The 57,382-nt window shown below is 69.9% G+C and carries 52 protein-coding genes and 2 pseudogenes (1 of these 54 cut by a window edge); 15 read left to right on the top strand and 39 right to left on the bottom strand.

Annotation, left to right across the window (positions count from 1 at the left end; all coding sequences use genetic code 11):
• The 11 genes and pseudogenes from PV419_RS32765 to PV419_RS32820 form a co-directional block, all read right to left on the bottom strand.
• Positions 1-237, bottom strand: a pseudogene (locus PV419_RS32765) (alcohol dehydrogenase catalytic domain-containing protein); the annotation flags it as partial.
• Complete coding sequence (locus tag PV419_RS32770; protein ID WP_319695150.1) at positions 219-647, bottom strand: fumarylacetoacetate hydrolase family protein; 429 nt, start codon at positions 645-647, stop codon at positions 219-221. The pseudogene PV419_RS32765 and the gene PV419_RS32770, both read right to left, overlap by 19 nt.
• Before the next feature lie 87 nt (positions 648-734).
• Positions 735-2,048: an RICIN domain-containing protein gene (locus tag PV419_RS32775; protein ID WP_319695151.1), complete on the bottom strand. Its 1,314-nt coding sequence runs from the start codon at positions 2,046-2,048 to the stop codon at positions 735-737.
• Positions 2,049-2,408: 360 nt separating this feature from the next.
• Entirely contained in the window at positions 2,409-4,328 is a 1,920-nt protein-coding gene (locus PV419_RS32780; protein ID WP_319695153.1) for a glycosyl hydrolase 53 family protein, read from the bottom strand.
• A gap of 86 nt (positions 4,329-4,414) precedes the next feature.
• Positions 4,415-6,442 carry a family 43 glycosylhydrolase gene (locus PV419_RS53455; RefSeq protein WP_415925424.1) on the bottom strand — a complete coding sequence of 676 codons (2,028 nt, stop codon included), beginning with the start codon at positions 6,440-6,442 and terminating at the stop codon, positions 4,415-4,417.
• A gap of 172 nt (positions 6,443-6,614) precedes the next feature.
• Positions 6,615-7,964, bottom strand: a complete 1,350-nt coding sequence (locus tag PV419_RS32795) for a right-handed parallel beta-helix repeat-containing protein (protein WP_319695154.1) — start codon at positions 7,962-7,964, stop codon at positions 6,615-6,617.
• Positions 7,965-8,080: 116 nt separating this feature from the next.
• A complete protein-coding gene (locus PV419_RS32800; RefSeq protein ID WP_319695156.1) occupies positions 8,081-8,218 on the bottom strand; it encodes a hypothetical protein in 138 nt (45 codons plus the stop codon).
• Positions 8,219-8,257: 39 nt separating this feature from the next.
• The gene (locus PV419_RS32805) at positions 8,258-8,968 is read right to left on the bottom strand and encodes an extracellular solute-binding protein (protein WP_319695158.1); all 711 of its coding nucleotides are present in this window, start codon (positions 8,966-8,968) and stop codon (positions 8,258-8,260) included.
• A 381-nt stretch (positions 8,969-9,349) separates the two neighbouring features.
• On the bottom strand, positions 9,350-10,225 hold the full coding sequence (locus PV419_RS32810) for an SGNH/GDSL hydrolase family protein (protein ID WP_319695160.1): 876 nt from the start codon (positions 10,223-10,225) through the stop codon (positions 9,350-9,352).
• A gap of 34 nt (positions 10,226-10,259) precedes the next feature.
• Positions 10,260-11,348: a rhamnogalacturonan acetylesterase gene (locus tag PV419_RS32815; protein ID WP_319695161.1), complete on the bottom strand. Its 1,089-nt coding sequence runs from the start codon at positions 11,346-11,348 to the stop codon at positions 10,260-10,262.
• A 50-nt stretch (positions 11,349-11,398) separates the two neighbouring features.
• Positions 11,399-12,457 (bottom strand): glycosyl hydrolase 53 family protein, encoded by a 1,059-nt coding sequence (locus PV419_RS32820; RefSeq protein WP_319695163.1) that lies wholly within the window; start codon positions 12,455-12,457, stop codon positions 11,399-11,401.
• A gap of 627 nt (positions 12,458-13,084) precedes the next feature.
• Here PV419_RS32820 and PV419_RS32825 point away from each other — a divergent pair.
• A complete protein-coding gene (locus PV419_RS32825) occupies positions 13,085-14,989 on the top strand; it encodes a rhamnogalacturonan lyase (RefSeq protein WP_415925425.1) in 1,905 nt (634 codons plus the stop codon).
• 212 nt (positions 14,990-15,201) lie between these two features.
• On the top strand, positions 15,202-15,363 hold the full coding sequence (locus PV419_RS32830) for a hypothetical protein (RefSeq protein WP_319695165.1): 162 nt from the start codon (positions 15,202-15,204) through the stop codon (positions 15,361-15,363).
• 202 nt (positions 15,364-15,565) lie between these two features.
• Here the strand turns inward: PV419_RS32830 and PV419_RS32835 are convergent.
• The 6 genes and pseudogenes from PV419_RS32835 to PV419_RS32860 form a co-directional block, all read right to left on the bottom strand.
• Positions 15,566-16,201 (bottom strand): annotated as a pseudogene (locus PV419_RS32835) (hypothetical protein).
• A 70-nt stretch (positions 16,202-16,271) separates the two neighbouring features.
• Positions 16,272-17,510 carry a glycoside hydrolase family 5 protein gene (locus PV419_RS32840; protein WP_319695166.1) on the bottom strand — a complete coding sequence of 413 codons (1,239 nt, stop codon included), beginning with the start codon at positions 17,508-17,510 and terminating at the stop codon, positions 16,272-16,274.
• A 315-nt stretch (positions 17,511-17,825) separates the two neighbouring features.
• The gene (locus tag PV419_RS32845; protein ID WP_319695167.1) at positions 17,826-18,710 is read right to left on the bottom strand and encodes a chlorophyllase/cutinase-like alpha/beta fold protein; all 885 of its coding nucleotides are present in this window, start codon (positions 18,708-18,710) and stop codon (positions 17,826-17,828) included.
• A gap of 476 nt (positions 18,711-19,186) precedes the next feature.
• On the bottom strand, positions 19,187-20,188 hold the full coding sequence (locus PV419_RS32850) for a PaaX family transcriptional regulator C-terminal domain-containing protein (RefSeq protein WP_319695169.1): 1,002 nt from the start codon (positions 20,186-20,188) through the stop codon (positions 19,187-19,189).
• Positions 20,189-20,682: 494 nt separating this feature from the next.
• Positions 20,683-21,165, bottom strand: a complete 483-nt coding sequence (locus PV419_RS32855; protein WP_319695170.1) for a hypothetical protein — start codon at positions 21,163-21,165, stop codon at positions 20,683-20,685.
• The gene (locus PV419_RS32860) at positions 21,119-21,493 is read right to left on the bottom strand and encodes a hypothetical protein (protein WP_319695172.1); all 375 of its coding nucleotides are present in this window, start codon (positions 21,491-21,493) and stop codon (positions 21,119-21,121) included. Before PV419_RS32860 ends, PV419_RS32855 begins: the two co-directional genes overlap by 47 nt.
• A 117-nt stretch (positions 21,494-21,610) precedes the next feature.
• Between PV419_RS32860 and PV419_RS32865 the strand changes: the two genes are divergently transcribed.
• Together PV419_RS32865 and PV419_RS32870 are read left to right on the top strand one after the other, a co-directional pair.
• The gene (locus PV419_RS32865) at positions 21,611-22,438 is read left to right on the top strand and encodes an ATP-binding cassette domain-containing protein (RefSeq protein ID WP_415925430.1); all 828 of its coding nucleotides are present in this window, start codon (positions 21,611-21,613) and stop codon (positions 22,436-22,438) included.
• Positions 22,439-22,555: 117 nt separating this feature from the next.
• On the top strand, positions 22,556-24,121 hold the full coding sequence (locus PV419_RS32870) for a hypothetical protein (RefSeq protein ID WP_319695174.1): 1,566 nt from the start codon (positions 22,556-22,558) through the stop codon (positions 24,119-24,121).
• 552 nt (positions 24,122-24,673) lie between these two features.
• On the opposite strand, the gene PV419_RS32875 is transcribed toward PV419_RS32870, so the two are convergent.
• Together PV419_RS32875 and PV419_RS32880 are read right to left on the bottom strand one after the other, a co-directional pair.
• A complete protein-coding gene (locus tag PV419_RS32875) occupies positions 24,674-25,453 on the bottom strand; it encodes a FadR/GntR family transcriptional regulator (RefSeq protein ID WP_319695176.1) in 780 nt (259 codons plus the stop codon).
• An 83-nt stretch (positions 25,454-25,536) separates the two neighbouring features.
• Positions 25,537-26,499, bottom strand: coding sequence for an LLM class flavin-dependent oxidoreductase (locus tag PV419_RS32880; RefSeq protein ID WP_319695178.1), 963 nt, complete (start codon positions 26,497-26,499; stop codon positions 25,537-25,539).
• Between the two features lie 166 nt (positions 26,500-26,665).
• Here PV419_RS32880 and PV419_RS32885 point away from each other — a divergent pair, with 166 nt between their 5' ends.
• Positions 26,666-26,977: a DUF1330 domain-containing protein gene (locus tag PV419_RS32885; protein ID WP_313744947.1), complete on the top strand. Its 312-nt coding sequence runs from the start codon at positions 26,666-26,668 to the stop codon at positions 26,975-26,977.
• 6 nt (positions 26,978-26,983) lie between these two features.
• Here the strand turns inward: PV419_RS32885 and PV419_RS32890 are convergent, their stop codons facing one another.
• The 3 genes from PV419_RS32890 to PV419_RS32900 are packed head-to-tail and all read right to left on the bottom strand — an operon-like array spanning position 26,984 to position 29,509.
• Positions 26,984-27,172 (bottom strand): ferredoxin, encoded by a 189-nt coding sequence (locus tag PV419_RS32890; RefSeq protein WP_037679055.1) that lies wholly within the window; start codon positions 27,170-27,172, stop codon positions 26,984-26,986.
• Positions 27,169-28,479, bottom strand: a complete 1,311-nt coding sequence (locus PV419_RS32895) for a cytochrome P450 (protein WP_319695183.1) — start codon at positions 28,477-28,479, stop codon at positions 27,169-27,171. The genes PV419_RS32890 and PV419_RS32895 overlap by 4 nt, the downstream gene beginning before the upstream one ends.
• Positions 28,480-28,534: 55 nt before the next feature.
• The gene (locus tag PV419_RS32900) at positions 28,535-29,509 is read right to left on the bottom strand and encodes an enoyl-CoA hydratase/isomerase family protein (protein ID WP_319695185.1); all 975 of its coding nucleotides are present in this window, start codon (positions 29,507-29,509) and stop codon (positions 28,535-28,537) included.
• A 52-nt stretch (positions 29,510-29,561) separates the two neighbouring features.
• On the opposite strand from PV419_RS32900, the gene PV419_RS32905 reads away from it, so the two are divergent.
• Both PV419_RS32905 and PV419_RS32910 read left to right on the top strand, forming a co-directional pair.
• The gene (locus PV419_RS32905; protein ID WP_319695187.1) at positions 29,562-30,578 is read left to right on the top strand and encodes a CoA transferase; all 1,017 of its coding nucleotides are present in this window, start codon (positions 29,562-29,564) and stop codon (positions 30,576-30,578) included.
• Entirely contained in the window at positions 30,572-31,846 is a 1,275-nt protein-coding gene (locus PV419_RS32910) for an amidohydrolase family protein (protein ID WP_319695189.1), read from the top strand. Before PV419_RS32905 ends, PV419_RS32910 begins: the two co-directional genes overlap by 7 nt.
• A 1,773-nt stretch (positions 31,847-33,619) precedes the next feature.
• On the opposite strand, the gene PV419_RS32915 is transcribed toward PV419_RS32910, so the two are convergent.
• The 12 genes from PV419_RS32915 to PV419_RS32970 form a co-directional block, all read right to left on the bottom strand.
• Positions 33,620-34,378 (bottom strand): SDR family NAD(P)-dependent oxidoreductase, encoded by a 759-nt coding sequence (locus PV419_RS32915; RefSeq protein WP_319695442.1) that lies wholly within the window; start codon positions 34,376-34,378, stop codon positions 33,620-33,622.
• Between the two features lie 9 nt (positions 34,379-34,387).
• Positions 34,388-35,536, bottom strand: a complete 1,149-nt coding sequence (locus PV419_RS32920) for an acyl-CoA dehydrogenase family protein (protein ID WP_319695191.1) — start codon at positions 35,534-35,536, stop codon at positions 34,388-34,390.
• A 15-nt stretch (positions 35,537-35,551) separates the two neighbouring features.
• A complete protein-coding gene (locus PV419_RS32925; protein ID WP_319695443.1) occupies positions 35,552-36,688 on the bottom strand; it encodes an acetyl-CoA C-acyltransferase in 1,137 nt (378 codons plus the stop codon).
• A complete protein-coding gene (locus tag PV419_RS32930; RefSeq protein ID WP_319695193.1) occupies positions 36,688-37,488 on the bottom strand; it encodes an enoyl-CoA hydratase/isomerase family protein in 801 nt (266 codons plus the stop codon). Before PV419_RS32930 ends, PV419_RS32925 begins: the two co-directional genes overlap by 1 nt.
• Positions 37,485-38,663, bottom strand: coding sequence for a CaiB/BaiF CoA-transferase family protein (locus PV419_RS32935; protein WP_319695194.1), 1,179 nt, complete (start codon positions 38,661-38,663; stop codon positions 37,485-37,487). Before PV419_RS32935 ends, PV419_RS32930 begins: the two co-directional genes overlap by 4 nt.
• A gap of 4 nt (positions 38,664-38,667) precedes the next feature.
• A complete protein-coding gene (locus tag PV419_RS32940) occupies positions 38,668-40,242 on the bottom strand; it encodes a FadD3 family acyl-CoA ligase (protein WP_319695196.1) in 1,575 nt (524 codons plus the stop codon).
• A 14-nt stretch (positions 40,243-40,256) separates the two neighbouring features.
• Positions 40,257-41,405, bottom strand: coding sequence for an acyl-CoA dehydrogenase family protein (locus tag PV419_RS32945; protein ID WP_319695197.1), 1,149 nt, complete (start codon positions 41,403-41,405; stop codon positions 40,257-40,259).
• Positions 41,402-42,382, bottom strand: coding sequence for an acyl-CoA dehydrogenase family protein (locus tag PV419_RS32950; RefSeq protein ID WP_319695199.1), 981 nt, complete (start codon positions 42,380-42,382; stop codon positions 41,402-41,404). Before PV419_RS32950 ends, PV419_RS32945 begins: the two co-directional genes overlap by 4 nt.
• Positions 42,383-42,384: 2 nt before the next feature.
• Positions 42,385-43,185 carry an enoyl-CoA hydratase/isomerase family protein gene (locus PV419_RS32955; RefSeq protein ID WP_319695200.1) on the bottom strand — a complete coding sequence of 267 codons (801 nt, stop codon included), beginning with the start codon at positions 43,183-43,185 and terminating at the stop codon, positions 42,385-42,387.
• 88 nt (positions 43,186-43,273) lie between these two features.
• Positions 43,274-44,041, bottom strand: coding sequence for a FadR/GntR family transcriptional regulator (locus PV419_RS32960; protein ID WP_319695202.1), 768 nt, complete (start codon positions 44,039-44,041; stop codon positions 43,274-43,276).
• Positions 44,042-44,106: 65 nt separating this feature from the next.
• The gene (locus PV419_RS32965) at positions 44,107-44,874 is read right to left on the bottom strand and encodes an SDR family NAD(P)-dependent oxidoreductase (protein WP_319695203.1); all 768 of its coding nucleotides are present in this window, start codon (positions 44,872-44,874) and stop codon (positions 44,107-44,109) included.
• Between the two features lie 10 nt (positions 44,875-44,884).
• Positions 44,885-46,051: an acyl-CoA dehydrogenase family protein gene (locus tag PV419_RS32970; protein ID WP_319695205.1), complete on the bottom strand. Its 1,167-nt coding sequence runs from the start codon at positions 46,049-46,051 to the stop codon at positions 44,885-44,887.
• Between the two features lie 171 nt (positions 46,052-46,222).
• Here PV419_RS32970 and PV419_RS32975 point away from each other — a divergent pair, with 171 nt between their 5' ends.
• Entirely contained in the window at positions 46,223-46,492 is a 270-nt protein-coding gene (locus PV419_RS32975) for a hypothetical protein (protein ID WP_319695206.1), read from the top strand.
• Positions 46,493-46,687: 195 nt separating this feature from the next.
• Here PV419_RS32975 and PV419_RS32980 read toward each other — a convergent pair whose 3' ends face one another.
• Positions 46,688-47,509, bottom strand: a complete 822-nt coding sequence (locus PV419_RS32980; protein ID WP_319695208.1) for a TetR/AcrR family transcriptional regulator — start codon at positions 47,507-47,509, stop codon at positions 46,688-46,690.
• Positions 47,510-47,675: 166 nt separating this feature from the next.
• On the opposite strand from PV419_RS32980, the gene PV419_RS32985 reads away from it, so the two are divergent.
• From PV419_RS32985 to PV419_RS32995, 3 genes are read left to right on the top strand one after another with little or no spacing between them, the layout of a single operon-like run.
• The gene (locus PV419_RS32985; RefSeq protein WP_319695210.1) at positions 47,676-48,527 is read left to right on the top strand and encodes an acyl-CoA dehydrogenase family protein; all 852 of its coding nucleotides are present in this window, start codon (positions 47,676-47,678) and stop codon (positions 48,525-48,527) included.
• On the top strand, positions 48,527-49,684 hold the full coding sequence (locus tag PV419_RS32990; protein WP_319695211.1) for an acyl-CoA dehydrogenase family protein: 1,158 nt from the start codon (positions 48,527-48,529) through the stop codon (positions 49,682-49,684). Before PV419_RS32985 ends, PV419_RS32990 begins: the two co-directional genes overlap by 1 nt.
• Before the next feature lie 55 nt (positions 49,685-49,739).
• On the top strand, positions 49,740-50,531 hold the full coding sequence (locus PV419_RS32995) for an enoyl-CoA hydratase (RefSeq protein ID WP_319695213.1): 792 nt from the start codon (positions 49,740-49,742) through the stop codon (positions 50,529-50,531).
• A gap of 18 nt (positions 50,532-50,549) precedes the next feature.
• On the opposite strand, the gene PV419_RS33000 is transcribed toward PV419_RS32995, so the two are convergent.
• From PV419_RS33000 to PV419_RS33015, 4 genes are read right to left on the bottom strand one after another with little or no spacing between them, the layout of a single operon-like run.
• Positions 50,550-51,605, bottom strand: a complete 1,056-nt coding sequence (locus PV419_RS33000) for a dihydrodipicolinate reductase (RefSeq protein ID WP_319695215.1) — start codon at positions 51,603-51,605, stop codon at positions 50,550-50,552.
• A gap of 13 nt (positions 51,606-51,618) precedes the next feature.
• A complete protein-coding gene (locus PV419_RS33005; RefSeq protein ID WP_319695216.1) occupies positions 51,619-52,155 on the bottom strand; it encodes a carboxymuconolactone decarboxylase family protein in 537 nt (178 codons plus the stop codon).
• On the bottom strand, positions 52,152-52,871 hold the full coding sequence (locus tag PV419_RS33010) for an SDR family NAD(P)-dependent oxidoreductase (protein ID WP_319695217.1): 720 nt from the start codon (positions 52,869-52,871) through the stop codon (positions 52,152-52,154). Before PV419_RS33010 ends, PV419_RS33005 begins: the two co-directional genes overlap by 4 nt.
• On the bottom strand, positions 52,868-53,674 hold the full coding sequence (locus PV419_RS33015) for a TauD/TfdA family dioxygenase (RefSeq protein ID WP_319695218.1): 807 nt from the start codon (positions 53,672-53,674) through the stop codon (positions 52,868-52,870). Before PV419_RS33015 ends, PV419_RS33010 begins: the two co-directional genes overlap by 4 nt.
• A 181-nt stretch (positions 53,675-53,855) precedes the next feature.
• Here PV419_RS33015 and PV419_RS33020 point away from each other — a divergent pair, with 181 nt between their 5' ends.
• The 4 genes from PV419_RS33020 to PV419_RS33035 all read left to right on the top strand — a co-directional run.
• Positions 53,856-54,587: an SDR family oxidoreductase gene (locus tag PV419_RS33020; protein WP_319695219.1), complete on the top strand. Its 732-nt coding sequence runs from the start codon at positions 53,856-53,858 to the stop codon at positions 54,585-54,587.
• Complete coding sequence (locus PV419_RS33025; RefSeq protein ID WP_319695221.1) at positions 54,584-56,050, top strand: aldehyde dehydrogenase family protein; 1,467 nt, start codon at positions 54,584-54,586, stop codon at positions 56,048-56,050. The genes PV419_RS33020 and PV419_RS33025 overlap by 4 nt, the downstream gene beginning before the upstream one ends.
• Entirely contained in the window at positions 56,047-57,252 is a 1,206-nt protein-coding gene (locus PV419_RS33030; protein ID WP_319695222.1) for a CoA transferase, read from the top strand. The genes PV419_RS33025 and PV419_RS33030 overlap by 4 nt, the downstream gene beginning before the upstream one ends.
• A gap of 92 nt (positions 57,253-57,344) precedes the next feature.
• On the top strand, positions 57,345-57,382 hold the 5' end (the start) of the coding sequence (locus tag PV419_RS33035) for an ABC transporter substrate-binding protein (RefSeq protein ID WP_319695223.1). 1,336 nt of this gene lie beyond the right edge of the window; only the first 38 of its 1,374 coding nucleotides appear in the window; the start codon lies at positions 57,345-57,347; its stop codon lies off the right edge, out of view.

Below are 57,382 nucleotides of genomic sequence, written 5' to 3' on the forward strand. Positions count from 1 at the left end.
GGCCCACCCACGCGGGGTCGACCCCGGCGCCGACCGCCGCCACGCGACCGGTCCACTCGTGGCCCAGCCTCATCGGGAAGGCGGAGTGCCCTTGGTGGAGGTAGGCCATCTCGCCGGTGAAGAACTCCACGTCGGTGCCGCACATGCCGAGACGACTGGTTCGCCGGGGGCGGCCACCGGTGCAGGGACCTGCTGCACCCCGTATTCCCCAGGGGCAGTCAGCACGAAGGCGCGCATGGGGCGGGTGCTCGCTGTGGCCCGAGCACGCGCTGACGCTGCGTGCCGAGATACTTGATACCCAGTTCCATCACGTCACCTGGCCGCAGCCACACCGACGGGGTCAAGCTCATACCGACGCCGGGTGGGGTGCCCGTGTTGATCAGGTCGCCGGGTTCCAGGACGAGGAACTGGCTCAGGTAGTGCACGATGAAGTACGGGTCGAAGATCATCGTCTTGGTGTTGCCGGTCTGACGGCGGACACCGTTGACGTCCAGCCACATGCCGAGCGCGAGGACGTCGTCGATCTCGTCGGTGGTGGCCAGCCAGGGTCCGGCAGGGTCGAAGGTGCCTTCCAGCTGTAACGCGGCGGACAGTGGGCCAAGGACGTATTCCTGCGCACGCTCGGGCGGCGGGCGTGAAGGCTGCACACCCCTTGGTCAGTCGCGAAGGACCATCGGCGCCATGTCGGGACACCGCCCGCCCTGTTGCCCGAGCGGTGCCCCGACACGTTCCGGTCAGACGCGGCGGCGGGTGAAGCGCTGGTTGGGGTTGCCGCTGTAGGTGTACTGGGCGATGCGGGCGCCGTCGGCGGTCGAGTACTCCCAGACATCCATCGCCAGGCCGGACTCCCGGTTGACGAGGCTGATCACGCCACCACCGTGATCGACCACGCGCCACTGCTGGCTGGTGGCGCTGGTGTCGGCCTGCTGGACGATATCCGCGCCGGTCGCGGTGCCCGTGGGCTGGAGGAACAGGCCACTGTGCAGTGCCTTGACGCGGACGTGGCCGTCGCCGGAGTCGACGAACTCGAATTGCTGGTTGGGGCGACTGTTGGTGGTCCGCTGGAGGAGTTGTGCGCCGGCGGCGGTGGAGGCCCCGTTGATCTCGGCGGCCTTGCCGCTCTGCTGGGCCAGCAGGGTGTAGAGGCCCGGGCCGCCGGGGGAGTCGCCCAACTGGGCTTCCCACCTGGTGTTGGACCCGGACGCGTCAGCCGGGAGGCGGTCCCGTGCGGCGGTGTCGCCGTACATGGTCCAGCGGGCCCAGTCGACGACGGTCCTCGGGAAGCGCTGGTCGCTCCAGAAGCTGGTGTGGCTGCCGCCGACGAAGGTGAGGAACGCCTTGGGCCAGGTGATCTCCGTGTACGCCTGCCGGGCCGAGGAGTACGACGTGGTCGAGTCCCGGTCGCCGTGCACGAACAGGACCTTGGCGGAGACCGAGCTGGACGGGTTGCCCATGTCCACGCAGGACTGCGGGTTGGCGGAGATGATCCGGCTGTCGGGCCAGGAGGTCAGCAGACCGTGGGTGACCATGCCGCCCAGGGAGTGGCCCGAGACGCCGACGCCGATGCCGGTGTTGATGTGCCCGGCCAGCGGTCCGCTCGCGTTGAGCGCGAGGGTGTTGGTGAGGACCTGCGAGACGTCCTTGGAGGTGTTGCCGTTGTTGACGTCGCTGAAGTTGTGGTTGAAGTGCGGGGCGGGGACGACGAAGCCCGCCGAGGCCAGGGCCCGGATGATGAACAGGGAGTTCTGCGGGCTGCTTCCGTAACCGTGGGTGAAGTTGTAGACGGGGAAGAGCCCGCCTGCGACCGGGGCGTCCGTCACCGGGCTGCCGCCGGCGGTGCCGGTGGCCGGGTAGTAGACGTAGGTGGTGCACGGGCGGCTGCCGCGGGTCCAGTTGTACCGGCGCACGCCGACCGCGAACGGCGTGGTCGGCGCGGTGTCCAGTGGCCCGGCGGCGGCCGGTGCCTGTCCTGCCCCTAGCAGGGACAGGCCCACGCCCGTCGCTCCGGCCGCGCTCATCCTGAGGAAGGTCCGTCGTCGCAAGGTCATGGTGACTCCTTGGGTGCGGGGATGGGTGGAAGGTTTGGCGTTCGGCTGGTCCCGTTACCGGGTGCGTCCCGTCGGCGGCAGAGGCCGACAGGTCGACGGGGCGCGCGGCGCGACAGCGGGTGTGGGTGCTCCTGCCACCCGGGTGGGGCGGCAGGAGCGGCGTGCGGTTGGTCGGGAGCACCGGATGTCGGGGCGAGTGTGGCCGTTCCGGTCGAACACGGCCTGGTTCTCCCAGGGGGCTGCCGCAGTTGTTGCTGTCGGCCACCGAGTGAACGGAGCACTGCTGTGCAGCGGTGATGATGTCGCCGGTGCCGTCGTGGTCTTGGCGGTGCGACGTCGGTGACGCAGGCTATGAGATGGTCACGTCGTGTCGCCGTGTCTGGGCACGACGTCGATGACCGCCGTGACCGGTCCTGTGGCGGTCGTCCCGGTGACTGTCACCTCACCCGGCCTGTCGGTCGCGCCAGGCGGCAACGGCTGCCAGCGGACGGGGACAGTGGTGATCTTGTTGTTGGCGGTGGTGAGCATGCGGATGGAGGAGGGCAGCTGCGGAGCGGCCCTCACCACGGTGCCGGTGTAGACGGTGTCCTGGAGGATGTGCTTGGCGCGGCTGGCGTTGAAGACGTTGACGGACGCGTGCGGCTCCCATGTGTTCGCCAGTCCGGGCACGGCCCGGAACATCGGCTGGTAGCCGGCCGGCTCCCACACCAGTGCCGCTGAACCTCGGTTGTCGACCACGTCGTTGGCGGCCTGGAACACCCTCCGGATCGCGTCCGCCTGCCCCTGAACGGTTCGCGGGTACGGTGAGTTGGGCAACGGCGAGCCGTCGCCGCCCGACGCCGGGTAGGCGGTTTCGGCGATGTCGATTTCGTAGCCGGGGTACGTGGTGGCCATGGTGTTCAGGTTGAGATCCAGCGTCTCGGGCGTACCGTGCCATTCCGGGTAGTACGAGATGGCCAGCACATCAGGGTTCTGGCCCTTTGCCTTCACCCGTGTGAGGAACTGGTGCCAGAACTCCATGGTTTTGTCGAGCTTGTCCTTGTCGACGACCACGTGTATCTCGACCTTGGATGTCGGTGACGCGTCGCGGACGGCTTTGATCCCGGCCGCGGCCAGTGTGGTGAACCGGTCCCACGACTGGTCGTAGAGCTGCTGCTCCACCGGGTCGGTTGACCGCCAGTACTTCCACAGCAGGCCACCGCCGGGCTTGGACTGGTAAACATCGGCCTGGTCGACGAAATACGGCGGATTCGTCGTGCCGATGTGGGCCGCCTCGCTGCCGTACATGAAGCCATTGATGATCTCGTTGCCGACGGCCACCTTCTCCGGCGTGGTGCCCTGCCGGATCAACCGCTTCAGATAGTCGGCGGTGAAGTCGTACACGGTCTGGGACAGGTCCGCGAACTCCAGCTCGGCCCAGGCGCGTGGTTTTGGTTGCTTGCTCGGGTCCGCCCACGAGTCCGCGTAGTGGAAGTCGATCCCCAGGCCCATGCCCCGCTGCTTGATCCACTTGGCTGAGGCCAGTGAGCGCTCCGGGCCCTGGCGCGGTATCGGCGTCGGTTGACCGGTGCTCTCGCTGCGCGGCTCGTTGAATATCCGCAGCCGGCTGTACTCGATGCCACGGTCCTTGGCCACGTCGAGCAGGTGTGGCCCGGCGCCGCGGTTCTCGGCCAGGGGGTCGACCCAGTATTGCCGGTCCTGGACGTCGTCCATCCAGGACAGATCGGCGCCGAGGGTAAGGTCGTCGCGCAGGTAGTTGAAGACCTGGAGCTCGCTGACACCTGCCCGGGGCCGGCCCGGCCCACCTGTGAAGGTCAGCCGGACGAAGCGTGTTGCCGGCCGGGTGAACAGGTGCACTTCCCCTCGCGACACGGTTCGGTTGTGGGACCTGTCGGCGATGGTCTTCCACCGGCGACCGTCGGATGAGGCCTCGACGACGTACCGGTGGGCCACGCCACGGTCCGGGAAGAGCACCTTGACCTTGCGCAGGTTGTCGTAAGTTCCACCGAGGTCGACGGTGAGCCACTGACGGGCGCCGGCACGACTGGGTTGCCAGGACGTCGTCGGGTCGCCGTCGATGGCCAGACGGGCGTTCGACGAGCCGGCGGCGGCCGTCGCCGCGGCCCAGGGCTTGGCAGCGATATTGCTTTCGATCGGCTTGATGTCCGCGGTTCCGAAGGTCGCGTGGGCCGGGGTGGGCACCATGAGTAGATTCGCGGACACCATGGTGACCAACGTCGTCGTGACCGCGATGGCGCGGGGCAGACGCTTGCTGCTCATGTCCTTCTCCTGACGAGGTGATGTACGTGCGGCATGGGCTGTTCCGTACGCTCCGCCGGCCGAGAAGACGGCGGAGCACGGGAATGTCAGCCGGCCGCGGCTCCGACGTCGAGGTAGTCGACGTTGGGCAGTCCGGTTGCCGTGGTCGGATCCAGCCGGATGGTGTTGCTGCCGGCGTTCAACGGGACCGTCACGGTCTTGGTCGTCCACGTCGTCCACGCACCGGTGGACTCGAACGAAAGCGCCCCTGTCGTGGCTCCGTTGATGACGAGGTTCGCGGGCCTCGCACCGGTGGTGGCGCCATTGGCGAACCGGATCCCCAGCGTCGCCGTACGGGCGGTCTCGGAGTTCACGGTGAACTCCGCGAAGGCCCCGACAGCGGGGTCGCCGTTGCAGAACCCGCTGCCGGAATAGCCGGCTTGATTGGAGTCGATCGTGCCCCGGCACTGCGCCGGAGCGGTCTCTGCCTCGTAACGCCCCGGAGGTGCTGGTGTGCCGGCCGAGGTCTTGACGAGTGAGAGTTGGTCGACGGTGACGCCGCCCGAACCCGACGCCCGCACGGTGACGGTGGCGGCCCCGCCGGGCAGTTCGAAGCCGATGAGCTCGCGTTTGGCCCAGCCGCTCGACGACGGGATGCCGAGGGTGCGTTGGCTGCCGTTGGCGCCGGTGATCACGACCTGTCCGGCGCTACCCCGAGCGTGCAGGGACAGGGTGTAGGTGCCTGCGGGCACCGACTCGATCCGCTGCTCGACGCCGCCGCTGTTGCTCACCTGGAGGGCGAAGCGAGACCCGTTCACACCACCGTTGACGTTGGTCACCGAACCGCTGAGGTTCCGCCATCCCCGAACACTGGAGACGATGATGCGGTCGGCCTGGATGTCGGGGTTGAGGATGTAGTTGTTCGCCGGCCCGACACGCCACTCTCCGGTCGTGGCGTTGAACTGCCACTGGCTCACCGAGTGGAACTGTGGCCTCGCGCCGGTCTTGGTCACCGGCATCCATTGGTTGTACCCGATGCCGTTCCAGGCGAAGTCGGCCCAGCGGTCGCCGGCGAAGATCACCGTGTTCTGCTTGGTGCCCTTGACCGTCACGAAGAACCCGGTCTGGGTCACGTGGCTGTAGTCCATCTCTGTGCCGGCAAGTGTGTACTCGCTGGTGTAGGCACCCTGGATGTTGCTGCTGGTCGACTCCAGGACGTGCGCGACCGAACTGTTCCAGCCGTGCAGGTCCGACGCCGCGTGATAGTACTTGCCGTCGAGTTTGAACATGGCGTTGCCCTCGCGGCCGGAGGAGTTCTGGCCGATCTGCACGCCGGGCTCCGCCCGCAGCGAGTCGGACTCCCTGAGCTTGCTGACGAAGGCGCGACCGCGGCCTTCCCGGTTGGAGAAGATCAGGTAGTCCTTGCCGTTGTCGTCGGTGAAGACGGTCTGATCTCCGGTGCCGGTCGTGGGCGAGTTGGTGATCTGGGTCTGGAAGTAGCCGTAGTTGAAGGTGTCGGTGGGTGAGTCACCCTGGAGGAACAGGACCCCGTGCCCGCCTCCGACGTAGGCCTGGGTGGCGAGCACGTACTTGCCGGTGTTCTCGTTGTACGAGACCCCGAGGCGCCCGACCCACCCTGCCTGACCGAGGGTGGCGCCGTTGTTGATCGCGGTCGAGCGCGTCGCGACGTTGTTCTCGAACTTCCAGTTCACCAGGTCCTTGGACGAGTACACGGGGATCGAGACGAAGCTGACGTTCCCGTCGTACTTCCTCGTCGGATTGGCCCGGTAGAGCTCGGCGCCGGTGTAGTGCACGCCGTACCAGTAGTAGGTGTCACCGAACTTGAAGACCCCACCGCCCTGCGAATAAATGGGGTTGCCGCTGGTGTCGTTCCAGAAGGTGTCGTTCGTGATGGTCTGGAACGTGCCCTCGTCAGCGGCCTTCAGATCGGCGGCGGCGGTCATCAGCGCCGTCTTCGCGTCGGCGACGTCCGACGTGGTGGCCGAAGTGTCGCCGGCGACCTCGGCCGCGGCGGTCAACGCCTTGGCAAAGGGCTTCCAGGAGTCAGCCGTGTACTTCGTCGGAGTGCGCGTCTGGTAGTCGGATACCAGGTACTTGAGGCCGCGATCTGCCACCGGTCCAGCAGCCGCCCCCTGGTCTTGGAGCTCCGTTGCCTGTCTCTGCGTTGCGGGTGTCTCCGCCGCGGCGGTGCTCGCCGAGAGCGGCGCCGCTAACACTAAGGACAACAGGGTGGCGGCGGCCAACTTCCAGTACTTGGAGACGACACGCGATCTTTGCCTCAAGAGGTCACCTTCCGTCATTCTCAAAGGCGCCGAGATCCGGCGCACTTCCGCTGAAGGGCAGTCCCACGTCGGTGCCCTTGTCGATCAGGGCACTGTTCGCCGCGAGACGGAGGTGGGGCAGCACGGGCAGGGCCCCGTCGGTCTGGCGGGGCGCGTCCCAGCCGGACGTCGACACACTGTGGAACTGGGAGTCCGACAGGGGGACGCCGAGGTTCCAGGAGTTGTACGCGGCGTTCGTGCCGCTCATGTTCGATGTCGCCGTTCCGGTGTAGGCGATGTTGTTGCGCAGGTTGCCCCGGCCCACGGCGGCGCCGCGCGCGTCGATTCCCAGCATGTTGAAGTTGGGGTGGTTTCCGTAGCCGGTGTTGTTGAAGAAGTCGTTGGCCACCGGGTGGTGGTTGGCGTAGAAGCCGGCCGCCTTGTTGAGGAAAGCCACCGAGGAGCGGACGGTGTGCTTCGGCGCGTTGGCCTGGTAGTCGCCCCCGTAGCCGCCGGACTTGAAGCCGGCTCCGTTGCCGGAGGGCGTCGTCGTCCCTGGCACGTACCCGTTGCGCCAGGCCCACGAGTTCTCGATGATCACGGGAGAGTAGGTGGAGATGAGATCGAACCCGTCATCGGCGTTCCACCACGATCGGCAACCCCGGAACACGTTCGCGGGGCGGCCGGCCGGCGTGTAGTGCGAACCGAACCCGTCGGCATTCTCGCCGGGCCCGTCGTTGCTGTGCAGGTCGTAGTTGTCATGCGCGTCCGAGTTGAGGACGAGGTTGCCGGACCCGCCGCTGATGAACAGGCCGGTACCCATGTGGTGGTGGGTGTTGATCTGCTCGAAGACGTCGTTGCTGCCGGAAACCCAGATCCCCCAGGCCTCGGCGTTGCGGTTGTTGTTCTGGGGAACGCCCTTGACTTCCAGTCCTTTGAGGTGGATCCAGCTGCCGGTGACGTTGAAGCCCTTGATGCGGCAGTTGTCCGTCATCCGTGAGAAGTCGAATACCGGTTTCTCGCCCGGTTGGGCCCAGTACCGGATCGGGTTGCCCAAGCTGCCGCTCTTGTTGAGGGTGATCGCGTCGACCTTGGCGGTCGGGCTCGAACAGGCGCTGTTCGCAAGGGCGTAGGCGTAGGTGCCGCCCCGGAAGTAGACCGTGTCGCCCGCCTTGGCGACGGCCTGTGCACGGGCGATCGATGCCCACGGAGCGGCCTGCGTACCTGCTGCTCCGTCGTTCCCGTTCGGGGCGACGTAGTACGTGCTTCCGGCCGCCGCGGCGCTCGCGGAGGCCGAGCCGGGGGTCATGGCGACGGAACTCGCCGTGACCACCGAGAGCAGGAGGGCAGGGGTGCCGAACCTCGCAGTTCTCACAGCGTCATCTCCCGAGTCAGGTGATTTCCCGTGCGGCGGTAGGGCTCGTGCCGGCCTGAAGTACTCAGCGCAGGCGAAAGCTGCTTTTCGAAGGGCGGGACCACGCGCGTGTCTCTTCAGAACTTCATGGCGCCGGCGGCCAGGTTGGCGATGAAGTGGCGCGAGCCGATCAGGAAGACCCCGATCAGTGGGATGACTGACATGAGCGCTCCGGCGATGACCATCGACTGGTCGGTGGTGCAGACGCCGTTCATCGGCGACAGAGACGAACTGCGCGAGGCATCCGAACTGGCCTACCGGATCGGCAGGGACGGCCTGTCGGCCGGCGCCCCGGAGGGCTCCCCCGACTTGTACGGAGTGATCACCAGCGGCCGCCAGCAGGTCGGCGCGGTGCGGTGGGGCCTCGCCTTCCCGGAGTCGGCCGTGCCGAAGACTGAGGGCACGTGACAGGTGGCCGACCAGCCGGCGGCTCCGGCAACGTACCGGCCGCCCCGGGTCATGAACTTGGTGCCCAGCCGACCCCGCCGGATGCTCCAGACGTGGCGGATGTTGAGGCAGACCACCGCGCGCTCCTGGGACTTCCGCAGTTCCTTGCCCAGGGCGATGAAGCCGTCCCAGTCCGGGGCCCGGGCGGCGAGCTCCTTCGGGTCGGTGGTGATCCCGGCTTCCTGAAGCAGGTCGGCGCGGTAGAACAGCCCGGTGGGGCCGGTGTCCATGGGGAACGCGATCATCCGGCCCTCGGGCGTGACGCACTCGTTTGACTTCCAGTCCAGGCACCGGCTCTTCAGCTCGGCCGCGCCGGAGTAGTTGAGGTTGACGAACACGTCCTGGTTGGGGAAGTAGGTGGCCACGTCGGAGTTGATTGCGATGATGTCCGGCACCAGGGACTTGCCGGCGAGCGCGGTACGCACCTTGGTGTTGACATGGCCGCCGACGTCGGTGCGGCTGAGTCTGGCGGCCGCTCCGGCGCCCAGCGCCAGCAACCGTCTTCGTGACACTGCCATGGACGCGTGCACCACCTTCCGGGCGAGCGGCCCACCCCCTGATCTCTCGGGCGGTGGCGGAACAGACATCGCGAACGTTGGTCTGGTTGGGCGCCGAGGGCGCCAACTCGCACGCCGGTCCGGAGCCACCGCAACTGTCGAGCCGACCAGCCGTGACTCACCCATGGAGAGGCCTCCTGTCACCACTGATGCGGGGATTGCCTCGCCGGTCGTACCCTCGCCCCGGCCTCCGCCTTCGTCGCACGCCGCGGCCCGGTCGGAGCCAAGCCGCTTCTGCACGCCACCGAAAGGTAGGGACGACTGCGACGTCGGTCTGCGGCACCGCCGTCATTGAGGCCACCCGCGAACCGAGCGGCCCCGGTTCGTGCCCACCGCCGCGTGCTACGTGAGATACGCGGCGAGCGGGAGGTTCTGGCGGCGCACGTCACCGGCGACGAGCCCTGCGACCCGCTGGGCACCGTAGGTGTCGAAGTGGGTGTGGTCGTTGCAGAAGAAGGTGCCCAGGGGACCGCTGCCTCCGTAGTCGCCGTTGTTCGGGCAGAAGCGCAGACTGTTGTAGAGCGAGACACTCAGCGTCTGCAGGTCGATGACCGGCGCCCTGGTGGCGGATCCGGCGGCGAAGGTCTCGCCCACGAAGCCGCGGTTCTTGGTCGCTGTGCCGCCGGAGCAGGTGATGGCGGCCACCGGGGTGAGCAGCACCGGGTGCGCGCCCCGGGCCAGGGCGGCCTGCGCCATCATGGTCATCAGCTGTTGGTACCGGGCCGGGCCGACGTGCCGGGGGCACGTCGAGGAGGAGTCGTTGATGCCGAACTGGATGAACAGGTAGTCACCGGCCTTCATTCCGGTGCTCGAGTTCAGCATCGCCTGCCAGCGGGACGAGTACGTATTCGACGTGAGGCGGCACTCGCCGTCCGAGCCCTTGGTGCTGCTCACGTTCCCCTCGTACAGCCAGGTCTGGATGGAGCGGCCTCCCACGGCCTGGTTCTTGACGGTCACGTCGCTGGTGAACAGGGCGTCGAACTGGCTGCCCCAGCCGACCGGACAACGGCCGGAACTCGGGTTGGCCATGGTGGAGTCGCCGGCCAGCCACACGGTGACCGGCGCGGCGACCGCCCGTGCGGCCGGGGCCTGGGCCTGGGCGTGGGAGGCGCTGGTGCAGTTCGTGGCGACGCGGTCCGCCGCGGATGCGGCGCTGACACCGAGGCTCGACAAGGTGATCACGAGCGCGGTCGTGATGAGAATCCGTAAGTTCCTCAACGGGTCCCTCCTTGGGACTGGCGCCGGGCGTCGGTCAGCGCAGGTACGCGGCCAGGGGCAGGCGCTGCTCGCGGATGCTCTGGAGCACCAGCCCGCCCATCTGGCTCGCGCCGTACTGCGAGAAATGGGTGTTGTCCGTGACACCATCGACGGATGAGCGCAGGAAGAGCTGTGCGGAGGCGGAAGGGCCGAGGGACTCGACGAGCGCCTTGCTCTTGGCGGTCAGGTCGATCACCGGAACCCTCTGGGCCGTCCCGACCGAGCGCATCTCGGCGGGCAGGTTCACGCCGACGCCGTTGACGTGCAGGGCCGTTGACGTGAGCCGGCTGCCGTCGAACAGCCGGCGGACCGGCGGCGTCACCAGAACGGGGACGCCGCCCTTCGCACGGACCTGCGTGATCATGGAGGTGAGGTTGCTCCGGAAGGCTGACGCGCTGGTCTGCTTGTCGTTGTGGCCGAACTGGATGAAGACCGCGTCGTTTGCCTTGACCTTCGGCAGCAGCGCCGGGAAGAGCGCCGAGTTCCTCAGGAAGCTGCCCGAACTCTCTCCCGAGTCCGCATAGTTGGCGACAGACGCTCCGGAACCCACCGCCGGCGTGATCATCTGGCCCCATCCGGTGTACGGGGCAGCCGGCTGGTCGCACACGGTCGAGTCACCGGCCAGGTAGGCGACCAGCGGCTGGGCCGCCGGTTTCACGGAGACGGCCGACACCTGCGGGTTGGTCCCCGCGAACCGGATGTCCAGACCGGGGTTTCCGGTGCCGCCCTGGCCAGTCGGCTGCCCTTCCGGCTGCCGTACGTTGACCGTGAACGAGTACGTGGCGGCGGCACCGGCCGCCGTCTTCGTCGCCGGAAGCATCAGGCGCCGGGCCTCCACCCACACGTCGGTCTCGGCGGCAGTGGCACCACCGACGGAGACCGTCACGTCGTAGTTGCCGGGTGAGACCGCGTAGTGACACTTGATCGGCGCAGTGCCGGAACAACCGGCCGGCAGTGCCCGCGTGGCGGCATCGGCATGCGCCGCACCGGTGCCGACCAGCGTCGCAAGGGTCAGCAGACCCACTGCTCCCAGCCTGACCCCGTGCCCTTCTAGGCTCAATGTTATGCCCATTACAATCACCATCCCAGTCCTTGGCCGGAGAGTTGCCCGGGTTGAGGTCCATGGCCCGTCGCTCAGGCCTGGGTGAAGCCGTTCATGATCGCCGTGGGCCGCTTGGTGGAGGAGTCCCAGGCGCCCATGTTGTAGCCGGTGAACGGGGACATACATTCCGGTTCCCAGTAGAAGAGGCCCTGCCCTCCGTTGGCCTTCAGCGCCTTGATGTAGGCGACCAGTGAGGCCTGGGTGGAGGAGGCCCGGTCCACCCGACCGCCGAACTCGCTCTGCAGGAACGGTTTGCCGTAGGCGTCGGAGATCCTCTTCATGTTCGCGACGATGCCGGGGGCGAGGTCGGCGCTGCCGTAGGAGGAGAACACCGACATGTCCCACTTGCCGCCGTTCGCGGCGAAGCGGCTGAAGAACGTCGTCATGACGTCGTACTTCTGCGGCTGGGCCAGGTGGATGCACACCGTCGAGTTCGGTGACACCGCCTTCACCTGCGTGTACGCCGCGTTGAGCAGCCCGGTCATCTGGGCCGGGCTGGAGACGCTGCCGACGGGGCGGCAGATCCCGCTGTTGATCTCGTTGCCGATCTGCACCCAGGTGGGGAGCACGTCGTTGTTCCTCATGACCGTCATGGTCTGGTTCACGTACGTGCTCAGCGCGGTGCGCATCTGGCTGTAGCTCATGTTCCGCCAGGCCGCGGGCGGGTTCTGCACGCCGACGGAGTTCCAGGTGTCGCCGAACATGTAGTCGAGCATGATCGACATCCCGGCGGCCTTGACCCGCTTGGCGAAGGCGGCCACCTCGTTGATGCTGCAATGCCCGTCGGTCGCACTGCTGGACGGATTGACGAACGTGCGCAGCCGGACGGCGGTGATGCCGTACCCCTTGAGGATGGTCAGCAGGTCCTCGGTCTGCCCGCCGGCGTTCTTCCAGGAGTAGCCGCGCGCCTCCATCTGAGGTGCCCAGCTGATGTCGACGCCCTTGACGAAGCTCGCCGCGGCCTCGGCAGGCGTCTCGAGTTCGGCGAGCGCGGCGGCGGTGGCGAGCGCCCCGGCGGTGGCGGTGGTGGCCTTGAGCAGGGTTCGCCGGCTGATGCGCCCGGCAGCTGGTGTGGGGGGTTGCAGGGACATGGTCGGTCCTTCCTTCCGTTGGCCGCGAGTGGGCCGTCGCGGTCGGCGGAGAGGGGGCGGTGAGAAGGAGATGGGGGGAGCAGGGCGAATGGGTGGAGCAACTGACCCTCGGACTCGTGGAGTCAACTACGGCAGGAGTGCTGATGAGTGGCGGGTGTCGAAGGGGGCGGCCTGGGCGTGCCAGGGACGCTCCTACCGGTCGGATCTGTGAGCGATCACAGGCGTGTTGCGAACGGAAGTGCGCAATCGCGTCACAACGAACTTGAGGTGCAGCACGCAGCTTCTCGATCGGACACGAAGCTGTCAACCATTGCTCGCCAATCCAGGGAAGGCGCAGTGCGATCCTGTGGACGGGGACTCGCCGCGCCTCGGCCGTGAGCTGTCTGAAACGGCGGGAGTCTGCCCAGTTCAAGTGCCCTTTTAGCAGGAGTGCAGCGACGGGGACGAGGTCGCGCACGGGACATCTCGCTGGCTCGCATCCGAACACGCTCGAACAAAAAAGGCCAACAGAATGCTTGACGGGCTATCAGTGAATTTCTACCCTCGCAGCGAATGGGAGCGTTCCCACATGTGTGGTCAGACCGCCGTCTCCGCGATCTTCATGCCACCCCCACATTGGAGGTCATAGTGACCGACCCGCACCGGCATCCGCGCACCGCAGCACGCCCATCGCGATTTCAACGCCGGTCAGGCAACCGGCTGTTCGGCGGTTTGACGGCCGCCACCGCACTGGCCCTCTCCGCACTCACCGGACTGCCGCAGACCGCGCACGCCGCGACCGCGCGGCAGGTGGAACGCCTGGATCGGGGCCTGACCAGCGTCCACACCGGCAGCGGGAACCTGGTGTCGTGGCGGTGGCTGGCCACTGACCCGAACGATGTGGCCTTCAACGTCTACCGTGGCGGCACCAGGCTCAATTCCTCGCCCCTGACCACCTCGACGAACTACTTGGACGCCAGTGCCCCGGACTCGGCCGACTACACGGTGCGCGCGGTGGTGAACGGCATCGAGCAGGCGCCGTCCGAGCACGCGCTCCAGTTCCGCAACGGGTACAAGGACGTGCCGATCTCCCCGCCGCCCGGGGGCACTTCACCGGGCAACTCGCCGTACACCTACGAGGCCAACGACGCCTCCGTCGGGGACCTCGACGGCGACGGCGCCCTGGACATCGTTCTGAAGTGGCAGCCGACGAACGCCAAGGACAACTCCCAGTCCGGCTACACGGGCAACACGATCGTCGACGGCATCAAGCTCGACGGCACTCGCCTGTGGCGTATCGACCTGGGCCGCAACATCCGCTCCGGCGCGCACTACACACAGTTCCAGGTGTACGACTACGACGGTGACGGCAAGGCCGAGGTCGCCATGAAGACCGCCGACGGCACGAAGGACGGAACCGGCGCGGTCATAGGCAGTTCCGCGGCCGATCACCGCAACTCCTCTGGCTACGTGCTGTCCGGCCCCGAGTACCTGACGATGTTCAACGGGCAGACAGGCAGGGCGATGCAGTCGGTCGACTACGTCCCAGCCCGAGGCACGGTGTCGTCCTGGGGGGACTCCTACGGCAACCGCGTGGACCGGTTCCTGGCGGGCACGGCCTACCTGGACGGCTCCCGCCCCTCGGTGATCATGGCTCGTGGCTACTACACCCGCGCGGTGATCGCGGCCTGGGACTGGCGGAACGGACAGTTCACCCGCCGGTGGACCTTCGACTCCAACGCCAACAGCGGCTACGCCGGCCAGGGCAACCACCAGTTGTCGGTCGCGGACGTGGACGGGGACGGCAAGGACGAGATCGTCTACGGCGCGATGGCCGTCGACGACAACGGCAACGGCCTGTGGACGACGCGGAACGGCCACGGGGACGCGATGCACGTGGGCGACCTCGACCCGTCCCGGCCAGGTCTGGAGGAGTTCAAGGTCGACGAGGACAGCTCCAAGCCGTCCTCCTGGATGGCGGACGCGAGGACCGGCCAGATCCTCTGGTCCACCCCGGCCGGCGGTGACAACGGCCGGGGCGTGTCCGGTGACATCTGGTCCGGCAGCGCGGGCGCCGAGTCGTGGTCGTCGCTCGTGAGCGGCGTCCGCAACCCCAAGGGCGCTGTGGTCGCCACTCGTAAGCCCGGGTCGAGCAACTTCCTGGCGTGGTGGGACGGCGACACGACGCGCGAACTCCTCGACGGCACCCACATCGACAAGTACGGCACCTCCGGCGACACCCGCCTGCTCACCGGCTCCGGGGTCCACTCCAACAACGGCACCAAGTCGACGCCGTCCTTGTCCGGCGACATCCTTGGCGACTGGCGCGAGGAGGTCATCTGGCCGACGTCCAACAACACGGCCCTGCGGATCTACTCCACGCCGTACCAGACCCCTACGCGGATCACGACCCTCCTTCACGACCCCCAGTACCGCGCGGCCCTGGCCTGGCAGAACACCGCCTACAACCAGCCCCCGCACCCCAGCTTCTTCATCGGCGGCAACATGCCCACGCCACCCCGCCCCACCGTCGCGCCGCCGAACAGCCTCTGAGCTGCACAGCCGTCTTCCCTGATGCTTGAGCGAGTTCAAGCATCAGGGAAGGGGTGTTCGTCGAACGAGTGGAACCTGGCATGGGTAACGGAGCACTGGCAGTGGCGCACGCGGCACGCTGATGGTGTTCTGGGGGTACAGCACCTGTCGGAGGCGGCGGTCGCACGGACCGGGCTGAAGTCCGGGTACCCGTGCCGCCTTCTTCTGGCCTCATGGTGCTTGCCGCCGAGCCCGTCAGCGGAGCCCTGCCGCGTACCAATTCCGCCGAGATCATCGCCCACCGCAACACAGGCGCCGGTCTGCCCTTGTCTCGCGTCCCCGACCCGATCCACGGCTCCGTCCCGGTGGCCGCGAAGCCGCCGCTCGCTCGCTGACAAGCCACGAGAATCGAAAGGCGCTGAGGACGCTCACGAGGAGCGGGGCGGCGCGGAGCGTAGTCACCCAGGCCGTAAACACGTCTCAGTCCTACGGCTCTCTCTCAACTGGCCGGCATCCGCAAGACTTCCTCCGACCGGGAGCCCGGTTCTGCGTGATAGGGGTTCAGCCGCATGAGGGCGCACCCGGGCAGCGGCAGCGTCAGGGGCTCGTGTACGAGGTCGAACTCGCCCACCAGCGGGTGCCGCATGCCCACGACTTCACCGACCGTCCCGCGCAGCTCACCTCATGCCGTGCCCACAACCGCCGAAACTCCGCGTGCTTCAGCGACAACGCGCGAATCAGCGAGGAGAGTTGCACATCGTCGGGGCTCTTGCCGACATTCATCCGCAGAACGCCGACGACTGTCGCAGCCATGCGGGCCGGTTCGGCGAACCGATCGCACGCTTCCGGCGAGAGGAAGATCTACCGGGCCACGTTCCGCTCCCCGGGCGGCAGTCGGGCACAGTCCCCGAAGACAATGGTGGCGAGCCGGTTCCATCCGAGGATGTCCCGGCGCCGGCTGACGAAGAAGGCGGGCACGCCAAGCGTGCCGCGGAGGTGCTGGGCCGTGGGCTGAAGTAGCTGCGGCAGGGGCGCCAACCGCGGTGTGCGGTTCCGGTCGGGCTGGGCCGGCCGGATCAGATGGTCCCGCTCCTCCTCGGCCAGGCGCACTGCCGTCGCTACATGTGAAGACATCGCTGTCCTCCGTTTGCCAAACGTGCTCCCAGGCGCGGAGCAGCGTAGCTTCTCCGGCTGGTAGGCGCGCAGTTGAAGAGGTCGCACACCGTGTGGCATCGCCACCCGGCCCAACTGCGCGCCCACGAGGATGCAGAGGTATGTACCCGTCGCCGAGACTCGGGTCCTGCTACGTGCCGGCCGGAAGGGCGGAGCCGGCAACGCTGCCGTCGACGCCGCTCATGATGCCGTTGATGATGCCTTGCTGGGTCACCGTGAGGGAGCGCCGGTCGAACAGCCCGAACCCGTACCGGCCGGTTGCACCGTTGTCCCAGTAGACGCTGGCCGCCCCGTATTTCTTGGCGGTGGCCGCGACGGCCCGTGCGAAGTCCGCGCGATACCTGTTGTTCGATGAATCGAACGATGACTTGTCGATCGCGCCGTATTCGCCGACGACCACCGGATACCCCTTCGTGACGAACACGTCGTGCATCGTCTTGAGCTGGGCGTCCAGGTAGTCTTCCTGTCCCCAGGTCGACTTCCTCGATGGATTGGTCGCTGCTCGTCCCCACTGCGTGATGGTGCCGTTTTCCTCTCCGGCGAAGTCCCACGGAGCGTAGTGGTGGACGGAGATCATGATCCGCCGTTCATTGGCGGGAATGGAGGGGGAGCGATACTGGTCGGACGGAAGCTTGAAGCCGTAATTCCCCGCGGTGTAGTCGATGTTCGTGTTCCAGCCGGCCACGAGCAGCCACCTCGAACTGTTGTTTCCGCCCGTTTTCCGTACGGTGTCCACGAAGGTCTGGTTGTAACTGTTGATGTTCGAGTAGCACGGTTGGGTCGGACGGCCGTACTGCCCGTCGAATTCCTCGTTCATGGACTCAAGGATCAGGCGCTGGTCGTAGTTCTTGAACCTGTTCGCGATCTGCTGCCAGGCTTTCTCGTACTTGGCCTTGATCGTCGTTTGGGAGGACGAATCGCAGATCAACCAGGAGCCGCTCACGTTCTTGTAGCCGTCGCCGTGCATGTTGATCACCACATGCAGGCCCCTGTTGTAGGCGTAGTTGACGACCTCCTGGACTCTGTTCAGCCAGGTGGCGTTGATTGTGTAATTCGGGCCGGGCCCTATGTATCCCAGGTAGGAGACAGGGATCCGGATCGTCTTGAACCCTGCCGCTCTCACCTTGTCGATGAGAGCCTGCGTCACGGTCGGCTGGCCCCATGCCGTTTCGCTGGGGTATCCGTTGGTGGTGGCTTCGAGTTGGTTCCCCAGATTCCATCCCGCGCCCATGTCGGCCACGATCTGCGAAGCGCTCGACTGTGCCACGGTATCGGCCGACGCCTGATGCGCCGTGCCGTACACAGATGCGGCAACCGCCAACAGGACGGCAATGAGAATGACTCTGACCTTCCCTGCTAGTGAAGCCATGGGCTTTCCTCTCTTGGAGTCTTGAGGGTGTCGAACCCCCAAGTGGACCTTTCCGCCCGAGCTCGAGCGGACGGAGCCGCCCGGCTGTTCGGGGGGTGTGATCTCTGAGGCACGGGCCTGGAAACGTACACAGGGGTGGGCGCTGCGGCTGACTCGCAGGCGTCCGGAAGTGGTCGGAGCAGCGAAGCGCTCGTGCTGTGACGAGGGCCGGGCGTCCCGTTGGTGCGCAGCCGTGGGCGGTCACGCATCCTGGACGGCCCGGGTGCGCCGCGGTCACGGCCAATGCGCGCGTCCGAGGCGGCGCGTGGCCACTCCTCAGCTCAGGGCGGATTCCCAGGTGGTCGTGCTGGAGGTGGCGTCGGAGCGAAGGCGGCCGCGGGCCGCGGTGTCGCCGTACAGACTCCACCGCATCCAGTCCACGAATGTGTTGACGGTGCGGGAGTCGCCGAAGTAGTTGCTGTGGCCTGCGCCGCGGAAAGTGAGGAACGCCTTGGCGGCGGGCAGTTCCCGGTACGCCTGACGGGCGGAGGAGATCGGGCACGTTCCGTCCCGGTCGCCGTGCGTGAACAGGACCTTGGCGCGGACCGACGGGCTCGGGTTGCCCATGTCCACACACGACATGGGGATCGCGGCGGTGATCCGCGCGTCCGGCCAGGCCGTGAGCAGGCCGTGGGTGGTCATGCCGCCCATCGAGTGGCCGGAGACGCCGACTCCGACCGCTGTGTTGAGGTGGCCGGCCAGCGGGTCTCCGGCCGTGTTCAGGGCGAGGGTCCGGGTGATGACCTCGGAAACGTCCTTGGACTGGTTGCCGTTGTAGACGTCCTGGCCACTGAGGTTGGCGAAGTGGGGGGCGGGGACCACGAAGCCGGCCTCGGCCAGGGGGCGGATGATCGCCAGGGAATTCTGCGGGCTGCTGCTGAAGCCGTGCATGAACTCGCAGACCGGGAAGACGCCTTGGGCGACGGGCGCGTTGGTGACCGGGGCGCCACCGGGGGCTCCGGTGGCGGGGTAGTAGACGTAGGTGGTCCACCGGCGGCTGCCGCGGCTCCAGGCATACGGGCGCACGCCGACCGCGAACCGCTGGGTCGGAGCTCCGGCCCTCGCGCCGGCACCTGCTTGCCCTGTACCGAGCAGGGACAGACCTACGCCCGCGGCTCCGGCTGCGCTCAGGGTCAGGAAACTACGCCGTTGCATGGTCATGAAGACTCCTGGTGTGGGGGGTGCGGAGCGCTGCTCGGTCAGGTGCCGGGAAGAGGCATCGGTGATGCCGGGGCGGTCGCACTGACCGAGGTGGTGGGGTCGTAGCCGTGGGGGTGGTCAGGTGGGCGTATCACGCACGGTGGAGGACGTTCCGGTCCTGCCTGTGGCAGCGACCGTGGCCGTGATGGATGTGGCGTTGCCTTGCGGGCAGAGACACGGCGACGGCGAGCCGGTGACCACCTGCCGCCCCCTGCGGAAGCGTGACACAGGAGGCCTCTCCTTCCACTTGTCGTGTGCCGCGCCTCTGGGAGCGTTCCCACATCGGGGTTGCAACAGTCAGAGTCCCGATCGGGTACCGGTCTGTCAATCATTGGCGCCCAACTCTGTTGTCTTCGACGCGCATTCGACAGATCGAGGGGCGGGCGGCGCGGTGTGGCGTCTCCGCACACCGCCCGGTCACGCTCGCGACGGCCTTGTCAGCCGTGACCGATACCCGCACTCATGCCGGCGATCGTATGGGCCCTGACGTCGAGGTGAGGTCCCTCCGCGAATCGGGTCACCACGGCGCGGACATGGTCCTGGGCGGGCTGGAGCAGCCCGTCGTACACCGCGACGCAGACTTCCCGCGCCCGTGACCGGGGCCAGTCGGATGGCAGCAGCCCGATGGGGAGCAACGGGTCCAGGATGGGGAAGTGCCGGTAGGCGTGCATGACCTCGGTCCGGGCGCGCACCGCGTCGGCACCGGTGACGCCGTCGGCGCTGATGTGCGGAAGCAAGCCGCTCCAACGACTGATGAACGCGTGGTAGTGCTCGGCGATGCCGGTCAGGTCCCACGCTTCGACCGGGTTGCGGTCGACCTCCGTGTCCAGTTCCTCCTGCCGCGCGCGGAACACGGTCACTGCTCCCCGCGCCAGGTCGGCCACCTCGATCCGCCCCTTGGGGGTCAGGGGGTGCGGCGACACCCAGAGCGCGTCGTACAGCGGCGCGAACCCGCGCCAACGCAGCGCGGTGCGCAACGCCCGCCGCCGCGTGCTCTCCTGTTCCGGAACGGAGAAGGCGATCAGTGTCCACCGTCCGTCCCACGAGTCGGGCTGAGTGGTGAAGGTGGCGATCGAGCTGGCGCCGCTCCACAGATCGACGGCGGCCTGAGACGTCAGCCGGTAGGAGCTGTAACGCCCTTGCCGGCTGCCCTCCAGCACCCCACGGCGCATCAGCCTGCTGATCGTCGTACGGGCGGCGCCGGCGGTCACGTGGAACTCGCCGAGCAGCGCCACGATCGCCGCGGACGGCAACCAGGACCGGACGGGGAACGTGTAGTCGGCGATCAAGGTCACCGCGAGGCCCTGTGGCGAGACAGTGCTCTGCCAGCCGGGCGACCGCATGGGGCCAGCGGCGCCGTCACCCTCGTCGGAGAAGATCTCCTCGAGGTGGGACAGGTTCGGCAAGGTCGGCTCCGACGCGATGGACAGGATCGGCACCACTTTAACGGTTGGGAAATCGTCGGGTGGAGCTCCGCCGGGATCGGCCCGCCCGGCGGGACCTCCGCGCACCGGTGAAGTGAAGGTGCCCGGACAGTGCCCGGGTGAACAACACCGGCGTTCTTCGAGGGGTGGCAGCGAACCGTCATCCTGGCCCGATGATGACCTGGCGGCGCAGGAAGGGGTTCATGGCGCTCATGGCAAGCACTGTCCGGCCGTGCTGGTTGATCACCTCGATGCCGGTGGCGGGCTCGGCACCCCTGCCTCCCGCTGCGCTTCGCGCTCCCGCGCAGCCCACGTGCTGCCCTGGACGCCGCGCTCCGGGCTGCGTACCGGCCAGTCCCGGTCGTCCATCAGAAGGCGACCAGGACTGCTTTTCGCAGGTCGCGGCTGGGAGTCCGTCCAGAGGGCGGAGGTGACGGAGCGCTACGGCCTCAGTGAAGCCGGCAATGGGTGGGAAGGGCTTGGCATCGCATGGTCGGCCGGCGCATCCGTCACCACCGGGTGAGGGTGGACGGCGCCCCGGCGGACTGGTCACCCTCGTCGCTCAGGCTCAGGGTGTCTCGGCCGGTCATCGTGACGACGTAGACATTGCCGTTGGGGCAGCCCACGTCGGCCGACCGGTCGGTGGGTTGGCTGGTGACAGCCTTGAGGACCATTGAGGCCTTGCGTACCTCCCGCGATTTCAGGATCTCGGTGCATCCCAGCTCAATTTTGGTGTTCACTTCGGACACGTTGCTGACCTGCTTGCCCGCCAGCTCACCCTGTTGTGCCGGGTGGGGAGTCAAAGTGACGGTGAACCGGTTGGTCCGGCGCTGACTCAAACCGCCGGGGGTGGGATTGCCCGGCCCGGTGCCGACCCATGTACCTGCCCAGGCCGCGGGAAGCGATGTGGCAGCGGATGACGGCGAAGACGTTCCGCCGGACGCGTCATCGCCGGAGAAATGCTGCACGACGAACGTGCCTGCCGTCGCCATCAAGGGTGGAGATCAACGCGTGCGCCTCCTCCTCCCGCACGTTGAGATCTTTTTCCAGCGCCTCGGGCAGCAACTGCGGCCAGGTACCGCACCGGCCGCCCAGGCGTTCCAGCAGAACGCTGACAGTGCCGGGCGTGGGCCGCTGCTCGGGGTTCTTGGCCAGACGGGACCGCAAGAACGGGATGAGGGCCGCTGGAACGCCGTCGAGGTTCGGCTCCTGATGCACGATGCGGTAGAGCATCACCGCAGGCGAGAACTCCTCGGTCGGACGGGGAAACGGGCCCCGTCCCGTCGCCGCGTACACCAGCACCGCTGCCAGCGAGAACACATCACCGGCGCACCCGATTCCCCGGCACTCGCCTGCTCCGGCGCCGGATAGCCGGGAGAACTGATCACACCGCCGGCCCTCGTGTGACGCGAGTCCTCCCTCGCGCGCGAGTCCACCCTGGCCCGGGCGTTGATGCGCCTTGTCGAGCCGACCGGCGGCTCGGTGCACTACAAGGGCCGCGACCTGCTGGCGCTCTCCGGCCGGGAGATGCGCGAGGAGCGCCGCAACATCCAGATGGTCTTCCAGGACCCGTACGCCTCCCTCCACCCGCGGCGCACCGTCGGCGACGTCGTACGCGAGGCGTGGCGGGTGCACAAGCACGTGGTACCGAAGGCGCAACAGGAGGGCCGCGTCGCCGAGTTGCTGCACCAGGTGGGACTGCCCGCGGCGTACGCGTCCCTCTACCCCAGCCGCCTCTCCGGTGGTGAGCGTCAGCGGGTCGCTATCGCGCGGGCGCTCGCGCTGCGGCCGGAGCTGCTGGTGCTGGACGAGCCGGTGTCGGCCCTCGACGTGTCGATCCAGGCGCAGGTCGTCCATGTCCTGATGAAGCTGCACGCGGAACTCGGGCTGGCCTACATCTTCATCTCGCACGACCTGAACCTGGTCCGGCTGGTCGCCGACCGGGTGGCCGTGATGTACATGGGGCGTGTGGTGGAGACCGGGACGACCGAGGAGCTGTACGGAAACCCGGCACACCCCTACACCGGGGCACTGCTGAGCGCCTCGCCGGCCGTGCCCCCGACGTTGACCTCGACGACGATGTCCTCCCCGGACCCGTTGGGGGCGAGGCCCCCGGCCCTTCCGGGACGGTGGGCTGCCCCTACCGCACCCGGTGCCCCAAGGCGCGGGACATCTGCGCCACCGAGAGACCCGAGCTGGGAACCGGCGCACACCCGAGTGCCTGCCACTTCCCGGCCGGATCAGAATAGCATTCTCAAAAATTGACACGAGGGTTCTCAGTCAGGGAGAGGGTCCCTATGCTGAACCTCGCCGTCGGCCATCCCCGCACACCCGCCCGCGACAAGCGGCTGCCATTGCTTCATGGAAGCGAGGTTCTCCCTTATGCGCACGAGTACGAGACTCCCCACCCGGCGAGGATTGCTGGCCGGAGCGGCCGCCTCGCTGCTGGCCGTGACGTCCGTCCAGTCCGTCGCTGCTCAGGCCGCCGAACCCCCCGCCTCGCTCTCCCCGGCTGCGGTCTCGGTCGACTTCGGCTCGCGTGAGGGCCAACTGCCGCATTCAGAACGGCTGAACAACTTCGGCAACGTGACGGCGTGGCCCGACCAGCGCGCCGGTGACGTGAAGTTCCTGAACAAGCAGAGCCTGCACGGCGACGTCTACCGCATCTGGCTGAGCAGCCCGAACGCGGCGGACGGTCAGGACGTGTTCAACCTGTGCGACCTGAAGGCCCAGCGGTGCGACCTGTCCAAACTGGACGCCTACCTCACCGAGGCGAGCACGGTGTCCGACTCGGTGCTGATCAACCTCAACCCGACGGACTTCGTCGAGGGCAAGCGGCCCATGAAGGACCTCGAGCCGATGCTCGAACTGATCGTGCGGAGTGTCAAGGCGAAGTACCCGCGCGTCAAGTATGTGGAAGCCTTCAACGAGCCGGACTGGCAGTTCTACGGTCAGCAGCGCAGGCAGGGAATCCCGCCGGAGAAGACGATGCTGCAGCCGGGTGACCTGTACCGCTTCTACGAGCCGTACTACGAGGCGGTCAACGCGGTCAACAAGGGCCTCAGGCGCGCGGACCGCATCGAGCTCGGCGGGCCGGCACTGTCGTGGCTGGACCCGAAGTGGGTGAAGCCCTTCCTCGACGACTTCGCCGCCGACGAGAATCCGCACAAGCGTCTGGACTTCCTCGCCTACCATGCGTACCTCGCCTGGGATGACGACACGTACAAGACCCCGACGGTGTACAAGGACGACCTGAGGGTGGTGGCATCGCAGCGGGAAACCCTGCTCGGTTGGCTGAAGGAACGCCGCATCCACCAGCGCATCCCGAGCTACGTCACCGAGACGGGCATCTACCCCGGTCCGGCCTACGACGACACCGACCCCAAGAAGGACTACGTCCGCCAGGCGGCCGGCATGGCCACCTACGCCTACTACTTCGCGAACCAGCCGGACACCTACATGTTCAACTGGTGCGTCCGGCACCGGGTCGAGGAGCGCAAGGACCAGCTCGTGACCCGCACCCCGAACGGGCCGGTCAACGACACGTTCACTCCCTACGGCAATGAGATGCTGATGCAGTCCCGGATGAAGGACACCAGGGTGTCCGCCGGCGTATCGGGCGCGCTCGAAGGGGATAACGGCGTCTACGCGATGGCGTCGAAGGACCGGTCTGGCGCGTCGCTGATGGTCTGGAACTGGCAGCATGTGGGCGACCGCAGTTATCGGGCCACCATCGACATGTCCCGGATGCCGTCCGAGCTCAGGAACCGTCCCGTCCGCCAGCTCATGTACCGGATCGACCAGAACACCAGCAACTACTTCTCCGACCCGGCCAAGGCCGGCCTCCAGCTGGTCGACCGGAAGATCGTCAGGCCAGGCAGGACCCACACCGCCACCGTCGATCTCGCGCCCAACGCGATCTACCTCATCGTCCTGGAGCGTGCCTGAGCCCGAGGGCGGTGCCGCCCTCGGAGGGTGCCGCCCCGTGCCGACGGTCACGGGGCGGCACCGCATCCGCAGTCAAGGATCACCCTCGGCACGTTACCGGTTCAGCGGCGCTGCCGTACGGCAGCGCACACAGCCACCTCGGCATCGTCCGGGCCACCATGCCCGGCGAAGCCGGCCCCGTGATCCAAGTCCGGCCCCCGGCGTCCGGCCGGAGCGGGCACGGACACGACGGACTCGGAGCCCGGGCGTGCGGTCCCGCCCGGGTACCGGACCGTGCAATGCTGCCGGTTCGCCATCCGTCCCTCGCTCCCGGAACCAAGCGCGCACACAGCCGACGCCACGAACGGTGCCTCGCCCGACCGCGATCAGGTTCGCCCACCGGCAGCCGAGAAGTACGAGCCGTTGCTGGAGGTCGTCGACGGCCGGGTCGAGGTGCCGAGCGCTCCAGGATGGGGTGTCGAGCTCGTCCCCTCCTTCGTCCGGGACGCGGAGCGCGCCGTGTCCCGGACCTGAGGGGGGTGAGGCCGGGCCGGCGCAGGCCGGCCGGCTCCTTCACCCGGACAGCGCGGGTCCGGTATCCGGCTCGCCCTCCGCCCCGAGGGTCAACCCGGTGCCGCCTCGGTGTTCCAGCTCCGCGACCAGCGCCGTCTCGACGGCGCTCATGTGCATCGCCATCAACTGGTGGGCGCGCCGCGCGTCGCGCTGTCTGATGGCCTGCAGCACCAGCCGGTGGTGTTTCAGGTACTCCTCCGCGGCATGCTCGCGGCTGCGGGAGCGGTACTTCAGCTCGCTCCAGGTCTGCTCGTGCATCAGGTCGATGAGCGTCCTCTCCGGCGCCAGCAGCACGCTGTTGCGGGACGCGGCGGCGACGGCCAGGTGGAAGGCGAAGTCGGGCTCCGCCACGTCCTCGTCCGCCCGGGTCGCCCGTGCCTGCTCCTCGAAGGCCTCCTCCAGGGCGGCGAGATGGGTGGGGTGGTGCGCCAGGGCGGCCTGCTCCGCGCAGACCGGTTCGAGCGCCGCACGCGTGACGATCACGTCGAGCGGACTGTGCTCGCCGAGGGCAGCGGCCTGGGCACGCAGGAGCGTGGCGCTCGAACCGCCCTCGGTCGCGACGTATGTGCCACTGCCGGTCCGGATGTCCAGGACCCCGGCGTGTTCCAGCACGCGGAGCGCTTCCCGGAGGGAGCCGCGGCTGACCTGCAACCGGCTCGCCAGCGTTCGTTCCGCCGACAGCGCGCTGCCCGGTGGGAAGAGCCCGGACCGGATGCTGGCCAGGATCTGCTCCACGACCGAGGCGTACAACTTGGGCCGTCCGACGGACAGTCCCGGCATTGGTCATGCGGCTGGACCAAGCGTGCGCATCAGGCTACCGAGCACGCTGGGGGAGCGGCTACCCGGTCGGTCGTGGCGCGGTGTTACAGGGTCCCCGCGAAGGCCCGCAGTTCCCGCCGGACGTCGGGTCCGGTCGGTGTGTAGACGACCTCCTGGAAGCCGAGCTCACCAAGCCGTGTCAGCTTGCGGCCGATGCGGGCGGCATCGCCGACCATGGTCGCGGTGTCGATGTGTTCCAGCAGCAGCCGGTCACGGTCCGTCAGGTCGGTGACGTGCCCCTCGAAGGTGAGCAGGCGGTGTTCCCCGGCCTCGGCGACCTCCTCCAGCGCCTCCCGCCAGGCGCGCCCTCCCGGCTTGGCGTCGACCGCCTCGGCACCGCCGCGCGCGTAGGCGTCGTGCCAGTCGACGACCCGCCAGGGCCCGATGGCCTCCCGCACGCGTGCGCTGCCGGCGTCCTCGCCGTCGTCGAGGACCGTGCCGGACACGATGGTCGCCGTGGGGAGGCCGGGATGTGGCCTACCGATGATCCCGTCGGCCAGTCCTGTGGCCAGGGCGCTGCCCCGGGGGCCGAAGACGCTGAGCCACACCGGCACGTCCAGCGGGCGGGCCGCCGTCAACCCGGGGGCGTGCAGCATGCGCGCCGGCTCGCCGTCCAGCAAAACGGTGTCACCCGCCAGAAGCCCGCGCACGGCGCGGACGTACTCGGCGAAGGCGTCGAGCCGCATCGGCGGCTGCCCCAGGGCCAGTCGGGCCGTGAAGCCGGTGCCGAAACAGGCCCGGAAGCGGCCGGGCGCCAGCCGGGCGAGGGTGGCGATCCCGGACGCCATGGACATCACTGAGCGCTCGTCCGGCACGAGCACCGAGGTGGCCAGACCGATACGGGTCGTCCGGCGGGCCGCCAGGGCCAGGTGGACGAAGGGGTCCTCCCACAAGGGCGCGGAGTCGTAGACCCACACCCGGGCGTAGCCGAGTTCCTCGGCGAGAACGGCCAGATCGGCGAAGTCGGGGCCGGGAGGGAGGCCGCACGACAACTCGGGGACGCTCACCGGGCGTCCGCGGAGCCCGGAGCGAGGGCCGCAGGGACCCAACTCGTCTGCGGGGCATCCGAGTTGAACGGGGTTGTGTTATAACGCATATACCGCATAAGGCGAATGACGCTCATAAAACGTATACCACCCATCCGTTGTCATGTATAGCGCATTGGAGATGCCCATGCCCAAGGGGTACGTGATCCTGACCGAGGCCATCCGCGACCAGACCGGGATGAACGCCTACAGCCGGGCGGCCGCCCGGTCGATGGCCGAGGCAGGCGCCCGCGTGCTCGCCGTCGAAGGAGAGCCCGAGGTGCTGGAGGGTCAGTGGCACGGCGACCGGACGGTCGTCCTCGAATTCGAGTCGGTCGAGGCGGCGCGGGAGTGGTATGAGTCGGCCGAGTACGCGAAGGCGAAGCCGCTGCGGCATGCAGCGGCGGAGACCAACGCCGTACTGGTCGCCGGGTTCGAGATGCCACCACGGCCGGCCTGAACCGCGTCAGTGGCAGGTGATGGCACGCTCGGGGCAGCTCATCGCCGCCGAGCGTGCCGCCTGCTCGAACTCCTGCGGCACGTCGGGCTGTTCGGTCACGGCGTAGCCGTCGTCGTTCAGGTCGAACACCTCGGGGCTGACGGTGCAGCAGACGCCGTGACCGCGGCAGCGGTCCTCGTCGATGGTGATCTTCATCGGGTGCTCCCCTCGGCGGGTGTGAACTCCAGGTTGAGGTGGGTCAGGCCCCGCAGGATGTAGGTCGGGAGGTATTGGTAGCGGCGCGCGTGGGCCGGTCCGTGCACGCCCTCGGAGATCCGGATGACGCCGGTGCGGGCCAGGAGACGCTCGATGCCGACCCGTGCCTCGGCGCGGGCGAGCGGTGCGCCGGGGCAGGTGTGGATGCCGCGGCCGAAGGCGATGTGGTGGCGGGCGTTCGGGCGGGCGGGGTCGAAGGTCGCCGGGTCCTCGAAGCGGCGCGGGTCGCGGTTCGCGGCGCCGTTGACCACCATCAGCGTGGTGCCCGCCGGGATCTCCACCCCGCCTACCGCGGCCGGGACGCGGGAGAGCCGGAAGTCGCCCTTGACCGGGCTCTCCATCCGGAGCGTCTCCTCGACGAAGTTGGGGATGCGGTCCGGCTCCGTGCGCAACAGCGTCTGCATGTCGGGGCGTTCGGCGATCACCTTGAACGCGGAGCTGAGCAGGCGGACCGTGGTCTCCTGCCCGGCCGAGAACAGGTTGGCGGCCACCCGGACGGCGTCGGCGACCTCCGGCAGGGAGCCGTCGGGGAACGTGGCGGTGGCCAGGCCGGTCAGAACGTCCTCGCGCGGCTCCCGGCGCCGGTCCTCGATGTAGTCCGAGAACCGCCCGTACAGGAACTCCAGTGGCGAGTGGGCGAGGGAGTCCTCGCCGGTGCTGCCGATGCCGCCTCCGTCCCGCGGCCGGCGCTGGAGCTTGTCGAGGAACTCCTCCCGGTCCTCCTCGGGCACGCCCAGCAGGTCCGCGATGACCAGCAGCGTGAACGGTCCGGCGAACTTGCTGATGAACTCGCCCTCCGGCCGGGCCAGGAAGGTGTCGAGCATGCGGTCGGCGATCTCCCGTACGGCCGCTTCGTTCTCCTTGAGCCGCTTCGGGGTGATCAGCCGCATCAGCAGCCCGCGGTGCGCGGTGTGTACGGGCGGATCGAGAGTCGGCAGCTGATCGCTCATCGGCAGCTCGTCGCGGTGCCGCTCGATGAGCTCGCTGACGTCGTCATCCTCCAGCGGGACCGGGAAACCCGGGAAGGGACCCGTCACCGACAGGCAGGACGAGAAGGTCTGCGGGTCCTGGGCGATCTGGACCGCCTCGTCGTACCCGGTCACCATCATCACGCCGTGGTGGGGTTCCCGGGTGACCGGGCAGCGTGCGCGCAGGGCGTCGAAGTAGGGGTACGGGTCCGCCACGGTGCTGTCGTCCCGAAAGAAGTCGATCGCGTCGATGTCCTCGGGCGGCTCGTCGTGGGCCACTGGCCGGTCTCCTTCGTGAGCGAGGAACGTGATTAGTCTTCTCGTGCGCGAGAATCTAGTTCTCGCTACTGTGTATGGCTAGCGCCCCACCTGAGTCGGCGTGACCGCTCGCGATCTCGTCGGCCAGACCCCAGCGCCGGGCCTCCGCCGCGTTCAGCGCGGCACCGGTCAGTGCCAGGTAGGCGGTCCGTTCGCGGCCGATGCGCGTCGGCAGGCTCGCTGTTCCGCCCGCCCCCGGGATCAGTCCCATGCCGATCTCGGGCAGCCGGATCACCGTGTCCGGCGCAGCCGTCACCCGGCCGGCGAAGGCGGCCAGTTCGATGCCCGCGCCGACGCAGGCGCCGTGCAGGTGTGCGGTCACCTTGGCCCCGCACCGCTGGAGCAGGGCGGCGGGGCTGCGGTGCACGCGCACCTGGTGGGCCCGCGCCGGGTCGGTCGAGGAGCCGAACTCGGCGAGGTCGCCGCCGCTGCAGAAGGAGGGGCCGTTGCCGCGCAGGTCGACGCGGGTGACCGTCGGGTCGGACACGGCGACCTCCAGCGCCTCGCACAGGGCGTCCCGCGTGGCGGCGTCGAAGGCGTTGTGCACCTGGGGGCGGTTCAGTGTGATGGTCAGCCGGTCGGCGTCCCGGTCGAGCAGGACCGGCTCGGTGGACGGACGGGCGGCATGCGGGCGCTTCCGGGCGAGCCAGGACCGGAATGCGGCCCCTGCCTGGAGGGTGGAGTAGGCGAGGGACTCCATGACCAGCCGGTCGGGCGGCGGCAGGCTGGGGCCCATGCGGAGCACCTGCACGAGGGCCAGGCAGGCGTCGGGGCGGGCGGTGACGACGGCCCGGAGCCGCTGCGCGGTGGCGTACGGATCGGCGCACTCGACCCAGGGCCGGGGTGGGTCGGGCGACGCGGTGAGCAGCAGGTCGAACTCCCCGGCCGTTTCCGCGGGTTCTGCCGCCACGGCGACGCGCACACAGGAGGTTTCCCGTGAGGGGTGGGAGGCCGGGCCGTCTAGGTCGACCAGGAGGAAGGGTGGTTCCATGACGCTCGCAGTGTAACCTTGATTCACCTCTGACGAGAAGGGTGTTTGCGTTATGCAGAATGTCGCTCTCGCCCGCTGGATGGCAACCGTGGAGGGCAGACTCGGGCCCCTGACCGCCGTCGCCGACGACTTCACCGCCCTGACCGGCGTACACGTCGACCTCGCCGGTGCGCTCTTCGAGCGGGCCGAGCTCGCCGGATTCCGCCTCCCGGCCAGAGTTTCGGCAGGTGGCTCCTGCCAGCTCCTCGCCACCGCCGACGGCTGGGCCGCGGTCAATCTGGCCCGCCCCGACGACCAGGCCGCCCTCCCGGCCCTCCTCGCGCTCCTCGGCGCACCCCGCGCCGGGCTGCGGACCGCCGCGCGCCGGACCGGCGCGACCGAACTGGCGCGATCCGCCCAGATGCTGGACATGGCCGCCGCGGCACTCGGATCCGAGCGCGGCGACCGCGCGCCGGTGCGCGCCGAACGATACGGGCAGCCCCGCCCGCGCGACCTCACCGGCCTGAAGGTCGTCGACCTGTCCGCGCTCTGGGCGGGCCCCCTGTGCGCACGTCTGCTGGGGCTGGCCGGTGCCCGGGTCGTGAAGGTGGAGAGCACCACCCGGCCGGACGGGGCCCGCTTCGGCCACCCGGACTTCTACCGCCGCCTGCACGCCGGGCACGAGAGCCTGGTACTGGACTTCGACTCCGGCGCGCCGGCCGAGGCGCTCGCGGACGCCGACGTGGTCGTGGAGGCGTCCCGGCCGCGGGCGCTGCGGCGGCTCGGCGTGCACGCGGAGGAGTTCCTCGCCGCCCGCCCCGGCCGAGTGTGGGTGAGCATCACCGGGTACGGCCGTGACGATGACCGGATCGCCTTCGGCGACGACGCGGCCATCGCCGGCGGCCTGGCGGGCCGCGACCGGCACGGCGACCCGGTGTTCCTCGGCGACGCGCTCGCCGATCCCGTCACCGGCCTGTACGCCGCCCGGGCCGTCGCCCGCTCCCTGCACCGGGGCGGCGGAGAACTGCTGTGCGTGTCCATGGCGGCCTGCGCCGCGGCACAGGCCGAGACACCGGCGGCGACGTGCTGATCACAGACGTGGAGGTCGAGGGGCGGGGGCGGGTGGACGTACGTGTCGAGGGTGGCCGGGTCGCCGGGATCGGACGCCGACTGTCCGGGGACGCCCAGGTCGAAGGGCGTGGCGCGGCGCTGCTGCCCGGACTCCACGACCACCACGTCCACCTCACGGCGCTGGCGGCCGAGGCGGCCTCGGTGCGGGTGGGACCCGCCCAGGTACGCGGACGCGACGAACTCGCCAAGTCCTTGCGGGCAGGGGCGCCGGGGGAGTGGGTCCGGGCCGTCGGCTACCACGAGAGCGTCGCGGGAGAGCTGGACCGGTGGACGCTGGACGCCCTCGTCCCCGACCGGCCGGTCCGGGTGCAGCACCGCGGCGGCGCCATGTGGTTCCTGAACAGCGCCGCGCTGCGGGCGGCCGGGCTGGAGAGCGCCGACGGGCGCCTGTGGCGTGAGGACGGCCGCCTGCGCGCCCTCCTCCGGCCCGTGCCGCTCGACCTGGCCGGCGTCGGGCGCCGCGCCGCGGCCCTCGGCGTCACCGGGTTCACCAACGCCGACCCGCACCCCGCCGATGGTCTCACGCAGACGCTGTCCGTCCTGCCCCAGCGGCTCGTCGTCATGGGCGTCGACCCGCCGGTGAAGCTCATGCTCGACGACCCGACCCTGCCCACCCCCGCAGATCTGTCCGCCACGGTGGCCGCGATACGGCCCCGGCCGGTCGCCGTGCACTGCGTCACCCGCGTGCAGTTGCTCGTCACACTCCTCGCCCTGGAGGAGGCGGGCCCGGTTGAGGGCGACCGGATCGAGCACGGGTCCGTGATCCCGGCCGAGGCTCTCCCACGCCTTCGCCGGCTCGGCGTGACCGTGGTGACGCAGCCCCACTTCCCGATCGAGCGGGCCCAGGCCTACGCCACCGAGGTACACCGCGACGACCGGCCGCACCTCTACCGCTGCCGGAGCCTCGCCGAAGCGGGCGTACCGGTCGCCGCCGGCACCGACGCGCCGTACGGTACCCACGACCCCTGGGCCGTCATGCGGGCCGCCGTCGCACGCGACGCGGCAGAGCGCCTCACCCCGCGCGCGGCACTGGGACTGTTCCTGGGCAGCCCGCACCGGCCGGAACGCCCCCGACGGGTGACGGTCGGCTCGCCGGCCGACCTGTGCCTGCTCCACGTGCCCTTGCGGGAGGCGCTCGACGCGCTGACCGCCGACACGGTACGGGCCGCCTACGTTCAGGGCCGGTCGATCACGGAGCCCGCGCCGGACAACGAAGGAGCGCAGTGAACGAGACACCCGACGAGGACTTCCGCAAGCCGTACGTGGACGTGGACGAATGGCGTGACACCCCGGTGCGCCACCGCTATGTCCACGGTGGCTTCGCCGACCACGGCACCCGGTTCTCGATCTACTTCCCGCCCGACGACGCCTACCAGGGCCGCTTCTTCCAGCACATCACCCCCGCCCCCGGCGGCGAGCACCGGGCACAGACCGCCCGGGGGCAGGAGGACAGGATCTCCTTCGCCGTGTCGAGCGGCGCGTACTTCCTAAAGACCAATGGCGGCGGCGCGGACCCGGGTGACCCGACCGTCGCAGGCTTCCGCGCCAACGCGGCGGCGGCCCGCCACTCACGCGTCGTCGCCCAGTGGGTCTACGGGCCCCACCGCGTGCACGGGTACGCGTACGGCAGCGGCGGCGGGTACCGGACCATCGCCGGTGCCGAGAACACCGACGGCGTCTGGGACGGTTTTGTGCCGTATGTCATCGGCAGTCCCATGGCGATACCGAACGTCTTCAGCGTGCGCATGCATGCACAGCGGGTGCTCCGGCACCGGCTCGACACCATCGTCGACGCACTGGAACCCCGGCGGCAGCAACGACCCGTACAAGGGCCTCGACGCCGAGGAGCGGGAGGCGCTCGCCGAGGTCACGGCCATGGGCTTCCCGCCACGCGCCTGGTTCGGCCACCGCACGATGGGCATGCACGCCTTCACCACCCTCTACGGCGGCATGCGCCTGCTGGACCCCGGCTACTTCGACGATTTCTGGACGCTGCCCGGGTACCTCGGGGCCGATCCCGGCTCCTCGGTTCACCGCGACCGCCTGCGGCACACCTCCAGGATCTCCGCCGTGGTCACAGCGCGGGACGCGGCGCGGCTCGGCCTCGGCATGCCGCAGGCGGCGGACGCCCGGGGCGGGGTGGACGAAGCCTTCCGGGGGCCGGCGGCGGAGGAGGACTCCGTCGTCGCCCTCCGGCTTGCGGTACCCGCCCCCCGCGACGCGCAGGGCACGGAGCTGACCGTGCGGTCCGGACAGGCCGAGGGGAGGTCCCTCGTCCTGCGCGAAGTGCGGGGCGACCTGGCGCTGCTGGACGAGCAGCACGATCCGTCCACCGTTACGGCCCTGCGCCCCGGGGACCGCGTGGAGGTCGACAATAGCAACTTCCTCGCGGTCCAGACCTACCACCGCCACCAGGTGCCGCCCAAGGGGTTCCCGGTCTGGGACCGGTTCCGCGACGCGGCCGGGAAGCCGATCCCGCCGCAGCGGCCCCAGCTGCTGGGGCCGCTGTTCTCCCTCGGGGCGGGAGGGCCGGTGCAGACGGGGGAGTTCTCCGGAAAGATGATCGTGGTCGCCTGCCTCCTGGACCGGGAGGCGTTCCCCTGGCAGGCGGACTGGTACCGGAAGGCTGTCCGGCAGCACCTCGGGGACGCCACCGACGAGCATTTCCGCCTCTGGTACGTGGACCATGCCCTCCATGGTGACGACGAGATCCAGGAGGATCCCACCCGGTCCGTGAGTTACCTGGGAGTCCTGCATCAGGCGCTGCGTGACCTGAGCGCGTGGGTGGAGCAGGGGACCCCGCCCGCCGCCTCGACGGGTTGCACGATCACCGACGGGCAGGTCGTGGTGCCGTCGTCCGCCGCCGGGCGGCGGGGATGCCCGGGTCCATGTGGTCGTCGTCGGCACGGACGGTCCCACCCCTGGCCGCAACCGCTGACGGCACTGCTGTGGAGAGCCTCCACAGCAGTGCCCGCGGGGCGGCGCCCTCGCCCCGCTGCTTCAGACGCTGTACCCGCCGTCGACCCCCAGCGCCTGCCCCGTGACGAACCCGGCCCGGTCCGAGGCGAGGAACGCGACCGCCTCCGCGATGTCCTGGGCCTGCCCGAACCGGCGCAGGGGGATGTTGCGGCGGGTGACGGCGAGGGCCTCTTCGTCGAGTTCGCCCGTGTCGATCAGCCGGCCCGCGATGCCGTCCGTGAGCATGCCAGGTGCCACGCAGTTGACGCGGACGCCGTAGCGGCCCTCCTCGGCGGCCAGGGCACGGGCGACGGCCTCGACCGCGCCTTTGACACCTGAGGACAGCCCGTCACGGACCGGGTAGCGGCGGGTGGCCACGGTGGTGACGGCGACAATGCTGCCCCGGCTCTCCCGCAGCAGCGGCAGCGCGGGATGGATGAGATTGAAGAACGCCCCCGCGTCGGCCTCCAGCTGGGCGCGGTACCGGCTGGGCGCGACCCGGCTCAGATGGGTCATGGGCACGTGCGGCCCGGCCGCGTAGACCAGCGTGTGCACACCGCCGCATCCGCGCACCGCCCGGGCCGTCTCTGCCTCGTCGGTCAGGTCCAACCGGACGGCGATGACCTGGCGGCCGTGGTCCTTGATCTCCCGGACGAGGTTCTCCGCGGCTTCCTGGGAGGAGCGGTAGGTGAACACGACGTCGCTGCCGCGTTCGGCCAGCGTCCTCACGATCGCGGCGCCGATGCCACCGCTGCCGCCTGCCACGAAGGCCGTGCCCGGCCTGGCGGAGAAGTCCTCCATGGACATGTGTCACAACCCCAGGGACTTGGCGATGATGACCTTCATGACCTCGCTCGTCCCGGCGTAGATACGGGTGATGCGGGCGTCCGCGTACAGCCGGGCGATCGGGTACTCCAGCATGTACCCGTAACCGCCGAAGAGTTGAAGACATCGGTCCACGGCACGTGCCTGCATCTCGGTGCAGAACAGCTTGACCTTCGCGGCGTCCGCGCCGGACAGCCGACCGTCGACCAGCTCCAGCACAGCCCGGTCGAGCACGGCCTGCGCGGCCTCGATCTCCGCGTCGACGGCGGCGAGTTCGAACTTGGTGTTCTGGAAGGACGCAACCGGCGTCCCGAACACGTGGCGTTCCCTGACGTACGCGATCGTCGTGTCGAGCGCGGCCCGTGCCTGCGCGACCGAACCCACCGCGACGGTCATCCGCTCCTGAGGGAGGTTGTGCCCGAGGTAGGTGAAGGCTTTGCCCTCCTCGCCGAGCCGGTTGGCGACGGGCACCCGGACCTCGTCGAAGGCGAGCTCCACGGTGTCCTGGACCTTGATGCCCATCTTGTCCAGCACCCGGCCGCGCGTGAAGCCCGGCATGCCGTCCTCCACGACGAGCAGCGTGAGCCCCGCCCGGCGGTCGTCCGGGTCGGTCGACGTGCGTGCCACCACGATCACCAGGTCGGCGAGAAGACCGCCGGTGATGAAGGTCTTGGCGCCGCTCACCACGTAGTGGTCGCCGTCGCGCACGGCGGTCGTGCGGATCCCCGCGAGGTCGGAGCCGGTGCCGGGCTCGGTCATCGCGATCGCGGTCAGCAGCCGGCCGGCGGCCAGCCCGGGGAACCAGCGCCGGCGCTGCTCCTCGTTCGCGTAGGTGAGGAAGTACGGCAGGACGACGTCGAGTTGGGTGCGGACTGTACCCAGCGTGACCAGGGCGCGGGCCGCCTCCTCCTGGAGGACGACGTTGTAGCGGTAGTCGGGCTGCCCGCCCCCGCCGTACTCCTCCGGGACGGCAACGCCCAGCAGTCCGAGCGAGCCGAGCCGTTCGAAGAACGACCGGGGCAGGCGCCCGGCCTTCTCCCACTCGGCGTAGTGCGGGACCACCTCCTTGGCCACGACGTCCCGGACCAGCTCCCGGAACGCCTCGTGGTCGGCGGTGAAGACATCGCGGCGCACTGCACACAGCTCCCGTCAGCCGGCGAGTTCGACGAGTGTGGCGTTCGCGGTGCCGCCGCCCTCGCACATGGTCTGGAGGCCGTAGCGGATGCCGCGGTCGCGCATGTGGTGGATCATGCGGGTCATCAGGACGGCTCCCGAGGCGCCGAGCGGATGGCCGAGCGCGATGGCGCCGCCGAGCGGGTTGACCAGTTCCGGCTCGGCACCCGTCTCGGCGAGCCAGGCGAGCGGGACGGGCGCGAAGGCCTCGTTCACCTCGAAGACCCCGACCTCTGACAGGGCCACCCCGGCCTTCCTCAGCACCTTCTCGGTGGCCGGGATCGGCCCGGTCAGCATCAGCACCGGGTCCGAGCCGACCACCGCGCCCGCCCGGTGGCGCACGAGCGGCGTCAGTCCCAAGTCCCGTGCCCTGTCAGGGGTGGTGACCAACAGCGCCGCCGCGCCGTCGGAGATCTGGGAGGAGTTGCCGGCGTGGATCACGCCGTCGTCCTCCAGGAAGGACGGCTTGAGCTTCGCGAGCGTCTCCACGCTGGTGCCCCGGCGAACGCCCTCGTCGGCCTTCACCCCCATCACCGGCACGATCTGCTCCTCGAAGACCCCGCTGTCCTGCGCGGCGTCGGCCCGCTCGTGCGACAGCGTCGCGTACGCGTCGAGCCGGGCCCGGGTGAAGCCCCACTTCTGGGCGATCTTCTCCGCCGAGATGCCCTGGTTGAAGGAGAAGTCCTGGTACCGGCCGAGGACTTGAGGGCCGTACGGCATTCCGCTCGCCCTGGCCGAGCCCAGCGGCACCCGGCTCATGACCTCGACCCCGCCCGCCACGACCACGTCCTGCTGCCCGGACAGCACCGCCTGCACGGCGAACTCCAGCGCCTGCTGGCTCGATCCGCAGGCCCGGTTGACCGTCGTCCCGGGGATGCTCTCGGGCCAGCCCGCGGCCAGTACCGCGTACCGGCCGATATTGCTCGACTGGTCGCCGATCTGGGAGACACACCCCCAGATCACGTCGTCGACGGCCTCCGGATCGACCCCGGCCCGCTCGACGAGCGCGTTCAGCACCGCACCGGACAGATCGGCCGGGTGGACACCGGCCAGCCCGCCGTCGCGCTTTCCCACCGCGGTGCGGACCGCTGCCGCGATCACCGCTTCCCGTATCACGTGTCGTCCTCCGGTCGGCTCGGCACGGCCCAGCGGCCCGTGAAGAGTGGTTCGCGTCGCGCGGCGAACGCGGCGTACGCCTCGCGGACGTCCGCGCCCGCGAAGTTCACCGCCTGTGCCTTCGCCTCGTTCGCCAGGGCGTCCCGCAAGGTGCGGTCGGTGCCCTCGTTCAGCAGCGCCTTGGTCTGGGCGAGGGCCACCGGCGGACCGGCCGCCAGCCGGGCGGTCAGGTCGTCGACGAAGGTGTCCACCTCGTCCGTGTCCGTCACCCAGGTCACCAGGCCCAGTGCCTTCGCCTCCGCCGCGTCGATCGTCTCCGCGAGCAACGCGAGCCGCTTGGCCTGCTGCAACCCGACGAGTCTCGGCAGCAGCCAGGAGCCGCCGCAGTCCGGGGACAGCCCGCGCCGGGCGAAGATCTGCGAGAACCGCGCCTGGGGCGTGGCGACCACCAGATCGCAGCCGAGCGCCAGGTTCCAGCCCGCCCCCACCGCCGCCCCGGTCACCTTGGCGACCGTGGGTACGGGCAGTTCGTGCAGCAGCAGCGTCACCTCGGTCAGGGGCCGCATCCGGTACAGCGGGTGGGCGCTGCTGACCCGCTCGGGAATGTCCGCGCCGGAGCAGAAGGCACCGCCCGCCCCGGTCAGGACGAGCGCCCGGACGGACCGGTCACCGCCCGCCGCCGCGAGGGCTTCACGCACGGCCTCCCACAGCTCGGCGTCGATGGCGTTCCTGCGGTGCGGCCGGTTCAGGGTCAATGTCCGCACCCCGCCGGAGTCGCTCGACAGCAGCACGCTCACCGGACCGCCCCCCGCGCCCGCAGGGCGGCGATCTGCGGCTGTGTGTAGCCGAGTTCGGCCAGCAGGGCGTCCGTGTGTTCGCCGAGCCCGGGGACCGCGCCCATCGGCGGGTCGAATCCGGCGATCACGGGCGGCGGCAGCAGCGCGGGCACCGGCCCCGATGGTGTGCCGACCTTCCGCCAGCGGTCGCGGGCGGCCAGATGGGGATGGTCGAGGACATCGGTGACCGTGTTGTAGCGGGCGTTGCCGATCCCGGCCGCGTCGGCCCGCTCCTGGACGTACGCCAGGTCGTACCGCGCGCACCAGGCGGCGATCGCGGCGTCGAGGACCTCGCGGTGCTCCACACGGCCGGCGTTCGTGCGGAACCGCGCGTCGTCCGCCAGGTCCGTTCGGCCGATCAACTCTCTGGCCAGCCGCTGCCATTCGCGGTCGTTCGTGGTGCCGAGTACGACCGTCTGCCCGTCGGCCGTGCGGTAGGCGCCGTAGGGGGACACGGCGGGTGAACTCATGCCGAGCGGCTGCTGCTCCACCCCCGAGTGGCGGGTGTAGGTCAGCGGGTAGCCCATCAGCTCGGCCATGGTGTCGAGCAGGCTCACCGCGACCTGCCCCGGCCGTCTGGCGTACAGCAGTGCCAGCACCGAGAGCGCCGCGTACAGTCCGCTGCACACGTCCGCCACCGGCGGTCCCGGTTTGGCGGGGGCACCGGGACGGCCCGTCACCGAGCAGGCCCCCGACTCAGCCTGGACCAGCAGGTCGTAGGCGCGTTTGTGGGAGAGGGGCCCGCCGGGGCCGTACCCGTCGATCTCCACGGCGATCAGGTGCGGGTGGCGCACCTCCAAGTCGGCGGGGGCCAGGCCCAGCTTGGCCGTGGTGCCAGGGGTGAGGTTGGAGACGAGGACGTCAGCACGCTCCAGCAGCCGGTGCAAGACCGCTTGCCCGCCGTCCGACTTCAGGTCCAGGGCGACCGACTCCTTGCCCCGGTTGGCCCAGACGAAGTGGGCCGCGAGACCGCCGACCACGTCGTCGTAGTGCCGGGCGAAGTCACCGCCCTGCGGGTTCTCCACCTTGATCACCCGGGCGCCGAAGTCGCCGAGCGTGCGCGTGCACATGGGGGCCGAGACGGCCTGCTCCAGTGCCACCACCGTGATCCCCGCGAGGGGGCCGCCGTTCGTCACCGGGTCACTTCCCCAGCCGGGCGCGCAGCTCGTGCTTGAGCACCTTCTGGCCGGCATTGCGCGGCAGGTGGTCCACGAAGCGCACCCGGCGGGGGACCTTGAAGTTGGCCATGTGGTCCCGTGCCCAGGCGATCACGTCCTCCGCCGTGAGGTCCGCGCCGGACCTCGGCACGATGAAGGCGCAGCCGACCTCGCCGAGCCGCTCGTCCGGGACCCCGATCACCGCCGCCTGCGCTATCGGCTCGTAGCCGAGGAGCAGCTTCTCGATCTCGGCCGGGTAGGCGTTGAAGCCGCCCACGATGAACATCTCCTTCTTCCGGTCGACGATCGCCAGGTTGCCGTCCATGTCCAGGCGGCCGATGTCGCCGGTGTGCAGCCAGCCGTCGCAGTCGATCGTTTCGGCGGTGGCCGCGGGGTCGTCCCAGTAGCCGCGCGTGACGTTGTAGCCGCGAACCAGGACCTCCCCCTCCTCGCCCGCCGGCACGTCCTGCCCGATGTCGTCGGCGATCCGGACCTCGACGTCCGGGATCGGACGCCCGGTGGTGCGGGCCACCGTTTCCTCGCTGTCCCCGACCCTGGTCGTGGTGACCAGCGCCGTCGACTCCGTGAGCCCGTAGGCGCTCAGCACGATGTCGAAGGACAGATCCTTCTTCATCGCCCGGATCAGCGACTCCGGGACGGTCGTGCCGCCCGTCATGGACACCCGAAGGGACGACAAGTCGTACGAGGACCGCTGCGGATGGTTCAGCAGGTCGTGGAAGATGGTCGGCGGGCCGAGGACGATGCTCACCCGCTCCGCTTGAACGACCTCGAGGGCGCGCCCCGCGTCGAAGACGGCCATGGGGATCACGGTCACGCCGTGCATCAGGGAGGCGAGCCAGCCCGCCTTGTATCCGAAGCAGTGGAAGAACGGCGGGATGACCAGGAAGCTGTCGGAGGCGTCGAAGGTGTACTCGGTGGACATCCAGCCGTACGCCCGCAGTGTCTGCCCGTGAGTGAGGATCACGCCCTTGGGGTGGCCGGTGGTGCCGGAGGTGAACATCACGTCGGAGACGTGATCCGGGGTGAGCCGGTCGATGGACTCGCGGGCGGCCGTCTCGGGACACTCCTCGCCATGCGTGCGGAACTGTCTCCAGTACAGGCCTTCCGCTCCGCCCGGCATCGACACCGTGGTGCGCAGCGCGGGCAGTTCGGGGTCGACGCGCCTCAAGTCCGCGATGTAGTCGGTGCCGAGGAACGACGCGGCGGCGAACAGTGCCTTCGCACCGGACTTCCGCAGGATGTAGGAGATCTCGGTCGCCTTGAAGCGGGTGTTGAGCGGTACGACGACACCTCCCGCGCCCTGGATGCCGAGGGCCGTCACGATCCACTCCGCCGAGTTTGGTGCGCACAGACCGACTCGGTCACCCGGTCCGATGCCGAGCGCCAGCGCCGATCGCACCGCTTGGATCATCCGGGCTTCCAGTTCCCGGAAGGTGAGGCGCAGTTCGCCGTCGATGAGGGCCGGGGCGTCACCGAACCGCCGCGCGGCGACTCTCACCACGTTCGGAATGGAGAGAAATTCCAGGTCGTGTCGCATGACGGGGGCTCCGATCAGGCACGAGGGCCGACGGGCAGGCCCAGCAGCCGCTTGGCGATGATGTTCCGCTGGATCTGGGACGTGCCGCCGTACACGGACGCGGCCCGCGAGTAGAAGTAGTCGCCCAGGACCTCGCCGCCCTGCCCGTACAGTTCCTCGGGGAAGACGCTCAGCGCCGTCTCGTACAGGCGCTGTTCGGCGCGGGTCATGAGCAGCTTGTCCACGGACGACTCCGGCCCCGCCGGCTGCCCGGCGAGGCGCTCGGCGGTGCGGCGCCGCGCGTGGGCGACAAGGACCTGGTAGTCGACGGCACAGCGGCCGATGTCCGACAGCAGCCCGTCCGGGAGCGTGCCACGGCGCTCGTGCGCGGCGCGGCGCAGATGTTCGATCAGCAGCCCGTACTTCGACAGGTGACCGGTGTCCAGCGCGTTGCGCTCGTACGCCACCGTGGTCATCGCCAGCGGCCAGCCGTCGCCCTCGGCACCGAGCCGCTCGGCCTCCTCAAGGCGCACGTCGTCGAGGAACAGTTCGCAGAACTCGTCGTCGCCGTTCGCCGCACGCAGCGGTCGTACGGTCACGCCGGCGCGATCCAGAGGCAGCACGAAGGCCGAGATGGAGGTGTGGGCCGGAGCGGCGCGATCCGTGCGGGCCAGGAGCAGGCAGAGCCCGGAGTACTGGGCGTAACTCGTCCAGAGTTTCTGACCGTTGACGATGTAGTGGCCCTCCGGGCGGCGCTCGGCGTAGGTGCTCATGCCGGCCAGGTCCGAGCCGGCGCCGGGCTCGCTGAAGCCCTGGCACCACACGTCGTCACCGGAGAGCATGCGCGGCAGCAGCCGGCGGCGCTGCTCCTCGGAGCCGAACCGCAGCAGGGCGTGGGCGAGATAGCCGATGCGGGGGATGCCGGGCGCGCCCCGCGCGCCCAGTTCGTCGCTGACCGTGACCTGGTGCAGCGCGGTCAGACCCCGACCACCGTACTGCTCCGGCACGTCGAGGCCGACCCAGCCGCCCGCGTGCAGTCGGCGGTGCCAGCGGTGCAGGAACACGGGGAGCGGCTCGTCGGCGGGCCGTTCGGGCAGCGGGTGGTCGGCCAGCCAGACGCGGAAGTCGTGGCGCAGGCGTTCCAGGTCCTCAGGGTCGCCGAAGTCCAGGGGAGTGTCCGTCATCGCGTCGCCTCCGGTGCGGCCAGGACGGTCAGCAGGTCGGCTGTGGTCGCGAGCGCGGTGGCTCCGAGCAGGACCCGGCGCAGGTACAGGTGGGCCACGTGCTCCCAGGTCTGGGCGATCCCGCCGAACACCTGCATCCCGGCGTACACGGCTTCCACGGCCGAGGAGTTGACCTCCGCTTTGGCCACGCGGGCCGCGGTCAGCGCACGGCCCGGCGTTTCGCTGTCCAGGCACCATGCGGCGTAGCGGGTGGCGCTGGTGCAGGCCTCCACGAGGACGGTGGCGTCGGCAAGCTGGTGCTGCACGGCCTGGAAGGAGCCGATCGGCTGTCCGTACTGGTGACGTTCGCGGGCGTAGTCCACGCTCTGCTCGACGAACGAACGGGCCGCCCCTACGAGTTCGCTCGCCACCACGACCAGGGCGTACGCCTGCCAGCTCTGGTGTGCGCCCGGGGTGAGCCGGCCGACGGGCCGGCCCTCGGCCGAGGCCCGCCGCACTCCGCGCAGCAGGTCCGCGGTTGGTGCCGGGGTCCCCAGCTCGTGCTCGGTCACGCGGCCGTCGGCATGCACGAAGAGCGCCGTGTCCGCGCCGTCGCAGTCCCAGGCGAGGAGGCCGACCGCATCGGGGTCCGGGAAGCGCAGGTCGCCGGCGAGGGCGACGGTGGGGCGGTCGCCGTGGACGGGTTCGGCCCGCTCACCGTCGTCGAGGAGACGCAGCAGCTCGGGGGCGAGCAGCGCCGTGCCGAGCAGGGACGTGGTCAGGGGCTGCCGGCCGTGCTCCTCGGCGAGCAGGGCGCACTCCTGCACGGTGGCGGCCGGCGGGGAGGTGCGGCGGAGGCCGGTCAGGCCGAGCTCGTCCAAGGCCCGCTGTGCGTCCACGCGAGTCTGGGCCTTTACGTCGTCGGCTGAGCCGGTGCGGAAGCGGGTTGCGAACGTCCGCAGCATGTTGCGAACCAGCGTGAACTCGTCGCGTTCCACGCTCAGTCCTCCTCGGCGGTGCTGGGACGGCGGCTCGCCCGGGCGGCGAGGTCGCCCACGATGCGGATGTGGTCGGGGCTGGTCATGGTGGAGCGCTCGGCCAGCAGCGCCGCCTCCATGCCGCCCCGCGAGACCTGCTCGACCACGGCCGCGAGCGCCGCCTTCGTGGCGCGCAGCGCCTCCGGGGGCTGCGCGGCGAGCCGGTGGGCCAGTGCCAGGGCTTCGCCCATGAGATCGGGGCCCGGGACGGTCCGGTTGGCCAGGCCGAGTTCGACGGCGGTGGCGGCCGGGATGCGGTCCCCGGTGAACAGGTACTCCTTCACGCGTAGCAGGCTCGTCAGCAGCGGCCAGAGGGTCACTCCGCCGTCGCCCGCCACCAGGCCCACCGAGATGTGCGGGTCCGCGAGGTAGGCGTCTTCGGCCATGAGCACGAGGTCGCACCCCAGCGCGAGAGAGCAGCCCAGGCCCACCGCAGGGCCGTTGACGGCTGCGACGACGGGCAGCGGGAAGCGGATCATGTCCGTCTGGATGGTCCGGTCGAGCCGGATGGACCGCTCGCGCAGCTCCGGATCGTCGTGATGGCGCAGCAGATGGTCGAAGTCGCCGCCCGCGCTGAACGCCCGGCCCGCCCCGGTGAGGACGACCGCCCGCGCTCCGGCGTCCTCCGCGAGCTCGCGCCAGACCTGGGACAGCCGGAAGTGGAGCTCCGCCGAGACGCCGTTGAGGCGGTCGGGGCGGTTCAGCGTGACGATGCGGACATCTCCGTCGGCGGCCACGGTCAGAACGGGGCTCACGTCGGTCATGCCGCTGATGCTATTAAAGGTCAGCCCGAAGATGTCAATGGTGTTGCGCTAAATCGAGAATCTCATTCTCGCCCTGCGATGTGGCGGATCAGTCTTCGGGCTCGGTCAGTTCGACGCGTTCCCGGCCGTCCACCTCGGCGGCGGCCCGTGCAAATCCGCACACATGGCGGCTCATCCGCCTCCGGGCCGCTGCCGCGTCACCCGACCGGATGGCCTCGGTGATCTTCGCGTGTGCCTGGGCGGTGACCTCGCGGATACAGGTGTCCATGAACCGTTCCAGGTTCGTGGCGGCGTAGATCGACTCCGAGAGAGCGCTGAGGAACCCGATGAGCAGCTCGTTGCCGCCCGCCTTCGCCACCGCGTTGTGCCAGCGGACGTTGGCCCGCAGGAAACGCCGGATGTCGTCACCGGCGTCGACCAGTTCGGCATGGGCGGCGTCCAGGTCGGCCAGATCCTGCTCGGTGCGCCGGCCGGCCGCGAGCGCGGCGCAGGCCGGCTCGATCGCTTCACGGGTCTCGTGCAGGGCCTCCAGCCGGATCTGCTGGCCTCGGATGACCAACTGCACGGTGTTCGCCAGGGAATCACGGCCCGGCCGGTGCGCGAAGGCCCCGCCTCCGCGTCCCGGCCGGATCTCCACCAGCCGCTCGACCTCCAGGATGCGCAACGCCTCCCGAACGGTCGCCCGGCTCAGTCCCGTCTGCTCCACCAGTTGTCGTTCCGGCGGCAGGGGTGTGCCTTCCGCGAACTCCCCGGACAGGATGCGCTCACGCACCTCGGACGCCAGCACGTCCGAGGCCTTGGGGACGGTGAGTGTGTCGAAGCGCGGGGTGGGGGGCGTGGAGTGAGCGCTGGGCACGGGTTCAGGCCTCTCGTCATGCATCCGTTTCGGCCGCACCATTCAACACCGCACCCCGCGGTCCGTCAGATGACCAGTCCGCCGTCCACCGGCAGCACCTGCCCAGTGATGAAGGAGGCCGCGTCGGAGGCGAGGAAGACGAACGCGCCCGCGACCTCCTCCGGCTCCGCCCAGCGGCCCAGCGGGATCCGGGCGAGCATCCGCTCCGCGAACTTCGGGTCGGTGCGGATGGTCTCGGTCATCGGCGTCGCCGCCAGTGGTGCGAGCGCGTTGACCAGGATGTTCTTTCGGGCCAGCTCGCGAGCCAGTGATTTGGTGAGCCCGATGATGCCCGCCTTGGCCGCCGAGTAGTTCACCTGGCCCAGGGTGCCGGTCAGGCCGGCCGACGACGTGACGTTGATGATCCGGCCGGTCCCGTTCGTCGGCAGGAACGGCAGCGCGGCCTGGGCGCAGTGGAACGCTCCCAGCACATGGATGTCGAGGAGCCGCCGGAACGACTCCTCGTCGAGCCTGTCGAACATCGCGGGCGCGGTGACGCCTGCGTTGTTGACGAGGATGTGCAGTGTCCCGCCGGTGGGGGCGGCGGCCCGGGACACCGCGGCGTCGGCTGCCGCCCGGTCCCCCACATCCAGGGCGGCGCCCTCGGCGCGCAGTCCCGCGGCGGTCAGCTTCCCGGCCACGGCCGTTGCCGCCGCCTCGTCGACGTCGGTGACGAGCACCGTGGCACCGGCCCGGGCGAGCGCCCCGGCCACCGCCGAGCCGATGCCGCCGGCCGCCCCGGTCACCAGCGCCGAACGTCCGGTGAGATCGAACAGTCCCGTTCCCTCGGTCATGACCGGCTCCTCAGTAGCTTCTCGGCAGGCCCAGGGTGTGGGACCCCAGGTAGTTCAGGACCATCTCCTGGCTGACCGGCGCGATCCGCATCAGCCGTGCCTCACGGAAGAAGCGGGCCACGGGATACTCCTCGGAGTAGCCCATCCCGCCGTGTGTCTGAAGGGCCCGGTCGGCGGCCGTGAACCCGGCGTCCGCGCACAGGTACTTGGCGGTGTTGGCCTCCCGCCCGCACGGCCGGCCCCGGTCGTACAGCCAGGTCGCCTTGCGCAGCACGAGTTCCGCCGCGTCGAGGTGGGCGAGGGCGTCGGCCAGCGGGAACTGGATACCCTGATTCATGCCGATGGGCCGCCCGAACACCTCCCGCTCGCGTCCGTAGCGCACGGCCCGGTCCAGGGCCACCCGGCCGATGCCGAGGGCCTCGGCGGCGATCAGCATCCGCTCCGGGTTGAGGCCGTCGAGGAGGTAGCGGAACCCCTGACCCTCCTCGCCGACCCGGTCCTCGACCGGCACCTGCAGGTCGTCGATGAACACCTCGTTCGAGGAGACGGCGTTGCGGCCCATCTTCGCAATCGGGCGGATGTCCACCCGGTCGCGGTCCAGATCGGTGAGGAACAGCGTCATGCCGTCGGTCGGCTTCTCGACCTCGTCACGCTTGGCCGTGCGCGTCAGCAGAAGGATCTTCTCGGACTCCAGGGCCTTGGAGATCCACACCTTGCGTCCGCTGACGACGTAGTGGTCGCCGACCCGGCGGGCGTACGTGGTGATGCTCGTCGTGTCGAGCCCGGCGCCCGGTTCCGTCACCCCGAAGCACACGTGCAGGTCGCCGCGTGCGATGCGCGGCAGGGTGCGGCGCTTCAGCTCGTCGGAGCCGTGCACGACCACCGGATGCATGCCGAAGATCGACATGTGGATCGCGCTGGCGGCGTTCATGCCCCCGCCGGAGCGCGCGACCTCCTCCAGCAGCAGTGTCGCCTCGGTGATGCCGAGTCCGTGGCCGCCGTACTCCTCCGGGATCGTGATGCCGAGCCAGCCGCCATCGGCGACGGCGGCGTAGAACTCCTCGGGGAACGCGTGGTCCCGGTCCTTCTCCATCCAGTACCGGTCGTCGAAGTCACGCAGGAGACCGGCCACGGCCTTGCGGATCGTCTCCTGGTCCTCGGTCAGCTCGAAGTCCACGGCGGGGGACCTCTCTGTCGGGAGCCTTGTGATGCGAACCATATCAAAGGTCAGACCGATAATAGGGTCAAGGGTCTGTGAGGTCCCTCGCCGATCTGCGGCCGGACTGACCGCCCCCGGGAGCAGGTCCAGGTTCTGGTCGATGCGTGCGGACGTCGTTCGGAATGACCAATGACTGCTTCAAAGAGCCGCCACCGGGTCCAGTCGGGGCTGACCAGGCGCACATTCGCCACCCTCACAGCCGGCTTCGGCCCGACCTTGCCCGCGACCGTCGAGCCCCGCCGCGGCGGCGGCCGACGCACCGGGCGCATGCTCGCCGTCGGCGTGCCCGACCTGGCGAAGCTGGACCGCGCGGCTCACGGCGAGGTGGCCCGGCCGAAGGTCTACCACTCGATCTCACGCCGGCTCTGGCGGCGCTGTCCGAGGGGGCGACACCGGTGAGGCCGGGCGAAGTGACGCTGGCGCTGCTGGGGAGGACCGCGGGTGGGGTGAAGGTGGTGCCGGTCGAGTCCCCGGGCGCCTGAACCTCGGGCACGGCCTGACTGCCGGGGGCCCTGCGGCACGGGAGCTGCTTGAGGGAATGGGCCGAGGGCCGGGCGACTCCCGCCCTCGGTCGTCATCCTGAGCGACGGACCGTCAGCCGCGCCTGGGCGGACTGGCTGCCGCGCCCGTCTTCCTGGCCGCGGTTGTGGCCGAGGCGGACTTCTTGGCGGACGCCTTCTTCTTCGTGCCGGTCCTCGCGGCGGTCTTCTTCATCGGCGGTGCAGTCGCCGGAGTGCCGTCGGACACCGGGCCGCCACTGATGCCGCCCAGACAGAAGGCCCACACCTCCTCCACCGTGATCGGTGAGGGATGGGCGCCGACCCGGGCCGAGGGGGCCTGGGCCGTGAACATCGCTGTCTGCATGATCAGGGAGGCGGTGCGCCGCGGCTTCGGGGCCACGGCCTGGCCGGTCTCGACGGCCTCTTCCACCATCTCGGTGAAGAAGTCGAGCAGCGGCAGGTGTGCGCTGGCCACCTGGCCCGGGTGAGTGACCAGCAGCTGGACCGCGAAGTCGGTGAAGAGCGGGGACTGCCGGCCCTCGCGGGGCTTGGAGGAGTCGTAGAGCAACTCGACCGCGAGCTTCAGACGCTCCAGCGGATCCTGCCCCGCGGCGACCTGCTCCCGGATGGCGGCGGCGGACTTCGACAGCGCGTCCTCGAACAGGGCGAGCAGCAGCTCGTGCTTGCCGTCGAAGTGTTGGTAGAAGCTGCGCAGCGACTGGCGGGAACGCTCCACGACCTCCTGCACGGTGAAGTCGGTGGTGCCCTTGTCGGCGATGAGCTCCTGGGCGGCGTCCAAGAAGCGCTGCACGCGCTGCTCGGCGCGCAGCTTCGCCGCCCGGGTGGAGCGCTCGACGGCGCGCTGCCGCCAGGCGGGCTCGGGGGTCTCGACGGATTCTGCGGGGACGGCACTCATGGAAGAACGGTACTCCACGCAGGCGGAAAGATGAGCCCTACGTCCTACCGAATCGCGCTCCACCAAAGACAAGAGCCTTACTCCCCTCTAGTGAGAATGCTATTCTCGCTTCTGATCCGGGCCCGCGCCCGGTGTGCAGCCACCGGTACGGCGGAGGGGGCCGGGCGTGGAGTTCGAACTCGACGAGGAGCAGCAGCTGCTGCGGCGCACGGTGCGCGAGACCGTCGCCAAGGTGCGGAGCCGGCCCGCCGGCCAGCAGTGGGACACGTACCTAAGACTGGGCTGGCTGGAAGCGCCCCCGCTCGAGCTCGCCCTGATCCTCGAAGAACTGGGATACGCCGCCGACCCCACTCCGTTTCTGGCCACCGCCACCTGGTTCGCACCGCTCACCGGCCGGCTCCCCGCGGGCAGCGGCACCGCCGTGTTCGACGGCGTCGGGCGCTACGTCCTGGACGCCGACCGGGCCGATGAGGTCGCGCTCCTCACAGACCGGGGCGTCATCGTCGTCCCGGGTGCGGAGCTGGCCGCCGAACGGGTTCCCGTGCTCGATCCGCACCTGCACGCCGCACACGTCGGCGCCGAGGACCTCGCCGCCAAAGTGCCCGATCTCGCCCTGGTGGGACTTGCCGCCACCTGCGTGGGTGCCTGTCGGCGCGTCCTCGATCTCGTCCTGGACCATGTGAAGCAGCGGGTGCAGTTCGGCCGGCCGCTCGGCTCCTTCCAGGCCGTCAAGCACAAGGCGGCCGACATGCACGTGGCGATCGAACGCGCCCGCGCCCTCACCCACTTCAGCGCCCTGACCATCGCCGAGGACGACCCGTGTCGCGCCGACGCCGCGCACATGGCCAAGGCCGCGGCCGGCGAGTGCCAGCGCCTGGTCTTCCGGCACGGACTGCAACTCTTCGGTGCCATGGGCTTCACCTGGGAGAACGAGGTGCAGTACCACCTCAAACGCGCCCAGGCCTGCGACCTGCTTCTCGGCACCGCGTCCGTCCACAGGAAGGCACTGTTCGCGTGATGAAGCTGGCCGACGACCCCGAGGTGGAGGAGTTCCGCGCACAGTTCGGCGCCTTCCTCGACGCCCACGTGCCCAAGGAGGCCGAGGCCCGTGAGCGCGCCGGCTCCAGCGCCCACGTCCCCGCATGGGCCCGCCGCTGGCAGCGCACCCTGTTCGACGCGGGCTGGCTGCTGCCGGGCCAGCCGCCCGAGTACGGCGGCCGCAACGCCGGCCTGCCTCAGCAACTCGCTCACCTGGAGGAGCTGGCTCGCCGCCGGATCTACCACAGCTTCAACCCCCAGGGTCTCGGCATCATCGCCGCCTCCCTGCTCACCTTCGGCACCGAGGAGCAAAAGCGCCGCTGGGCCGTGCCGATCCTGCGCGCCGAGATCACCGCTGCGCTCGGCATGAGCGAACCCGAGGCCGGATCCGACCTCGCCTCCCTGCGTACCCGTGCCGTGGCGGACCGGGACGCGTTCGTGGTCAACGGCCAGAAGATCTGGACCTCCGGCGCCCACGACGCCGACGTCCTGCTCACCTTCGTCCGCACCGACCCGGAGGTGCCGAAGCACAAGGGCATCAGCGCCCTGCTGATCCCGACTGCCGCCGAGGGCGTCGTGCGCCGCCCGTTCGGCTCGATCGCCGCCGAGGACGATCTCGACTTCAACGAGGTGTTCCTCACCGACGTCCGGGTGCCCCGCGAGAACCTCATCGGGAACGTGGGTGAGGGCTGGCGGGTGGCGAACGGCTCCCTCGGCCACGAGCGCACCCTGTTGTGGCTGTCGTACGCCGAACGCCTGGAGGATCTCCTGCGCGACGCGGCCGACGTGGGCGCCTGCCAGGAGTGGTACGCCACCCTCCGTATGGACCTGACGGCGTTGCGGCTCCTCGGTTACCGCCAGCTCGGCCCGGACCGCGACCCTGCGGAGATCTCGGTGCTCAAGCTGCTCGGCTCCGAGGCCGTCCAGTCCGCCTCCCTGCACGCGCTGGAGGCCCACGGCGCCGAGGGACTCGAGCATCCCAAGCGCACGGGCCCGTACCACCACATGCACCACGAGCACTTCATCTCCAGTTGGTTCGAGCGGTACGTGCGCAGCTTCGCCGGCACCATTGCCGGCGGCACCAGCGAGATCCAGCGCAACATCATCGCCGAGCGCATCCTCGGCCTGCCGCGATAGAAGCCCGCCGCGACAGAACCCTGCCGTGATAGAAGAGGGACAGAGGACACCCGCCATGGACCAGATCCTGTACGAGGCCGAGAACGGCATCGCCACGATCACCCTCAACCGCCCCGAGGCAGCCAACGCCCAGACCATGGCGCTCCTCGACGACCTCGACGCGGCCTACACCAGGGCCGCGCGGGACGCGCACGTACGGGTCGTCGTGCTCAGGGCGAACGGCCGGCACTTCTCGGCCGGGCACGACCTGAAGGACCGCTGGCCCGGCCCCGGCGAGATCACCCTGGAGTGGATCTACGACGTGGAGACCCGCCACTATCTGGAGTACTCGCTGAAGTGGCGCAACGTCCCCAAGCCGACCATCGCGGCCGTCCAGGGCAAGTGCATCGCCGCCGGGCTGATGCTGTGCTGGCCGTGCGACCTGATCGTGGCCGCCGAGAACGCCGAGTTCTCCGACCCCGTCGTGCACATGGGCATCGGGGGCGTCGAGTACCACGGCCACACCTGGGAGCTGGGCCCGCGCAAGGCCAAGGAGATCCTGTTCACCGGCCGGCCGCTGACCGCCCGCGAGGCCGAGCAGGTCGGCATGGTGAACAAGGTGGTGCCGCTCGACGAACTGGACCGCGGCACCTACGAGTTGGCCGGCCGGATCGCCGCGATGCCCCCGTTCGGCCTGCGCCAGGCCAAGCGGGCGGTCAACCAGACCCTCGACGTCCAGGGCTTCTACGCCGCCCTCCAGTCCGTCTTCGACATCCACCAGACCGGGCACGGCCACGCGCTCAGCGTGGACGGCTTCCCGATCCTGACCCGCCTCGACGAGATGAAGCAGCGTCTGAAGCAGGGCTGAGCCGCAGGCGGCCCCGGCTCAGCCGAGCACCGCGGTGAACGGGGGGAGGTCCACCGTGGTCCGGATGCCCGGGGCCGCCGCGCAGACGGCGGGGACGGCGTTGACGGCCCGGTGGGCGGTGTAGCCGGGGGAGAGCGCGGCCAACCGCTCCAGCGGCACCGGGAAGCGCATGTCGATGTCGAGGGGCGCGTCGCCGTCGACCCTCAGATGCCACCCGGTGGGACGCAGGTCCCAGGCCGGGTCGAGGTCGTCGGTGCAGTACCAGGTCGCGTTGAACTCCAGCAGCGTACGGCCGCCCCGCAGGCCGGTCACTGTCATCCGCTGCGCCGCCACCGTCCCGGCGCGCAGGACTCCGGCGGCGATGTCGGTCGTGTGTGCCGCCGTGGCGAACCGCCCACGCGCTTCCACCGAGTCCAGGGGCAGCCCCAGCGCGTCGGCCACCAGACGCAACGACGGTCCGAAACTGCCCCGGATGTGCGCCAGGCGGCCTTCGTCGAACGCCGCGGCCGGATCCCGGCCGAAGCCCATGATGTCGAACAGCAGCTCCGGCGAGTCCCGCCGGGACAGATCGGCGTACTCGTGGACGGTCAGGTTGTCCAGCCGCCGCTGTACCGAGGCCAGCACGAGAGGTACGGCCTCGGTGATGAAGCCGGGGCTGCTGCCGGTGTCGTGGAGCGAGGTGCCGCCCCGCTCGCAGGCTGCCTCGACCCTGCACCGGACGGCGGGGTCCAGGCCGGCCGGGTGGTGGAACCCGCCGGTCGTGGCCACGACGTCGGCGCCGGACGCGAGCAGAGCGCACAGCTCGTCCAGGTCGGCCGTGCGTGGCATGTACAGCACGCAGTCGGCCCCCAGGGCGAGGACGTCGTCGAGACGGTGGGTGGTCGTGACGCCCGTGGGGCCACTCCCGCACAGCTCGCCGGCGTCACGGCCGGCTTTGCCGGGGGAGTGGACGTGAACTCCCGCCAGCACCATGTGCGGATGGTCGACAACGGCGCGCAGCGATCGCGCGCCGATGGTCCCCGTGGCCCACTGGACGACGCGAAGCGGCTGGTCGGGGCGTACGGAACGCGGCATGTCCATCCCCTGGCTACGCGGCCGGTCCGCGGTCGCGCATGTCCCCGTCGTCCATTCCCGGATCGGGTTCCACCGCGAAGGCGTTGTAGGCCATGGCCTGCGTCCGGTACGCGCCGACCGTGAACACGAAGTCCATCAGCTGTCGTTCGTCCATGTGCTTCGCCAGCTCCTCGTACAGCTCGTCGGACAGGAAGGAGGTGGTCTCGAGTTCGTCCACCGCCCGGTTCAGCAGCGTGCTCGCGCCCTGGCGGACCTCCTCCACTTCCTCCTCCGTCACACCGGCCTCGCGTGCGATCAGCACGTGGTGGGCCCACTCGTACCGGCACCGGTGACGCCAGGCGACCCTGAGGATCGTCAGCTCACGCGTCCTGGCGGGCAGTGTGCTGCGGTACAGCAGGTGGGTGCTGAAGGTCAGGAACGCCTTGGCCAGCTGCGGGTGGTTCAGCAGCAGGCCGAGGGCGTTGGACGGCGGGACGGTGCGCCCGCCCGTCAGCGGGCGCAGCACCTCGCCGTCCCACTCCTCGTAGGGGACGGGGCGCAGTCTCGTCATGTGTTGCGGCCCCCGTTCACGCCGATGATCTGCCCGGTGATGTAACCGGCCTCCTCGCTGACCAGGAAGGAGCAGGTCGCGGCGATGTCCTCGGGGCGGCCGACCCGGCGGACCGGCGTGCGCGCGATGTGGTCCTCGATGGTGCCGCCGAGCCGCTGCTCCCGCTCGGCGGTGCGCAGCATGGGGGTGTCGATGAAGCCGGGCGGGATCGCGTTCACCGTGATGCCCTTCGGCCCGAGTTCGAGGGCCAGGGACTTGGTGAGTCCGTTCACGGCGGACTTGGCCGCCACGTAGTGGGCCATGAACGGCTGGCCGGAGTGGGTGCTGGAGGAGGAGATGTTGACGATCCGGCCCCAGCGGGCGTGCACCATGTCCGGCAGGGCCGACTGCACGCAGTGGAAGACACCGTTGAGGTTGATGTCGACCACGCGCTGCCAGTCGGCGAAGGGCAGGTCCGCGAAGCGGGTGAAGCCGTCCTTGCCGGCCGCGTTGACCAGGACGCCCACGGGGCCGAAGCGCTCGCGCACCGCGTCCATCGCCTTGTCCACCTGGGCGCGGTCCGTGACGTCCACGGTCAGCCCGAAGCCGTCCTCGGCGGGGGAGAGGTCGAGCACGGCCACGTTCAGCCCGTCCGCGGCGAACCGGTGCGCGATTGCCCGGCCGATGCCGGACGCGCCGCCGGTCACGACGGCCGTCGGTGCCGACGCGGCGCTCATGCGAACGCCTCGTCGCCGACGACGGTCGTGCGGTGCAGCAGCCGCTCGGAGTTCTCGTCGTAGGGCAGGGCCCGGTGCAGGATGCCGGTGTTGTCCCAGACCACCAGGTCGCCGACCGCCCAGTCGTGGGTGTGGCGGAAGCGCTCCTGGGTGGTCCAGTCGAGCAGTTCCTCCAACAGGGCGCGGCTGTCGCCGGGGTCCATGCCGACGACGTGGTCGGCGGTGGCGCCGGTGACCAGGGAGCGGCGGCCGTCGCGGCGCTGCCACACCAAGGACACCTCGTGCGTGGGCTGGGTGCGCCAGGCCGCCAGCTCCTGCTCGCCGGGGTCGGGGTTCACCAGCCGCTGGGCGGCCTCGAAGCTGTGCACCACCCGCAGCGACGCGTAGCGCTCCCGGTCCTTCTCCGGAAGGGCCTCGTACGCCGCGTAGGTACTGGCGAAGTCGGTGCCGCCGCCGGTCATGGCGACCTGACGGGCGGTCAGTGTGGTCGCCTTGACCGGCACGTCGTCGGTGGTGCCGTCGAGATGCCAGAAGAACGCGCCCTTGAGGTACCTGGCGGTCCTGCTCTTCTCCGGATTGATGGAGATCGGGAAGATCTCCGCCCCGTTCAGCGCCACCACCTCGCCCAGCCGCCGGCTGAACGCCAGCTGCCGCTCGTCGTCGAGGTGCAGTCCGCGCACCAGCAGGACGCCCCGCCACTTGAGGGCCTCCGCGCAGCGGTGGACGAAGGAGTCGTCGAGCGGGTCCGTGACCCCGGTGAACTCGACCCCGAGCGCCGGGCTCAAGGCTTTCGATTCGATCATGGAAACACTCCTTCCGAATACGAGAATCCTATTCTCGTGAAGGTGCGGGCGGGAACCCCCGTGCGTGCGGGGGTGTTGGGTGGTGAGCCCGGCTGGTGTGAGTATTTGATTCTCATGTTCGAATCCTTGCTTCACGCAAAAAGAGAATGTAGTTTCCGAGCTACCGAGCGAGGAGGCTGGGATGCGGTTCAAGGACAAGGTGATCATCGTCACCGGGGCCGGCCAGGGCATTGGCGAGGGGTACGCCCGGGCGCTGGCGGCCGAGGGCGCGCGCGTGGTGGTCGCGGAGCTGAACGAGGAGCAGGGGCAGCGGGTCGCCAAGGAGATCGGTGACGCCCTGTTCGTGCGGACCGACGTGGCCGACCCCGCGTCCGCCGAAGCGCTCAGCGACACCGTGATGCGCGAGTTCGGGCGGATCGACCACCTGGTCAACAACGCGGCCGTCTTCCACGGCATGCGCCGCGAGGGCATCGTCACCGTCGACTACGACTACCTCGACCGGTTCCTGAAGGTCAACCTGCTCGGCGCGCTGCACGTCACCCGTGCCGCCCTGCCGCACCTCAAGGAGGGCGCGGCCGTCGTCAACCAGTCGTCGACCGCGGCCTGGCAGGCCACCGGCTTCTACGGGCTCGCCAAGGCCGGCATCAACCATCTCACCGCCTCCCTCGCCGCCGAACTCGGCCCGCGCGGCATCCGCGTCAACGCGATCGCGCCGGGTCCGACGGACACCGAGGCGGCGCGCAGCATCATCCCCGAGGAGTACCGCGCGGCCATGGTGCAGTCCTTCGCCCTCAAGCGAATGGGCACGCCCACCGACCAGGCGGGTGCCCTGCTGTTCCTGCTCTCCGACGAGGCCGCCTGGGTCACCGGACAGGTCATCGCCGTAGACGGCGGATCGGTGGTGCGGCTGTGAGCGGCCTCGTCGTCAAGTCCCAGCTGATCGACGGCAAGCTGGTCGCCGCCGACAGCACCTTCCCCTCGTACAACCCCGCCACCGGTGACCTGCTCGGACACGCTCCGGACGCCACGAAGGCCGACGCCGAGGCCGCGATCGCCGCCGCCCGCCGCGCCTTCGACAGCACCGGCTGGGCCACGGACAAGGACCTCCGGCTGCGTTGTCTGCGCCAGCTCCACCAGGCCCTCGACGATCACCGCGAGGAGCTGCGCGAGCTGACCATCGCCGAGGTCGGCGCACCCCGCCAGCTCACCCACGGCCCTCAGCTCGACGAACCCATCGGCCTCGTGACGTACTACGCCGACCTCCTGGAGACCTACGAGTTCACCGAGGACCTCGGGGAGAAGGAGAGCCGCGGCCGGCGCCACCACCGCTGGGTGGAGAAGGAGGCGGCGGGGGTCGTCGCCGCCATCCTGCCGTACAACTTCCCCAACCAGCTCGCCCTCGCCAAGTTGGCCCCCGCGCTCGCGGCCGGCTGCACGGTCGTCCTCAAGGGCGCCCCGCAGACCCCACTGACCACCCTCGCGCTCGGCGAACTCATCGCGGAGCACACCGACATCCCGCCCGGTGTCGTCAACATCCTCAGTTCCTCGCGCGCCGAGACCGGCGAAGCGCTCACCACCCACCCCGACGTGGACCTGGTCACCTTCACCGGCGCCACCACCACCGGGCGGGCCATCATGGCCGCCGCGGCCGACACCGTGAAACGGGTCTTCCTCGAACTCGGCGGCAAGTCCGCCATGATCGTCCTGGACGACGCGGACTACACCAAGGCCGCCATGTTCGCCGCCTTCACCATCTGCTCCCACTCCGGCCAGGGCTGCGCCCTCACCTCCCGCCTCCTCGTCCCGCGGGCCGACCACGACCGGATCGTGCAGCTCGTCGCCGCGGGCATGGAACGCGTCCGCGTCGGCGACCCGAGGGCCCCGGAGACCGCCATGGGCCCGCTCATCAGCGAGCAGCAGCGCGACAAGGTCGACGCCATGGTGCGGCGCGCCGTCGAGGCCGGGGCGAGACTGGTCCGCGGCGGCAAGCGCGTCGACCCCGGCTGGTTCTACGAACCCACCCTCCTCGCCGGCGTCGACCCCGACAGCGAGATCGCCCAGGAGGAGGTCTTCGGACCCGTCCTCGCGGTCATCCCCTACGACGACGAGGACGACGCCGTCCGCATCGCCAACCACTCCAAGTACGGCCTGTCCGGCGCCGTCCACAGCGCCGACGACCAGCGCGCCATCCGCCTCGCCCGCCGCATCCGCACCGGCACCTTCTCGATCAACGGCGGAAACTACTTCTCCGCCGACGTGCCGTTCGGCGGATACAAACAGTCCGGCATCGGCCGGGAGAGCGGACGCGCCGGATTCGAGGAGTTCCTGGAGAAGAAGGCCTTCGGCCGCGTCGTACCCCCCGAGGAGGTGGCATGAAGCCGCTCGAAGGCATCCGCGTCCTCGAAGTCGCCATGTACGGCTTCGTGCCCTCGGCCGGGGCCGTGCTCGCCGACTGGGGCGCCGACGTCGTCAAGATCGAGCACGCCGTCACCGGCGACCCGCAGCGCGGACTGCGCCAGACCGGCTCGTTCCGGGTGGAGGGCGACCCCAACCCCAACGTCGCCCACGCCAACCGCGGCAAGCGCTCCCTGGGCCTGGACATGTCCCGACCCGAGGGCCGCGAGGTGCTCTACGAACTGGTCAAGGACTCCGACGTCTTCCTCACCAGCCTCATGCCCGGCGCCCGCGCCCGCCTCGGTGTCGACGTCGACGACATCCGCGCCGTCAACCCGCGCATCGTCTACGCCCGCGGCACCGCCCTCGGCCCGCGCGGCCCCGAGGCGGACAAGGGCGGCTACGACATGACCGCCTTCTGGGCGCGCGCGGGGACCGCAGCCAGCATCACCCCGCCCGGCAGCGACGGCATGATCAGCCCGCCCGGACCCGCCTATGGCGACACCGTCTCCGGCACCAACCTCGCCGGTGGCGTCGCCGCTGCCCTGTTGCGCCGGGAACGCACCGGCGAGGCCCCCGTCGTGGACGTCTCCCTCCTCGGCAGCGGCCTGTGGGCGCTCGGCCACACCATCGCCGTCTCCGTGCACCTCGACCGCCCCTGGGAGGGGGTGACGCCCAGTGCCCACGGCTCACCCACCAACCCGCTCTCCGGGCTCTACCGCACCGCCGACCACCGGTTTATCGCCTTCGTCATGCTCCAGCCGGCCAAGTTCTGGCCCGACGTGTGCCGCTGCATCGGCCGGCCGGAACTCGCCGACGACCCCCGCTTCGCCACCGCCGAGGCCATCGCCGAACACACGAAGGAGGCGGTGAAGATCCTCCGCGAGGTGATCGCGAGCCGCACCCTGACCGAGTGGTCCAAGGACCTCGCCGCGCTCGACGGACCCTGGGCACCCGTCCAGGACACCCTCCAGGCCGCCGCCGACCAGCAGGTCCGCGCCAACGGCTACATCGGGCGGGCCGGCGACCTCGAACTGGTCACCAGTCCCGTCCAGTTCGACGTCGAGGACACCCGCCTCCAAGCCGCCCCGGAGTTCGCCGCCCAGACCGAGGAGATCCTCGCCGAGCTCGGCTACGACTGGGACCGCATCCTCGCCCTCAAGGCGAGCGGCGCGATCACCTGACCGTCAGGCCGGGGCGCCCGGCCCACGCCACCCCCCGCACTCCCTCACCTCCCTCGGACGACGGCGTCCGAGCTCCCCGAGGAGGCACCACCATGCGCAGGATGCTGATCGGCGCGGCCACCGTGGTCGC

The organism is Streptomyces sp. ME19-01-6 (assembly GCF_033793745.1).
GTDB lineage: Bacteria > Actinomycetota > Actinomycetes > Streptomycetales > Streptomycetaceae > Streptomyces.

Excerpts from the sequence above, each read along its gene's own strand:
- PV419_RS32775 (WP_319695151.1), bottom strand. The coding sequence starts at position 2,048 with ATGACCTTGCGACGACGGACCTTCCTCAGGATGAGCGCGGCCGGAGCG.
- PV419_RS32780 (WP_319695153.1), bottom strand. The coding sequence starts at position 4,328 with ATGAGCAGCAAGCGTCTGCCCCGCGCCATCGCGGTCACGACGACGTTG.
- PV419_RS32800 (WP_319695156.1), bottom strand. The coding sequence starts at position 8,218 with ATGAACGGCGTCTGCACCACCGACCAGTCGATGGTCATCGCCGGAGCG.
- PV419_RS32805 (WP_319695158.1), bottom strand. The coding sequence starts at position 8,968 with ATGGCAGTGTCACGAAGACGGTTGCTGGCGCTGGGCGCCGGAGCGGCC.
- PV419_RS32815 (WP_319695161.1), bottom strand. The coding sequence starts at position 11,348 with ATGGTGATTGTAATGGGCATAACATTGAGCCTAGAAGGGCACGGGGTC.
- PV419_RS32820 (WP_319695163.1), bottom strand. The coding sequence starts at position 12,457 with ATGTCCCTGCAACCCCCCACACCAGCTGCCGGGCGCATCAGCCGGCGA.
- PV419_RS32830 (WP_319695165.1), top strand. The coding sequence starts at position 15,202 with ATGGTGCTTGCCGCCGAGCCCGTCAGCGGAGCCCTGCCGCGTACCAAT.
- PV419_RS32840 (WP_319695166.1), bottom strand. The coding sequence starts at position 17,510 with ATGGCTTCACTAGCAGGGAAGGTCAGAGTCATTCTCATTGCCGTCCTG.
- PV419_RS32845 (WP_319695167.1), bottom strand. The coding sequence starts at position 18,710 with ATGACCATGCAACGGCGTAGTTTCCTGACCCTGAGCGCAGCCGGAGCC.
- PV419_RS32855 (WP_319695170.1), bottom strand. The coding sequence starts at position 21,165 with ATGGCGACGGCAGGCACGTTCGTCGTGCAGCATTTCTCCGGCGATGAC.
- PV419_RS32870 (WP_319695174.1), top strand. The coding sequence starts at position 22,556 with ATGCGCACGAGTACGAGACTCCCCACCCGGCGAGGATTGCTGGCCGGA.
- PV419_RS32875 (WP_319695176.1), bottom strand. The coding sequence starts at position 25,453 with ATGCCGGGACTGTCCGTCGGACGGCCCAAGTTGTACGCCTCGGTCGTG.
- PV419_RS32885 (WP_313744947.1), top strand. The coding sequence starts at position 26,666 with ATGCCCAAGGGGTACGTGATCCTGACCGAGGCCATCCGCGACCAGACC.
- PV419_RS32890 (WP_037679055.1), bottom strand. The coding sequence starts at position 27,172 with ATGAAGATCACCATCGACGAGGACCGCTGCCGCGGTCACGGCGTCTGC.
- PV419_RS32900 (WP_319695185.1), bottom strand. The coding sequence starts at position 29,509 with ATGGAACCACCCTTCCTCCTGGTCGACCTAGACGGCCCGGCCTCCCAC.
- PV419_RS32905 (WP_319695187.1), top strand. The coding sequence starts at position 29,562 with ATGCAGAATGTCGCTCTCGCCCGCTGGATGGCAACCGTGGAGGGCAGA.
- PV419_RS32915 (WP_319695442.1), bottom strand. The coding sequence starts at position 34,378 with ATGGAGGACTTCTCCGCCAGGCCGGGCACGGCCTTCGTGGCAGGCGGC.
- PV419_RS32940 (WP_319695196.1), bottom strand. The coding sequence starts at position 40,242 with ATGCGACACGACCTGGAATTTCTCTCCATTCCGAACGTGGTGAGAGTC.
- PV419_RS32945 (WP_319695197.1), bottom strand. The coding sequence starts at position 41,405 with ATGACGGACACTCCCCTGGACTTCGGCGACCCTGAGGACCTGGAACGC.
- PV419_RS32955 (WP_319695200.1), bottom strand. The coding sequence starts at position 43,185 with ATGACCGACGTGAGCCCCGTTCTGACCGTGGCCGCCGACGGAGATGTC.
- PV419_RS32965 (WP_319695203.1), bottom strand. The coding sequence starts at position 44,874 with ATGACCGAGGGAACGGGACTGTTCGATCTCACCGGACGTTCGGCGCTG.
- PV419_RS32975 (WP_319695206.1), top strand. The coding sequence starts at position 46,223 with ATGACTGCTTCAAAGAGCCGCCACCGGGTCCAGTCGGGGCTGACCAGG.
- PV419_RS32980 (WP_319695208.1), bottom strand. The coding sequence starts at position 47,509 with ATGAGTGCCGTCCCCGCAGAATCCGTCGAGACCCCCGAGCCCGCCTGG.
- PV419_RS32990 (WP_319695211.1), top strand. The coding sequence starts at position 48,527 with ATGAAGCTGGCCGACGACCCCGAGGTGGAGGAGTTCCGCGCACAGTTC.
- PV419_RS32995 (WP_319695213.1), top strand. The coding sequence starts at position 49,740 with ATGGACCAGATCCTGTACGAGGCCGAGAACGGCATCGCCACGATCACC.
- PV419_RS33000 (WP_319695215.1), bottom strand. The coding sequence starts at position 51,605 with ATGCCGCGTTCCGTACGCCCCGACCAGCCGCTTCGCGTCGTCCAGTGG.
- PV419_RS33005 (WP_319695216.1), bottom strand. The coding sequence starts at position 52,155 with ATGACGAGACTGCGCCCCGTCCCCTACGAGGAGTGGGACGGCGAGGTG.
- PV419_RS33010 (WP_319695217.1), bottom strand. The coding sequence starts at position 52,871 with ATGAGCGCCGCGTCGGCACCGACGGCCGTCGTGACCGGCGGCGCGTCC.
- PV419_RS33015 (WP_319695218.1), bottom strand. The coding sequence starts at position 53,674 with ATGATCGAATCGAAAGCCTTGAGCCCGGCGCTCGGGGTCGAGTTCACC.
- PV419_RS33020 (WP_319695219.1), top strand. The coding sequence starts at position 53,856 with ATGCGGTTCAAGGACAAGGTGATCATCGTCACCGGGGCCGGCCAGGGC.
- PV419_RS33030 (WP_319695222.1), top strand. The coding sequence starts at position 56,047 with ATGAAGCCGCTCGAAGGCATCCGCGTCCTCGAAGTCGCCATGTACGGC.